General features: G+C 67.1%; 54 protein-coding genes and 2 pseudogenes (2 of these 56 only partly in view). 19 read left to right on the top strand and 37 right to left on the bottom strand.

The features are described from left to right. Together VLI63_RS10680 and VLI63_RS10675 are read right to left on the bottom strand one after the other, a co-directional pair. A protein-coding gene (locus tag VLI63_RS10680) for an NADH:flavin oxidoreductase/NADH oxidase (protein ID WP_409156840.1) crosses the window boundary here: on the bottom strand, positions 1-67 show its beginning. 1019 nt of this gene lie to the left of the window's left edge; only the first 67 of its 1086 coding nucleotides appear in the window; it begins with the start codon at positions 65-67; the stop codon falls past the left edge of the window. Between the two features lie 2 nt (positions 68-69). Then, positions 70-705: an HAD family hydrolase gene (locus tag VLI63_RS10675; protein WP_409156839.1), complete on the bottom strand. Its 636-nt coding sequence runs from the start codon at positions 703-705 to the stop codon at positions 70-72. Positions 706-729: 24 nt separating this feature from the next. Here VLI63_RS10675 and VLI63_RS10670 point away from each other — a divergent pair, with 24 nt between their 5' ends. Beyond that, complete coding sequence (locus VLI63_RS10670; protein WP_409156838.1) at positions 730-1551, top strand: NAD(P)H-hydrate dehydratase; 822 nt, start codon at positions 730-732, stop codon at positions 1549-1551. On the opposite strand, the gene VLI63_RS10665 is transcribed toward VLI63_RS10670, so the two are convergent. From VLI63_RS10665 to VLI63_RS10655, 3 genes are read right to left on the bottom strand one after another with little or no spacing between them, the layout of a single operon-like run. Beyond that, on the bottom strand, positions 1548-2321 hold the full coding sequence (locus VLI63_RS10665) for an amino acid ABC transporter ATP-binding protein (RefSeq protein ID WP_409156837.1): 774 nt from the start codon (positions 2319-2321) through the stop codon (positions 1548-1550). The two genes, VLI63_RS10670 and VLI63_RS10665, sit on opposite strands and share 4 nt — an antisense overlap. Beyond that, on the bottom strand, positions 2318-3175 hold the full coding sequence (locus VLI63_RS10660; RefSeq protein WP_409156836.1) for an amino acid ABC transporter permease: 858 nt from the start codon (positions 3173-3175) through the stop codon (positions 2318-2320). The genes VLI63_RS10665 and VLI63_RS10660 overlap by 4 nt, the downstream gene beginning before the upstream one ends. 9 nt (positions 3176-3184) lie before the next feature. After that, positions 3185-4036, bottom strand: coding sequence for an ABC transporter substrate-binding protein (locus VLI63_RS10655; protein ID WP_409156835.1), 852 nt, complete (start codon positions 4034-4036; stop codon positions 3185-3187). Positions 4037-4109: 73 nt separating this feature from the next. Here VLI63_RS10655 and VLI63_RS10650 point away from each other — a divergent pair, with 73 nt between their 5' ends. The 3 genes from VLI63_RS10650 (at position 4110) to VLI63_RS10640 (ending at position 7252) form a co-directional block, all read left to right on the top strand. After that, on the top strand, positions 4110-5546 hold the full coding sequence (locus VLI63_RS10650; RefSeq protein WP_409156834.1) for a hypothetical protein: 1437 nt from the start codon (positions 4110-4112) through the stop codon (positions 5544-5546). Between the two features lie 30 nt (positions 5547-5576). Further along, positions 5577-5885 carry an MTH1187 family thiamine-binding protein gene (locus tag VLI63_RS10645; RefSeq protein WP_409156833.1) on the top strand — a complete coding sequence of 103 codons (309 nt, stop codon included), beginning with the start codon at positions 5577-5579 and terminating at the stop codon, positions 5883-5885. A 71-nt stretch (positions 5886-5956) separates the two neighbouring features. Continuing rightward, positions 5957-7252 (top strand): MFS transporter, encoded by a 1296-nt coding sequence (locus tag VLI63_RS10640; RefSeq protein WP_409156832.1) that lies wholly within the window; start codon positions 5957-5959, stop codon positions 7250-7252. Between the two features lie 43 nt (positions 7253-7295). On the opposite strand, the gene VLI63_RS10635 is transcribed toward VLI63_RS10640, so the two are convergent. From VLI63_RS10635 to VLI63_RS10610, 6 genes are all read right to left on the bottom strand, one after another. Further along, positions 7296-7982 carry a response regulator gene (locus tag VLI63_RS10635; protein WP_409156831.1) on the bottom strand — a complete coding sequence of 229 codons (687 nt, stop codon included), beginning with the start codon at positions 7980-7982 and terminating at the stop codon, positions 7296-7298. 37 nt (positions 7983-8019) lie between these two features. Continuing rightward, positions 8020-9273 carry a hypothetical protein gene (locus VLI63_RS10630; RefSeq protein ID WP_409156830.1) on the bottom strand — a complete coding sequence of 418 codons (1254 nt, stop codon included), beginning with the start codon at positions 9271-9273 and terminating at the stop codon, positions 8020-8022. Continuing rightward, positions 9270-10427 carry a sensor histidine kinase gene (locus VLI63_RS10625; protein ID WP_409156829.1) on the bottom strand — a complete coding sequence of 386 codons (1158 nt, stop codon included), beginning with the start codon at positions 10425-10427 and terminating at the stop codon, positions 9270-9272. The genes VLI63_RS10630 and VLI63_RS10625 overlap by 4 nt, the downstream gene beginning before the upstream one ends. Before the next feature lie 72 nt (positions 10428-10499). Continuing rightward, positions 10500-11162 (bottom strand): response regulator, encoded by a 663-nt coding sequence (locus tag VLI63_RS10620; protein WP_409156828.1) that lies wholly within the window; start codon positions 11160-11162, stop codon positions 10500-10502. Positions 11163-11299: 137 nt separating this feature from the next. Continuing rightward, positions 11300-12505, bottom strand: a complete 1206-nt coding sequence (locus VLI63_RS10615) for a homoserine O-acetyltransferase (protein WP_409156827.1) — start codon at positions 12503-12505, stop codon at positions 11300-11302. A 112-nt stretch (positions 12506-12617) separates the two neighbouring features. Beyond that, positions 12618-13946: a bifunctional o-acetylhomoserine/o-acetylserine sulfhydrylase gene (locus VLI63_RS10610; protein ID WP_409156826.1), complete on the bottom strand. Its 1329-nt coding sequence runs from the start codon at positions 13944-13946 to the stop codon at positions 12618-12620. Between the two features lie 152 nt (positions 13947-14098). On the opposite strand from VLI63_RS10610, the gene VLI63_RS10605 reads away from it, so the two are divergent. Both VLI63_RS10605 and VLI63_RS10600 read left to right on the top strand, forming a co-directional pair. Next, entirely contained in the window at positions 14099-14677 is a 579-nt protein-coding gene (locus VLI63_RS10605) for a PadR family transcriptional regulator (protein WP_409156825.1), read from the top strand. Next, positions 14674-16260, top strand: coding sequence for an MFS transporter (locus VLI63_RS10600; protein WP_409156824.1), 1587 nt, complete (start codon positions 14674-14676; stop codon positions 16258-16260). The genes VLI63_RS10605 and VLI63_RS10600 overlap by 4 nt, the downstream gene beginning before the upstream one ends. Before the next feature lie 21 nt (positions 16261-16281). Here VLI63_RS10600 and VLI63_RS10595 read toward each other — a convergent pair whose 3' ends face one another. Beyond that, positions 16282-17397 carry an acyltransferase family protein gene (locus VLI63_RS10595; protein ID WP_409156823.1) on the bottom strand — a complete coding sequence of 372 codons (1116 nt, stop codon included), beginning with the start codon at positions 17395-17397 and terminating at the stop codon, positions 16282-16284. A gap of 51 nt (positions 17398-17448) precedes the next feature. Between VLI63_RS10595 and VLI63_RS10590 the strand changes: the two genes are divergently transcribed. Continuing rightward, positions 17449-18240, top strand: a complete 792-nt coding sequence (locus VLI63_RS10590) for an SDR family NAD(P)-dependent oxidoreductase (protein WP_409156822.1) — start codon at positions 17449-17451, stop codon at positions 18238-18240. Here VLI63_RS10590 and VLI63_RS10585 read toward each other — a convergent pair. Next, entirely contained in the window at positions 18212-19687 is a 1476-nt protein-coding gene (locus VLI63_RS10585; protein ID WP_409156821.1) for an MFS transporter, read from the bottom strand. The two genes, VLI63_RS10590 and VLI63_RS10585, sit on opposite strands and share 29 nt — an antisense overlap. Positions 19688-19771: 84 nt before the next feature. On the opposite strand from VLI63_RS10585, the gene VLI63_RS10580 reads away from it, so the two are divergent. From VLI63_RS10580 to VLI63_RS10570, 3 genes are read left to right on the top strand one after another with little or no spacing between them, the layout of a single operon-like run. Next, positions 19772-20263 (top strand): phosphoribosyltransferase, encoded by a 492-nt coding sequence (locus tag VLI63_RS10580; RefSeq protein WP_409156820.1) that lies wholly within the window; start codon positions 19772-19774, stop codon positions 20261-20263. Next, the gene (locus VLI63_RS10575; protein WP_409157237.1) at positions 20260-20964 is read left to right on the top strand and encodes a uracil-DNA glycosylase; all 705 of its coding nucleotides are present in this window, start codon (positions 20260-20262) and stop codon (positions 20962-20964) included. Before VLI63_RS10580 ends, VLI63_RS10575 begins: the two co-directional genes overlap by 4 nt. Positions 20965-20973: 9 nt before the next feature. Next, on the top strand, positions 20974-21552 hold the full coding sequence (locus VLI63_RS10570; RefSeq protein ID WP_185203155.1) for a GNAT family N-acetyltransferase: 579 nt from the start codon (positions 20974-20976) through the stop codon (positions 21550-21552). Here the strand turns inward: VLI63_RS10570 and VLI63_RS10565 are convergent. The 3 genes and pseudogenes from VLI63_RS10565 to VLI63_RS10555 form a co-directional block, all read right to left on the bottom strand. After that, complete coding sequence (locus VLI63_RS10565) at positions 21545-21910, bottom strand: hypothetical protein (RefSeq protein ID WP_409157236.1); 366 nt, start codon at positions 21908-21910, stop codon at positions 21545-21547. The two genes, VLI63_RS10570 and VLI63_RS10565, sit on opposite strands and share 8 nt — an antisense overlap. After that, a pseudogene (locus VLI63_RS10560) lies at positions 21907-22006 on the bottom strand (TetR family transcriptional regulator); the annotation flags it as partial. The pseudogene VLI63_RS10560 and the gene VLI63_RS10565, both read right to left, overlap by 4 nt. Positions 22007-22085: 79 nt before the next feature. Further along, positions 22086-22415: a multidrug efflux SMR transporter gene (locus VLI63_RS10555; RefSeq protein ID WP_185203159.1), complete on the bottom strand. Its 330-nt coding sequence runs from the start codon at positions 22413-22415 to the stop codon at positions 22086-22088. Between the two features lie 95 nt (positions 22416-22510). Here VLI63_RS10555 and VLI63_RS10550 point away from each other — a divergent pair, with 95 nt between their 5' ends. Next, complete coding sequence (locus VLI63_RS10550; protein ID WP_354575098.1) at positions 22511-22876, top strand: hypothetical protein; 366 nt, start codon at positions 22511-22513, stop codon at positions 22874-22876. Positions 22877-22898: 22 nt separating this feature from the next. Here VLI63_RS10550 and VLI63_RS10545 read toward each other — a convergent pair whose 3' ends face one another. Further along, positions 22899-24119, bottom strand: a complete 1221-nt coding sequence (locus VLI63_RS10545) for an LCP family protein (protein ID WP_409156819.1) — start codon at positions 24117-24119, stop codon at positions 22899-22901. Positions 24120-24155: 36 nt separating this feature from the next. On the opposite strand from VLI63_RS10545, the gene VLI63_RS10540 reads away from it, so the two are divergent. After that, positions 24156-25571: an amidase gene (locus VLI63_RS10540; protein ID WP_409156818.1), complete on the top strand. Its 1416-nt coding sequence runs from the start codon at positions 24156-24158 to the stop codon at positions 25569-25571. Between the two features lie 314 nt (positions 25572-25885). Continuing rightward, positions 25886-26713, top strand: a complete 828-nt coding sequence (locus VLI63_RS10535; RefSeq protein ID WP_409156817.1) for an endo alpha-1,4 polygalactosaminidase — start codon at positions 25886-25888, stop codon at positions 26711-26713. A 133-nt stretch (positions 26714-26846) separates the two neighbouring features. Here VLI63_RS10535 and VLI63_RS10530 read toward each other — a convergent pair. Beyond that, positions 26847-27623 (bottom strand): annotated as a pseudogene (locus VLI63_RS10530) (SDR family NAD(P)-dependent oxidoreductase); the annotation flags it as partial. Positions 27624-27691: 68 nt separating this feature from the next. After that, entirely contained in the window at positions 27692-28120 is a 429-nt protein-coding gene (locus VLI63_RS10525; RefSeq protein WP_409156816.1) for a hypothetical protein, read from the bottom strand. An 86-nt stretch (positions 28121-28206) separates the two neighbouring features. Here VLI63_RS10525 and VLI63_RS10520 point away from each other — a divergent pair, with 86 nt between their 5' ends. After that, positions 28207-29439, top strand: coding sequence for a glycosyltransferase (locus VLI63_RS10520; protein ID WP_409156815.1), 1233 nt, complete (start codon positions 28207-28209; stop codon positions 29437-29439). 14 nt (positions 29440-29453) lie between these two features. Here the strand turns inward: VLI63_RS10520 and VLI63_RS10515 are convergent, their stop codons facing one another. From VLI63_RS10515 to VLI63_RS10470, 10 genes are all read right to left on the bottom strand, one after another. Next, positions 29454-30857, bottom strand: a complete 1404-nt coding sequence (locus VLI63_RS10515) for a dihydrolipoyl dehydrogenase family protein (protein ID WP_409156814.1) — start codon at positions 30855-30857, stop codon at positions 29454-29456. A gap of 34 nt (positions 30858-30891) precedes the next feature. Continuing rightward, positions 30892-31389, bottom strand: coding sequence for a peroxiredoxin (locus VLI63_RS10510; RefSeq protein WP_409156813.1), 498 nt, complete (start codon positions 31387-31389; stop codon positions 30892-30894). Then, positions 31386-32186: a crotonase/enoyl-CoA hydratase family protein gene (locus tag VLI63_RS10505; protein WP_409156812.1), complete on the bottom strand. Its 801-nt coding sequence runs from the start codon at positions 32184-32186 to the stop codon at positions 31386-31388. Before VLI63_RS10505 ends, VLI63_RS10510 begins: the two co-directional genes overlap by 4 nt. Before the next feature lie 75 nt (positions 32187-32261). Continuing rightward, complete coding sequence (locus VLI63_RS10500; RefSeq protein ID WP_409156811.1) at positions 32262-33083, bottom strand: arginase family protein; 822 nt, start codon at positions 33081-33083, stop codon at positions 32262-32264. Between the two features lie 38 nt (positions 33084-33121). Then, on the bottom strand, positions 33122-33763 hold the full coding sequence (locus VLI63_RS10495; protein WP_409156810.1) for an NADPH-dependent F420 reductase: 642 nt from the start codon (positions 33761-33763) through the stop codon (positions 33122-33124). Positions 33764-33902: 139 nt separating this feature from the next. Further along, entirely contained in the window at positions 33903-34640 is a 738-nt protein-coding gene (locus VLI63_RS10490) for a PspA/IM30 family protein (protein WP_409156809.1), read from the bottom strand. A 57-nt stretch (positions 34641-34697) separates the two neighbouring features. After that, a complete protein-coding gene (locus VLI63_RS10485; RefSeq protein ID WP_409156808.1) occupies positions 34698-36725 on the bottom strand; it encodes a TPM domain-containing protein in 2028 nt (675 codons plus the stop codon). Positions 36726-36832: 107 nt separating this feature from the next. Next, positions 36833-37606, bottom strand: a complete 774-nt coding sequence (locus VLI63_RS10480) for a hypothetical protein (protein ID WP_409156807.1) — start codon at positions 37604-37606, stop codon at positions 36833-36835. After that, a complete protein-coding gene (locus VLI63_RS10475) occupies positions 37590-38177 on the bottom strand; it encodes a SigE family RNA polymerase sigma factor (RefSeq protein WP_409156806.1) in 588 nt (195 codons plus the stop codon). The genes VLI63_RS10480 and VLI63_RS10475 overlap by 17 nt, the downstream gene beginning before the upstream one ends. Positions 38178-38260: 83 nt before the next feature. Further along, positions 38261-40120: a phosphoenolpyruvate carboxykinase (GTP) gene (locus VLI63_RS10470; RefSeq protein ID WP_409156805.1), complete on the bottom strand. Its 1860-nt coding sequence runs from the start codon at positions 40118-40120 to the stop codon at positions 38261-38263. Positions 40121-40255: 135 nt separating this feature from the next. On the opposite strand from VLI63_RS10470, the gene VLI63_RS10465 reads away from it, so the two are divergent. After that, complete coding sequence (locus VLI63_RS10465; RefSeq protein WP_409156804.1) at positions 40256-41686, top strand: helix-turn-helix domain-containing protein; 1431 nt, start codon at positions 40256-40258, stop codon at positions 41684-41686. An 82-nt stretch (positions 41687-41768) separates the two neighbouring features. On the opposite strand, the gene VLI63_RS10460 is transcribed toward VLI63_RS10465, so the two are convergent. Genes VLI63_RS10460 through VLI63_RS10430 form a run of 7 tightly spaced genes read right to left on the bottom strand, consistent with a single transcriptional unit; the run spans position 41769 to position 49683 of the window. Beyond that, on the bottom strand, positions 41769-43001 hold the full coding sequence (locus VLI63_RS10460) for a glycerate kinase (RefSeq protein ID WP_409156803.1): 1233 nt from the start codon (positions 42999-43001) through the stop codon (positions 41769-41771). Positions 43002-43045: 44 nt separating this feature from the next. Further along, a complete protein-coding gene (locus tag VLI63_RS10455; RefSeq protein WP_409157235.1) occupies positions 43046-44053 on the bottom strand; it encodes an N-acetylglucosamine kinase in 1008 nt (335 codons plus the stop codon). Further along, complete coding sequence (locus VLI63_RS10450) at positions 44050-45309, bottom strand: 6-phospho-beta-glucosidase (RefSeq protein ID WP_409156802.1); 1260 nt, start codon at positions 45307-45309, stop codon at positions 44050-44052. The genes VLI63_RS10455 and VLI63_RS10450 overlap by 4 nt, the downstream gene beginning before the upstream one ends. A gap of 11 nt (positions 45310-45320) precedes the next feature. Then, a complete protein-coding gene (locus tag VLI63_RS10445) occupies positions 45321-46175 on the bottom strand; it encodes a carbohydrate ABC transporter permease (protein ID WP_409156801.1) in 855 nt (284 codons plus the stop codon). Next, a complete protein-coding gene (locus VLI63_RS10440; RefSeq protein WP_409156800.1) occupies positions 46172-47128 on the bottom strand; it encodes a carbohydrate ABC transporter permease in 957 nt (318 codons plus the stop codon). Before VLI63_RS10440 ends, VLI63_RS10445 begins: the two co-directional genes overlap by 4 nt. 1 nt (position 47129) lies before the next feature. Beyond that, the gene (locus VLI63_RS10435; protein ID WP_409156799.1) at positions 47130-48476 is read right to left on the bottom strand and encodes an ABC transporter substrate-binding protein; all 1347 of its coding nucleotides are present in this window, start codon (positions 48474-48476) and stop codon (positions 47130-47132) included. 31 nt (positions 48477-48507) lie between these two features. Then, entirely contained in the window at positions 48508-49683 is a 1176-nt protein-coding gene (locus VLI63_RS10430) for an ROK family protein (RefSeq protein WP_409156798.1), read from the bottom strand. A 207-nt stretch (positions 49684-49890) separates the two neighbouring features. Here VLI63_RS10430 and VLI63_RS10425 point away from each other — a divergent pair, with 207 nt between their 5' ends. Both VLI63_RS10425 and VLI63_RS10420 read left to right on the top strand, forming a co-directional pair. After that, entirely contained in the window at positions 49891-50568 is a 678-nt protein-coding gene (locus tag VLI63_RS10425; RefSeq protein ID WP_409156797.1) for a DUF1294 domain-containing protein, read from the top strand. Positions 50569-50653: 85 nt separating this feature from the next. Continuing rightward, a complete protein-coding gene (locus VLI63_RS10420) occupies positions 50654-50836 on the top strand; it encodes a hypothetical protein (RefSeq protein ID WP_409156796.1) in 183 nt (60 codons plus the stop codon). A 17-nt stretch (positions 50837-50853) separates the two neighbouring features. Here the strand turns inward: VLI63_RS10420 and VLI63_RS10415 are convergent, their stop codons facing one another. Continuing rightward, on the bottom strand, positions 50854-51252 hold the full coding sequence (locus tag VLI63_RS10415; protein ID WP_409156795.1) for a hypothetical protein: 399 nt from the start codon (positions 51250-51252) through the stop codon (positions 50854-50856). Positions 51253-51435: 183 nt separating this feature from the next. Between VLI63_RS10415 and VLI63_RS10410 the strand changes: the two genes are divergently transcribed. Together VLI63_RS10410 and VLI63_RS10405 are read left to right on the top strand one after the other, a co-directional pair. Then, positions 51436-51840: a tautomerase family protein gene (locus tag VLI63_RS10410; RefSeq protein WP_409156794.1), complete on the top strand. Its 405-nt coding sequence runs from the start codon at positions 51436-51438 to the stop codon at positions 51838-51840. Between the two features lie 278 nt (positions 51841-52118). Continuing rightward, a protein-coding gene (locus tag VLI63_RS10405; protein WP_409156793.1) for an Ig-like domain-containing protein crosses the window boundary here: on the top strand, positions 52119-56658 show its 5' portion. It continues 1085 nt past the right edge of the window; only the first 4540 of its 5625 coding nucleotides appear in the window; the start codon lies at positions 52119-52121; its stop codon lies off the right edge, out of view.

The raw sequence follows: 56658 nt of genomic DNA, 5'->3' as shown, positions 1-56658 counted from the left end.
CCCAGAGGCGATTTCGCATCGTGACGGCGCGCACCGAATAGGGGCTGAAGAGAGCGGAAGTCGACATGGTCACCTGTCTGAAATGGTCTGGAGGAAGCGGCGCAGCTCGGCGGCTCCGACGAAGTGGTGGCCGGTGATGCCGAGCGACACTGCGCCGTCGACATTGACCTGCTTATTGTCAATGAAGACCATTTCGGCGCAGGATATTCCGAGCTCCCGGGCGACCTCGAGGTAGATGTCAGCCTCCGGCTTGAGCTTGAGCATCTCTGCGCTCACGAACATCCGCTCGAAGAAACGCGCGATCGGGGAGTAGCGGAAGGGACTCGCGAAGTCGAAGCCGGCGTTGGAGAGGAGGGCGATCCGGGTACCTCCGGCGTGCAGCTCGGCGATGACGTCGAACACGGCGGGGTCGACACTGATCCATCCCGTGAAATCGGCCACCCACAGTTCGTGGATGTGGGCCTCCGACCAGTCGGCGCCGGTATCGGCCGCCACCAGCATCCAGTACTCGCGGATGCTGGTGGTGCCGCGGTCGAGGCCGTCGCGGTGCGCCTCGTACGCGACCCGGAAGCGCTGGGGATCGACCCCGGCGAGGGCTTCGAGAGCCGCGCGAGAGGCCTCGCTCGGTGACCGGGAGATGACCTCCCCATAGTCGAAGACGACGACTCGGTTGGGGATGCTCAGGGCTCGCGCGGTATCGGTCACGCCTTCCAAACTATCGTGAGACCCATGAACACTTTCCTGCCGTGGACAGCTCGCGACGCCGCCGGCCTCATCTCCGTGCCGGCACCGGATGACGACAAGTACTCCCGCGGGGTGCTCGGCGTGGTCACCGGGTCGGCCGCGTACCCCGGGGCGGCGGTGCTCGGAGTGGATGCGGCTCTCCACACCGGCGTGGGAATGGTGCGGTACCTCGGAGACGAGAGGGCGACGACCTTCGTGCTGCAGCGCCGCCCGGAGGCTGTGGCCGCTGCCGGTCGCGTGCAGGCCTGGTTGGTCGGCTCCGGGATGGATGCCGCGCTCCGCGACACCGCCACCGCCGACCGGCTCGCCACGGCGCTCGGTTCCGGGCTCCCGGTCGTTGTGGATGCGGGCGCCCTCGACCTGCTCGATCGCGCGACGGGGCCGGCGATCATCACCCCGCACTTCCGCGAGCTCTCCAAGGTGCTGGGAGAATCCACGGAAGACATCGCACGCGACCCTGCGCAGGCCGCCGGTCGGTCGGCGCAGAAGCTCGGTGTGACGGTGCTGCTGAAGGGACACAGCACCTATGTCGCCGCACCGGACGGCACGTGCCTGGTCGCCTCCTCCGCGCCGGCCTGGCTCGCGACCGCGGGAGCGGGGGATGCCTTGGGCGGCATCCTCGGGGCCCTCGTCGCCACGCACTCTCGGGAGATCGCCGCGGATCCTTCGCTGCTCGCCCGACTCGGGGCGACGGCCTCGGTCATCCACGGACTGGCGGCGACCCGGGCGAGCGCCGGGGGGCCATTGACCATTCTCGATCTCATCGGCGCAGTGCCGGGGGTCATCGCCGAGTTGCTGGGGAGCTAGCCGGCAAGGCCGGTGAATCGGGAGAGGAAGTCGCGGGTACGCGTCTCGCGGGGGGCTCCGAAAAGCTGGGCCGGTGGTCCCTGCTCGGCGATCACCCCGGAGTCGAGGAAGACGACGTGATTGGCGACATCGCGTGCGAATGCCATCTCGTGAGTGGCCATCACGATCGTGGTGCCGCGGGCGGCAAGGGTACGCACCAGTTCGAGCACCTCGCCGACGAGTTCCGGGTCGAGGGCACTGGTTATCTCGTCGAGCAGCAGGAGCTCTGGATCGGTGGCGATGGCGCGCACGATGGCGACGCGCTGCTGCTGGCCGCCCGACAGCCGGTCGGGGTAGGCGCCGGCGCGATCCGCCAGCCCCACCTGGTCGAGCAGCTGCCTCGCCTTCTGCTCGGCAGTCGACCGCGAGACACCGAACACGCGGCGGCTCGCGAGGGTCACGTTGTCGAGCACGGTGAGGTGCGGAAAGAGATTGAACTGCTGGAAGACCATGCCGATGCGCGCACGGATCACATCGGGGCGTGTCTGCGGGCGGCTGATGTCGGTGCCGCGAAGGAACACCTGGCCGTCATCCACCCGCTCCAACAGGTTGATCGTGCGAAGCAGGGTGGACTTTCCCGACCCGCTCGCTCCGATCAGCGCCACGACCTGGTGGCTCGCCACGGTGAGGTCGACGCCGCGCAACACCTCGGTGTCGCCGAACGCCTTCCAGACGTTGTCGAGGCGCAGCACCTCCTCGCGCGGCGTCGCCGCGTCCTCTGACTGGCTCATACGATCGACCCGGCCTGCTCGCGCGCCCGCATCCGCGCCGTGTACCAGTCGGTGAGTCGGATCATGGGCAACGCGAGCAGCACGAAGAGCAGCCCCGCGAGCACATAGGGGGTGAAGTTGAAGGACGAGGCGGTCTCGATCTGCGCTGCCCGCACGGCATCGATGGCCCCGAGCACCGAGATGAGCCCCACATCCTTCTGCATGGCCACGAAATCGTTCATGAGTGCCGGAGTCACCTTGCGAATCGCCTGCGGCAGGATCACCAGCCGCATGGTCTGGCCGTGGCTGAGCCCGAGGGACCTCGCGGCGAGTCGTTGGGACGGATGCACCGACTCGATCCCTGCCCGGAACACCTCAGAGACATAGGCCGAGTAGGTGAGGATGAGCGCGATAGTGCCCCAGAACTCAGCCGGGAACCGGGGGATATCGAGCCGCAACCCCGGGATGCCGAATCCCACGAGATAGAGCACGATGATGAGCGGCAGCCCGCGGAACAGGTCGGTGTATCCGGCCACGAGGGCGCGCACGGGAAAGAAGATCGGGCCGCGCAGTGTGCGAAGGGTCGCGAGGATGATGCTGAGCACCAGCACCCCGAGCGCGGCGAAGAACAGCACCCGGATGTTGAGCCAGAGGCCGGTGATCACCCGCGGCCAGGCTTTCGCGAGCACCGCCGGATCGAAGAAGGAGTGCTGCACCCGTTGCCAACCGGGCGTGTTGACGATCGCGATCCAGGCGATCGCGGCGAACACGAGAGTGCTGATCACCGCGATGAGCACCGACCGCGAAGTCTGGCGTCGCCGAAAGCCTCGACGGTCGAGTTCGACCGCGCTCGGTTCGTGCAGGGCAGTCGTCATCCTTGCAAACTACTTGAGTACGGGGGCATCCGCCGAACTCGCGAGCCAGGTGGTCGCCAGCTTGTCGAGAGTGCCGTCAGTGCGAAGGGCATCCACGGCGGCGGTGACCTTCGTCGTGAGGGGGCTGCCCTTCGCGAGTACGAGACCGAACTGGTCTCCGGTGCCCGTCTGCTTGGGCAGCTGTCCGATGATCTTGCCGCCGTCGAGCTCCGCACCGGTGAGGTAGAAGGCGGTGGGCAGGTCGACGACGAGCGCGTCGATGGTGCCGCTCTGCAGTGCGAGTTTCGCGTCGTCGTTGGAATTGAAGGCCTGGGCTCCGGCGGCGGGCTTGATCTGTTTCTCGATGGCGTCGAAGCTCGTCGTGCCCGTCTGGGCGCCGACGAGGAGGGTCTTCAGGTCGGAGATCGACTTGGCGTTCTCGGCCTTGGAACCCTTGATCGTGATCACGGTCTGAGTGGTCTCGTAGTACGGCGAGGAGAAGTCGACGTCGGCCTTGCGCTCATCCGTGATGGAGAACTGCTGCAGGTTGAAGTCGAAGTCCTTGTCACCCGGCGCGATGGCCTGGTCGAAGGTGGAGCGAACCCAGACGACATCCTTCTTGGCGAATCCCAGCTTGTCGGCGACCGCGTAGGCGACCGCGGACTCGAAGCCCTTGCCCGACTGTGGTGTGTCGTCGATGACCCAGGGGAAGTAGGCGGGCTGACCCGTGCCGATGGTGAGCTTTCCGGAGGTGACGTAGCCGGAAGACCCGCTCGAGGAGGACGAAGAGGAGGGGGATGACGAGGCGCAGGCCGCGAGAGCGGCGACGAGCACCGCGGCTCCGATGGCGGCGACGATTCGGGAGGCAGGGATTCGGGTCATCCCTCGATCATGGCTTACCGGCGACGCGCGGGATGGCGCGGACTACGAATTGTTACCGGATACCCTTGCCAGCATGACCACATCGGCGACGCTGCGTTCGCCCGCGCGCAGTCCGCTGCTGCTCTGGGCGGCATTCATCCTCGCGCACCTGTGGCTCGGAGCACTGAACCTCTATGGTCCCGGTCAGCCCTTCGGCGACGTGACCAGCGTCTACAAGTTCTGGACCGATCAGGCCCTCGTGTCGAACTACTGGGTGGGCATCGACGGCTCGTGGGTCTACCCGATAGTCGCGCTCGTACCCATGTTGATCGCCCGCGTCTTCGGACCCGAGCTGTTTCCCAGTACCTGGCTCGGCCTGGTGCTGGTGCTCGACCTGCTCGCGTTCGGTATCCTCACCGGCTGGGGACGCACCAGCCGCAACATCGTGGTGGCGTGGTGGTGGGTCGCATTCCTGCTGCTTCTCGGCCCCATCGCGGTCGGGCGCATCGACTCGATCACCGTTCCGCTGGCGATCGTCGGTGTGCTGCTTGTGGCGACTCGTCCGCGAGCCGCGGCCGTGATCCTCACTCTCGCGACCTGGATAAAGGTCTGGCCAGCCGCCCTGCTCGTGTCCATCCTGATCGCGGTGCGCGCGCGCCGGAAGGTTGTGGTCAGTGCGGGGGTCACGAGCCTCGTCATCGTCGCGATCGCGCTCTCCCTCGGCGCCGGTGCGAATGTCTTCAGCTTCGTCGCCCAGCAGTCCGCTCGCGGGCTCCAGGTGGAAGCGCCGATCAGCACCGTCTGGCTGTGGCAGGAGTTCGCCGGGGTGCCGAACACCTTCGTGTATTACGACCAGGGGCTCCTCACCTGGCAGGTACGAGGCCCCGGTGTCGAAGCGGCCAGCATGCTCATCAACCCCCTCATGGCACTCGTGGTGGTCGCCATCACGATTCTCGCCGTGCTCGCCCTGCGCAGTCGCGTGGCCGTCGCAGACTTGCTGCCGTCACTGTCGCTCGCCTACGTCGTCGCCCTCATCGCCGTCAACAAGGTCGGCTCGCCGCAGTACATCACCTGGCTCGCCGTGCCGGTGATCCTCGGTCTCGCAATAAACGCCGTGGGCCGCGGCCGACTGTTTCGAACCCCGGCTGTCCTGGTGCTCGTGCTCGCCGCCCTCACCCAGGTGATCTATCCCTACCTCTACGGCTATCTGCTCAGCCTCGACCCGCTCATGCTCATCGTGATCTCGGCCCGGAATCTGCTGTACTTCGTCCTGCTCGGCTGGGCTGTCGTCTCGATCTGGCGAGCATCCCGGGCCGCCGAATTCTCCGTCGACCCCGATGATCGACCCACTGTGGATCGAACCACCGTCGATCGACCCATGGCATGGCTTCCCGCGGTCTGGCCGTTCGGTGTCGACCACACGAGCACCGAGCACATGAGCACCGACCACACGAGCACAGACCACACGAGCACAGACCACACGAGTACCGAGCACCGTGACAGGCTGGACGAGGGCGAGCCGGCCCGTTAGTCGCTTTCGCCATCGATCAGAGGAGATCCCATGCTCGTAGCATTCTCAGTCGCCCCCAGCGGCGCACCGGACTCGGATGATTCGGTGCACGACGCCGTCGCAGCCGCCGTGCGCGTCGTGCGCGAGTCCGGCCTCCCGAACCACACCGACTCGATGTTCACGACCATCGAGGGGGACTGGGACGAGGTCTTCGCCGTGGTGAAGCGCGCGACCGAGGCCGTCGGCAGCTTTGGAACCCGCGTGTCCCTGGTGCTCAAGGCCGACATCCGTCCGGGTCACACGGGCGAACTCACCGGCAAGGTGGAGCGCCTCGAGCGCGCGCTCGACGCGCAGGGCTGAGCGCCAGGGTCCGCCATCGCCCTACAGTAGAACCCAGGGAGCGTCGCCGATGCACCCGACGATGCTCGACGGTGAGTCTTCGCACTCCCTCGATCCCCGAACGGCCCGTCATCTTCGTGAAAACCCTGTCTCCCGCCCGGACGCGCCTCGCCCTGCTCGCTCTCGCGCTCGGAGGATTCGGAATCGGATCCACCGAATTCGTCGTGCTGGGCCTGCTGCCCAACATCGCGCACGATCTCCTGCCGCAGCTGTATTCGCGTTCGCCGGAGATCGCGAACGCGCAGGCGGGTTGGCTCGCCTCGGCCTACGCGCTCGGCGTCGTGGTCGGCGCGCCGACCATTGCCGCGTTCGCCGCGAGGTTCCCGCGCAAGAAGCTGCTGCTCGTACTCGCTGCCGCATTCACCGTTGGCACGGTGCTGTCCGCGGTGCTGCCCACCTTCGGGCTCGTGCTCGCGGCCCGGTTTCTGGCGGGACTGCCCCACGGCGCCTACTTCGGCATCGCGTCGTTGGTCGCCGCCTCCCTGATGGGGCCCGGCAAGCGCGGGGCCGGAGTCGCCTACGTTCTGTCGGGGCTCACGATCGCCAATGTGATCGGTGTGCCCGCCATCACCTTCCTGGGGCAGCAGGCCGGTTGGCGGGTCGCCTACTTCGCCGTAGCCGTGATCTTCGGGCTGACCTTCGTCGCCCTCGCGCTGCTGCTCCCGACACAGCCGGGGGATGCATCGGCGACGATGAAGCGGGAGTTGAAGGCCTTCGGACGCTCGCAGGTCTGGCTCACGCTGCTCACCGGCGCGATCGGTTTCGGCGGATTCTTCTGCGTGTACACGTTCATCTCGCCGATCTCGACGGACGTCGCAGGACTTGCCCCGATCTTCGTGCCGATCGTGCTCGTGGTGGTGGGGCTCGGGATGACGCTCGGCAACATCATCGGTGGCTGGGCCGCCGACAAGAACGTCGTGCGCGCGATCTACTCGTTCTTCGGCCTCTTTGTCGTGTCGCTCGCCGGGCTCGCCCTCACGGCCCACCTCGTTCCCGGACTCTTCGTCTTCGTCTTCCTGGTCGGTGTCGCGGCGGCGGGTATCTCGCCCGCCATCCAGACGCGTCTCATGGATGTCGCGGACGACAGCCAGACGCTTGCCGCGGCGGCGAACCACTCTGCCCTCAACATCGGCAACAGCCTCGGCGCGTACCTCGGCGGACTCACGGTCGCGGCGGGGCTCGGCTACATCTCCCCGGTGTGGGTCGGCCTGATGCTGTGCGCGCCGGGACTGGCCCTCGTGACGTGGAGCGTGCTGTTGCAGCGCAGCCGTGGCGGCTCGCTCGCGAGCCGGCGCGAGCATCCCATCGTGCCGCTCGCGGCGGAGTAGCCCGGACTCCCGGGTCGCAGATCCGGGAGATCCGCGCACCGCGCTAGAAGCTGTTCGGCGCGTCCGTCGAGATCAGGATGCCGTCCTGGATCGCGCGCTTGCGCAGCGCCACCTTGGTGCCGACATCGATTCCCGCGACGCGGTACTTCTCACGGATTCGCTTGAGGTAGCTCTTGGCGGTCTCTTCCGAGATCCCGAGCTGGAAGGCGACGGCCTTCACCGGCTCGCCGCCGCCGTAGAGGGCCATCACCCGGCGCTCCTGCGCGCTCAGCTTCGGCGCGCCGCCGACATCGCTGGCGTTGAGGGCGAGGTCCAGTTCGGCGGACACGAAGGAGTCGCCCTGGGAGGCGGCCCGGATGGCTTCGACGATCATCTCGGCATCCTCGCTCTTCACGAGGTAGCCGAGGGCTCCGGCCGCGAGAGCCTCGCGCACGACGTTCGGCTCCGAGTAGGTGCTCATGAGCACCGTCTTCACCCCGGTCGTCTTGAGCGTCGAGATCTTCAGCGAGATCGGGATGTTGTCTTTGAGGTCGAGGTCGAGAAGCACCACGTCCACGGGGAACTCGGTGTGTGTCAGGAGGTCCGGCCAGGTGGACACCGCGGCGACCATGTTGATGTCGGATGCGGCGTTGCGGATCCATTCGGTGAGCGCACCGAGCAACATCTTGTGGTCATCGACCAGTGCGAGGCGGATTCGATCGTCAGTGGGGGGGACGGAGCTGTCTGGCACGGGGGCCTTCCATTCTGTGGACGCGACTCTTTCGATGCTATTGGTCGGCGGGGTTGGTGACGATGCACTCGATCTCGACACGCAGGCTCGAGTTCTGGGTGGAGTCGAGGAATCTGCCGACTTTGCCGATCGCATCCCAGGTGGCGGGATCCACCCGGCTGCGCGGCACGGCGGTTGTGGTGATGACGAGCGGCACCGTGATCGTCTTCGACCCCGGCTCCGGGATGGCCGTCACCGGCCCGATGGTGAGTTGCGCGGTCGGACTCGACTTGCTTTGATCGCTCACCAGCAGCCAGACCGCGGCGAGCAGGCCGTCGCGCTGTTGCGGAGCGAGCAGGCCGGCGAGACTTCCGCGGTCGGCCAGGGTCACGGACTTTCCCAACTGTTCGGACTCGGTGATCGCGTGATAGAGCCAGGTCTCGCGACGGCCCTCGATGAGGTGCAGCCTGAGCTCGGTGGCGAGGGATGCCGCGGTGGACGCCGTTTTGGGGGAGAGGGGCAGCTTGGTGCGTCCCGTTGCGACTGACTCGAGGAGTTCCTCGGCGGCGAGGTCGAGCCGCGCGAGTTCCTCCGATGCGAGCATGCCGACGGCGAAGCGCGGCGCGGAGACGGTGCTCTGCACGAGTACCCGGTCGAGTTCCAGCTGCACGATGCGACGGAAACGCCGCACGATGTAGATTCCGAAAACCACAGGCATCACCGCTGTCGCCAGAAGGAGGATCTGGGCGGGAATGCTCTGCGGGGTCAGTTTCGTGGTCAGGAGTATTGCCACCAACAGGGTCATTCCGAGAATTGATGCAACCGCGAGCAACTCGCGGCTGCGACGGAGGGTGAGCGCGGCGAGCAGCCCGAAACCGGCGGACGCGGCGGCGGTGGCGTAGCGACCGACGTCATGAAGCGACCAGATGGCGATGAGGTCGAATGCGACCACGCCCGCCAGGCCGATCAGGAAGGTACCGAACAGCCAGTCGGGCATCTGTTCGCCCCGGGTGGCGATGGTCGTGGCGACGCCGACGAGCGCGAGCGCGTACACCACCCACGCCAGCGCCGCGGGCAGGATAAAGGGATACTCCCCGGCGTGGCTCACGAACATACCGATGCCGTACACGGCCTGGAGACCGGCGAGCACGCTCGCGCCGACGCCGAGGTAGCCGGTGCCGAGACTGGCCCCGCGCGCGCTGGCCTGGCGCATGGCGCGTCCGGCGGTGGAACCGGCCGGCACCCCGGCACGGTTGCGCTTGCCGAGGATGACCCCGAGGGTGTTCTCTTCCGGGCGGGCGTAGTCGGTCACTTGGGCACCTCGAGCACGACAGTGGTGCCGGCGCCCGGAGAGGAGAACAGTCGCGCGTTGCCGCCGACGTCCTTCAGACGTGCGACGACGGAGTCTTTGAAACCGAGTCGCGCCTCATCGATGTCCGAGATGTTGAACCCGACTCCGGCGTCCGTGACCATCGCCCGCACCGTGGATTCGTCATCGGTGATGGTGACGTGAGCGTCGGTGACCCCGGCGTGCCGACGCACGTTCTCCAGGCACTCGGCGAGGGCGAGCAGGAACGCGTCGAGAACGTCGCTGGGGAGAAGCACCTGGCCGGTGCCGTGCCAGCTGACCTCGAGGCCCATGCGCCCGAAGCGCTGTTTCACCGATTCGAGGGTGGTGCCAAGAGCGGTCTCCTCGACGGGTTCCAGGTTGTAGACACCCGACGACTGGGGAACGGGAGTCGCTCCGAGCCTCAGTTGGCGCAAGAGCCGCGCATCTTCGCCGGACTGCTGCTGGAGGGCGGATGCCGCGACCCCGACACCGGAGTGGGCGAGCAGGGTGAGGGTGGCGAGCACGGTGTCGTGCAGGAGCCTTGCGCCCTGGCGACGCTGGGCCTCGGTCTCGCTGGCCTGGCGCTCGGCCCTGTGGGCTCGCCCGATGCTGTAGATGCGGCGGGCGGCCCGAGGGATGCTGGCCGAGAGCCAATACCCGAAGACGGCGGCGAGCACCCAGCCGATCATGATCTGCGCATCCTGCACCGAGACGGGTCCGGGGATGGCCAGTTCCGCGAGCACGAGGGTGGCGAGGAAGGCGACGACCAGAAGGACGATCCTCCCGACGCTTGCCGTGAGGACCACCGCGAATGAGGCGATCGCACCGGCGGCCAGGGGCACGATCGCCGTGCCGAGGGAGCTGCTCGCCTGGTCTTCGCCGGGGAGTTGCACCACGAACAGGATGCCGAGCCCCGACAGGATGCCGAGCACGATCCAGACGAGGGACTGGTTCACGCCGACGCGGTACAGGCTGAACGCGAGCACCACGAACAGCGGGAGGGCGGAGAGCAGCGTCGCCAGTTGCAGCACTCCCGGCACCGAGAAACAGACAAGGGCCACCGCTGTCGAGCCGAGGCCGATGAAGCGGGCGGATCGCTGCAGAAGTCGATCGCGCTCCTTGGCGATGAGTTCCACAGAGCAATAGTCACACATCGACACTCGCCGCGGGGGCACGACACCGTCGGTGGCATCACACCCGAGCGCCATCTACTCCGGGGTGAGCCAGCCTTCGCGGATGCCATGGCGTCTCAGCAGGATCTTGGTCCCGAGGTCGATGCCGATGTCCCGATACTTGCGCCGCGCGCGTTTGATGTAGGACTTGACCGTCTCTTCGGTCGTTCCCATGTCTCCGGCGACCTCACGGATGGAACGCCCGGAGGCGTAGAGCATGATCGCGCGGAGTTCCTGGCGGCCGAGACCGGGATCCAGGGCCTTGCCGTCGCCGGACAGCGCTCCGGCGAGAGGACCGTTCTCGTAACGGTGGCCCGCGGCGGCGGAGTGGATCGCGCGCACCAGTTCATCAGCCGACTCGGTCTTCGGCACGAAGCCGAGTGCGCCTGCCCTGATCGCGCCATGGACGGAGGAGGACTCCGCGTGGCGACTCATGACGATGGTGCTGGAGCCGGCTGCGTTGAGGGCCCGTACCTTCGCGCCGATGGGGACGTTGTCGTCGAGGTTGAGGTCAAGCACGACTACGTCCACGGGGAACTCGGGGTGCGCCAAAAGCCCCGCCCAGCTGGACTCGCCGATGGCGACATGGATGCCGTGACGGCGCGAATGCAGGTGCGCGACGAGTCCGTCCACCACGAGCTGGTGATCATCGACGATCGCAACTCGGATGAAGGCAGACTTCTCTCGCTTGTGAATCACTTCGACCGACTTTCCCCCGTGGCACATGCCAGCTCGGGTGCTGGCACAGACCACTCTGTACACCCAGCATAGTCAAACTGACAGTCGCTCGGGTGCCGGGGGCTGCCCCCAGAACGGCCCTGATACCGCCTCGGGGGCTAGGACTCGAGCAAACGGGTGAGCTCCGGGCCGACCAACCCGTCTTCGATGAGGAATCCGTCGTGACCGAACTCGGAGTGGATGACCACGGCCAGGCCACCGTCGATGTTGCCAGAGACGCCGGCAGCGATCGTGACCTGGTCGGCGAGGGGGAACAGCCTGTCGCTGTCGATTCCGAGCACGACGTTCTTCGCGGTCACTCGGGACAGGGCGGCCGCCACACCACCGCGGTCCCGACCGATGTCGTGCGAGTTCATCGCCTGCACGAGCAGCACATAGCTGTTGGCATCGAAACGCCGGGTGAACTTGTTGCCGTGGAAATCGAGGTAGCTCTCCACCGCGAACTTGCCCTCGGCGCCGAGGGGGCTCACGCTCGACTGCCAACTTCGTTCGAACCGGTCGTTGAGCTCGGTGGGAGAGCGGTAGTTGAGGAGGGCCATCCGGCGGGCGAGCGAGAGCCCGCGATACGGTCCGTCGCCATCCGCATTCTCGTAGTAGTCGCCGTCGGCGAACTTCGAATCCATGGTTATCGCTTCGATCTGCACCGAATTGAGTGCGATCTGGTCGGCGCTCGAGATGGTCGGCGCGGCGATGATCGCCACACGATCGAGGCGATCGGGATGTCCGATGGCCCATTCGAGGGCCTGCATGCCTCCCATGGACCCTCCGATCACGGCCGCCCAGCGCTCGATGCCGATCGCGTCGGAGAGCGCGGCCTGCGCGGAGACCTGGTCGCGGATGGTGAGGTAGGGAAACCGTGCTCCCCACTCGCGCCCGTCGGGGGCGAGGGATGCGGGCCCGGTGCTGCCCTGGCAGCCCCCGAGCATGTTCGGAGCCACGACGAACCAGCGATCCGTGTCGACGGCCTTGCCCGGTCCGATGATGGCTGACCACCATCCGGCGGTCGGATGTCCCGGGGCCGCGGACCCGACCACGTGGCTGTCGCCGGTGAGTGCGTGGAGCACCAGGACGGCGTTACCCCGGTCGGCGTCTAGTTCGCCCCAGGTCTCGTAGGCGATGCGGCCGGAGGGGATGCCGCCGCCGCGCTCGAACTGCTGGGCACCGATGGAGACGAAGAGGCGGTCGCCGGGGTTGTCGCCCTCTCGCCACGCTCCGGTCGCCGGTGGCTTGCCGATCATCGCCCGCGTGTTCGCTTCGGTCACGAAGCTCGATGGGACCGTGTCCTCGGAAGTCTGCCAATCCATGTCTCAGCAAGTATCGCAAGTTCTGCCGGGGGAACGACCTTTGTTACGGTTCGGCCGCAGACGACGGCGGTCGAGAGGAGTGCCGCAGCACGCCACTCGACCGCCGGAATCGTTACGCGCTCTGCGCCGCCTTCGTGACGGCGCGAGCCGCCGCGAGTCCCGCGGAGAGGTCGGCGATGATGTCGTCGATGTTCTCGAGGCCGACCGAGAGCCGCACGAGGCCGGGCGTGACGCCCGAGGTGAGCTGCTGCTCCGGGGTGAGCTGCGAGTGGGTGGTCGACGCCGGGTGGATGATCAGGCTGCGCACGTCTCCGATGTTGGCGAGGTGGCTGAACAGGCTGACGCTGTCGACGAGGGCTGCTCCGGCATCCACTCCGCCCTTGAGCTCGAACGACAGCACCGCCCCGACGCCCTTGGGGGCGTATTCGTTGGCCGTGGCATACCAGGGGCTCGACGGCAGTCCCGAGTAGTTGACCGAGGCGACGTCGTCGTGGTTGTCGAGCCATTCGGCCACGGCCTGAGCGTTCTGCACGTGACGCTCGATGCGCAGGCTCAGGGTCTCGATGCCCTGGATGAGCTGCCAGGCACTCGCCGGGGCGATCGCGGAGCCCAGGTCGCGAAGCAGCTGCACGCGAGCCTTGATGATGTAGGCGATGCCATCGCCGAGCACGGTGGTGTAGCTCGCACCGTGGTACGACGGGTCGGGCTCCGTGAGGCCCGGGAACTTCTCGACGTTCTTGGACCACTCGAACTTGCCACCGTCGACGATGATTCCGCCGATGACGGTGCCGTGACCGCCGAGGAACTTGGTCGCAGAGTGCACGACGATGTCGGCCCCGTGCTCGAACGGGCGGATCAGGTACGGCGTCGCGATCGTGTTGTCGACGATGAGCGGAACGCCGTTCTCGTGCGCGACCTCCGCGACCTTCTTGATGTCGAGGATGTTGATCTTCGGGTTACCGATGGTCTCGGCGAAGAACAACTTGGTGTTCGGGCGAACGGCGGCGGCCCATTCTGCGGCGTCGTCCTGGTCCTCGACGAAGGTCGTCTCGATGCCGAGCTTCTTCAGCGTGTACTTGAAGAGGTTGTAGGTTCCGCCGTAGATCGAGGATGACGAGACGATGTGGTCGCCCGCCTCGGCGATGTTGAGCACGGCGATGGTCTCCGCGGCCTGGCCGGAGGAGACGAGCAGGGCGGCGGTGCCCCCCTCGAGAGCCGCGACGCGCTCCTCGACGACGTTCTGGGTCGGGTTCTGGATGCGCGTGTAGATGTTGCCGAACTCGGCGAGGGCGAACAGGTTCTTGGCGTGCTCGGCGCTGTTGAAGACGTAGGAGGTGGTCTGGTAGATCGGAGTCGCGCGAGCATTGGTCACGGGATCGGGTGCCGCACCCGTGTGGATCTGCTTGGTCTCGAACTTCCAGTCGGCCGCGTTGTCGCTCATGGGTCTCTCCTCAAAGTAGTGCGGGCAGGGTAATCGCTCGCACAGGCGAGCCTAGGCAGGGCTCCGTCGGGGATCAATGGCGCGTGACATCCGGCGTAATAGTGCGCAGGCGCCACATTGACACATGCGACTACTTTTGCGAGAGTACTCGAGTGTCATCCATCCGTCTCTTCGTGCTCGGCTCGCTCGCCGATCGCGGAGCGATGCACGGCCACGCGCTGCGCGTGCTGGCCGAGCAGGAGCACATCGACGAGTGGACCGACTTCACAGTCGGGGCGGTCTACGGGGTGCTCAAGCGCCTCGCCGCGGAGGGTCTCATCGAGGTGGTGCGCACCGAGCGGGAGGGCAACTATCCCGAGCGCCACGTCTACGACGTCACGGCCTCCGGTTCCCTTGCCCTCGACGGCTTGCGGCGAGAGGGTCTCGAGTTCTTCGAACTGCATCCGGATGCCTTCGATCTCGCGCTCTCGCGCCTCGATCCCGATCGCCTCGACGAGCTCGAGGGCATCATCGGTACCCGCATCGCGGCTCTCGAGCGTCTGCTCGAGGACACCGCCGCACACCACAAGCAGGTCGACCAGTACCTGTGGAAATCCGAGCAGTGGGCGATGAGCCACCAGCTCGCCAAACTCCAGGGCGAAATCGCCTGGCACCACCGTCTCCTCGTGGCGCTGCCCGAGATCATCTCTGACGAACTGACCAAGAGGTCCGCGAAAGGACTCAAACAATGACCGAAACATCCGAGGCGACAGCCAACCGACCACCGTCCTGGGTCGCGCCCCGCGGAGTGACCGATAAGCGCGCCTGGGGATCCCTCGCGGTGCTGCTCATCGGGCTCTTCATGTCGCTGCTCGACACCACCATCGTGAATGTCGCCCTGCCCACCATCCGGGACAGCATCAACGCCAACGAGGCGACGCTGGCCTGGATCATCTCCGGCTATGCCCTCGCGTTCGGCCTGGTGCTGATCCCGGCCGGTCGAATCGGCGACCGGTACGGCCACAAATGGGTGTTCTTCACGGGGCTCGCGCTGTTCACGGTTGCGAGCCTGTTCGCGGGGCTCGCCCAGAACTCCACCGAACTGATCGTCGCCCGCGTGCTCCAGGGGGCAGGCGGCGGTATCTTCTTCCCGCCGGTCACCGCGTTCATCCAGCTGCTCTTCCCGCCGATGAAGCGGGGCAAGGCCTTCGCGATCCTCGGCGCCGTGCTCGGAGTCTCCTCCGCGCTCGGGCCGGTGGTCGGCGGTCTCCTGATCCAGGCCCTCGGCACGGCCACCGGATGGCGGTACATCTTCTTCGTGAACCTGCCGATCGGCGTCATCGCGCTGGTCGCCGCGGTGATCGTGCTCCCGAAGCTCGTTGCGGGGGAGAAGGCATCGATGGACGTCATCGGCCTTCTGCTGCTGGCCGGCGGTCTCGTCGCGATTCTCGTTCCCCTGATCCAGGGTCAGGATGAGGGGTGGCCGCTCTGGACCTACCTCTCGCTGGTCGGAGGCGCGATTCTGATCGTGCTGTTCGCGTTGTGGGAGCTGAGGCTCGCTCGCCGCGGGTCATCACCTCTGGTTCCCCCGCATCTCTTCTCGCACCCCGCATTCACCGGGGGCACCATCCTCGCGCTGGTGTATTTCGCCGCGTTCACCAGCATCTTCTTCACGATCTCGCTGCTCTGGCAGGCGGGCCTCGGGCACACCGCGCTCGAGTCCGGCCTCGTGTCCATTCCCTTTGCCGTTGCCAATATCATCGGAGCGTCTCAGAGTGATCGCGTCGCCCAGAAGCTCGGACGCAACGTGCTGGTGCTCGGTGCCGCCCTGGTGGCCGTCGGCCTCATCGCCCTGTGGATCATCTTCCTCACGGTGAAGCCCACGGACCTGACCAACTGGATTCTGCTCGGCCCGCTCGCCATCGCCGGATTCGGCAACGGCTTCTTCATCGCGCCGAACTCCCGATTCATCGTGGCGACTGTCGACCGCACCGAGGCGGGAGCCGCGAGCGGGGTCATCGGCACGATGCAGCGCATCGGAAGCGCGATCGGCATCGCCGTGGTATCGAGCGTTCTCTTCGGGGTGGCGAATCTCGCCGGGCTCAAGACGGAGATCGCCGACAAGGTGGCCAAGGCGCTCCCGGAGGCGATGAAGAGCGGGGACTACGCGACTCCGGCGGCTGCGGCGAAAGCACTCGGCTCCCAGATCTCCCAGTCGAGTCTCGCAACCCACTTCGGGGATGCGGCGACCGTATCGATGCTGGTGAGTGCGATCTTCGCGATCGTCGCCCTCGCGCTCGTCTTCACCCTGCCGAAGCGGGTCAACCTGCACTGATCCGGAGTCGTGCCGCACCCGTCACCGGTCCCGGGTCGAGCCGGTCGGATCCTTTCGCGAGGGTCCGGCCGGCTTTCTCTCTTTTCCGGTATCGAGTTCGATGAACAACCAGCGCGGCTTCGGCTCGATGATCGGCCGGAAGATGCGACGAATGAGAGGGCTCGCGAGGGCGATCGAGATCGCGATGCCGGCGAGGATCATGGCGACGAGCAGCAGATCGGGCGTCGGATCGTTCGTGAGGATCCCTGTCTCGCGCAGGGGATACAGGATGAAACTGTGCAGCAGGTACACGTACATGGTGGCCTGGCCGAAGCCGGTGATCCAGGTCTCCGAGCGGGGCACCAGCACGAAGAAGGCGCCGCTCAGAAGAGTCGCGAGCAGCAGGAATGCCAGTCGCACCAGCCCGGCCCACCAGTCGGTCTGGCCCAGTCCGTCGTACGAGTCGTCATAGAAGAGCCAGTGCACGTCGATCGACTTCCAGAAGTCGAGGAAGAGCACGAGTGAGGCCGCCCACGCGGCGAAGATCGCGATCGCGACCCCGCGGATGAGCCACGTCTGCCGCTCGATCACATGCCACTTCTCCACGAGCTTCCACTGGCGCAATTGCCAGCCGAGCACGAAGAAAGGCAGGATGCCGATGGCCCGCGAGAGCGAGAAGGTGCTGTCGACATTGCTGAAGTACCCGACTCCGATGGAGAACAGCACGGACCAGAGCAACGGCCAGCGCAGCAGCACGAGATAGGGCAGCACGAGCCGGAACACCCCGAGGGCGAGCAGGAACCACAGCGTCCAGTGCGGCGTGGTGGGGTTGGCGCTCGTCCTGCCCTCCACCAGGTACTGCACGACGGTCCAGATCGTCTGCATGATCACGTACGGCAACAGGATGTCGGTGATCACGCGCTTCATCTGGCGGGAACTCGGTGGGGCAGCGTTCGAAAAGTAGCCGCTGATCAGGGCGAATGCCGGCATGTGAAAGGCGTAGATGAACAGGTAGACCACGAGAGCGTGATCGTTGTCGGCGGTGAGCCGCTGCACTCCGTGCCCGACCACGACGAGCGCGACGCAGGCGAACCGCCCGTTGTCCCACAGCGGAACCCGCTGCTTTCGTGGGGCGGGGGCGGTGGCGGTGCTCGTCATGCGAACACCATAGCCGCGCTACGGTTGGAGAGGGGCCGACGAGGGAGAGCAGTGACGTCACGACGCGTGGTGGTAACCGGAGCGAGTTCGGGAATCGGAGCGGCGACGGTACGCCTGTTCCGCTCCCGCGGCTGGGATGTGGTGGGTGTCGCCCGCCGAACCGATCGTCTCGAGGCGCTCGCCGCGGAGACCGGAGCCGACATCTTCACCGCCGACGTCACCGACCAGGCGCAGGTCGACGCACTCCGGGAGTTCCTCGCGGACCTCGGCCCGGTGCACGCGCTCGTCAACAACGCGGGTGGCGCCTTCGGGATGGCCTCGGTCGAAGAGAGCGATGCCGAGGACTGGGTGCGCATGTTCGACGTGAACGTGGTGGCCGTCAAGCGGGTCACGAGCGCGCTGCTTCCGCTGTTGCGGGCCGCCGCCGCGCTGCCTGATGCCACGGGCGTCGCGCATGCGGACATTCTCACTGTCACCTCCATCGCGGGCCACATCGCCTACGAGGGCGGCGGCGGATACAACGCCGCGAAATTCGCCGCGCACGCCCTGGTCGGCGTGCTGCGGCTCGAACTCGCCGGTGAGCCGATCCGGGTGCTCGAGGTCGCGCCGGGCATGGTGAAGACCGACGAGTTCTCCCTCGTGCGCTTTGCAGGAGACCAGGCACGGGCCGATGCGGTCTACGACAACGTGGCGAACCCCCTGCATGCCGAAGACATCGCCGAGGCGATCGTGCACGCGATCGAACTTCCCGGATTCGTGAACCTCGACCTCGTGACGATCAAGCCGGTGGCACAGGCGGCCCCGCACAAGGTGATCAGGGGAGCTCTCGCACCGAAGGCGTAGTGCTCGACGCCACCTCGTCGGCCACATCCGCGAAGGCGAGCTTCGGAACGAAGAAGAGCAGGACGGCGGCCACCAGGGCGCCGACGCCGCAGATGATCCACACGGTGAGATAGCCGCTGAGGCTCGAGGCCGTCGTCGTTGCCGCGGTGAGCACGCCCATGGCGAGCACGATCCCGAAGATCGCCGAGGCGAACGACCCGCCGATCGTCTTGGTCGTGTTGGTGAGCGCGGCAGCGATGCCGGTCTGCCCGCGAGGTGCCGCCGCCGCGGCGGCCGCCGGCATCGCGCCCACCAGCGCTCCGGATCCGATGCCGGCGATGAACATGTTGAGGAACACCTGCCAGGTCTCCAGGTGGAACGGCACGAACAACAGGTACCCGGTGGCGACGAGGAAGGCGGCGATGATGAGGGCGACCCGCGGAGAAAGCCAGCGGGACACGAGAGGAAAGAGCAGCGCACCTCCGATCATCGAGATGAGGTAGACCCCGATGAGGGTGGAGCGGTCGCCGGAGTCGAGACCGAGGCCGTAGCCGTTCGCCCGGTCGGTGCCGGCGTACGCGCTGAGGGGGGCCTGCGCCCCGAGCAGGCTGATGCCGATGAGACCGGCGGTGAGCTGCACCGGCCACATGTTCGGTTGCCGAAGCACCCGCAGGTCGATCGCCGGGTCATCCTGCTTCAGTTCGTAGAGCCCGAACGGCACGAACACCAGCAGTCCGAGCACGATGAGGATGTACACCCACCACGCCGCAAGCCCGTTGAGCCGGAGGAAGGTGAGGCCTGAAGTGATCAGCAACAGCCCGATGGTGAGCAGGCTGAAACCGACGACATCGAGGCGTCGCCCTGGAAGCGGAGTCGACTCCGGCACACCGAAAAGCACCGCGAAGAAGACGAGGGTGACGGCGATCGCCGGGACGGCGAGAGTGAGCGGCACGTTGTTTCCGAACCATCCGAAAACCCGTCCCCCCAGCAAAGCGCCGACGATCGCACCGGCCTCGAGCGCGACGACGAGGAAACCGGCCGCCCGCCGGGTCTGCGACGCGCCCCTGCCGGTGCGGCGGCCACGGTCGAAGATGAGTGCCACTTCCAGCGGAAGCCAGACAACGTAGAAGCCCTGCAGGGCCCAGGCGATGAGGAAGGTGGTGAAGTTGTCGGCGAAGACGAGGGCCCAGCTCGCCCCGGCCGTGAGCACCGTCGAGACGAGCAGGATGCGCTTGTGTCCGAACATGTCGCCGAGTTTCGCCAGGATCGGCACGACGAGCGCGGAGAGCAGCAGCTGTGCCGCTTCGAACCAGTTGAAATCGGCATCCCGGATCTGGAGGTACTTCACCAGGTCGCTGATCAGAGGCACGTAGTAGCCCTGCAGGATGCCGCTCACGATCTCGACCAGGAACAGGTAGCCGATCAGGCCGAAGGTGATCGCCCCAGCCTTCGCACGCACTGTTGTCATGATCGGATGCTAGTGGTCGACCGGCGGCGGCAAGAAGCACACCGCGCGTTCTCGGGAGTACCGGGCAGCCGCTAGCGTGAAGCTATGACAATCGATGAGGAGCACACCCCGGATCGCGAGATCCTGGGCTGGGACGAGTTCGGCGAGGCGAGTCGCGATCTGGCGGCCCAGGTGCACGAGAGCGGATTCGTGCCCGACATGGTCGTGGCCATCGCCCGCGGAGGCCTGCTGCTCGCCGGATCGGTCGCCTACGCGCTCGATGTGAAGAGCTGCGGCGCCATCAACGTCGAGTTCTACACCGGGGTGGACCTGCGTCTCGCCGAGCCGGTGTTGCTGTCACCGATGCTCGACACACCCTCCGTCTCCGGGCAGAAGGTGCTGCTGGTCGACGACGTCTCGGACTCCGGCCGCACCCTCGCGATGGTGCTCGAACTGCTCGTCAAGGCGAGGGCGGATGTGCGCAGCCTCTGTCTCTACTCCAAGCCGCAGACCGTGCTCGAGCCCGACTTCGTGTGGCGCAGGACATCCAAGTGGATCGCGTTCCCGTGGTCGTCCCTTCCGCCGGTCACCGGGTGACCGACGCCAGAGGTGCGGAGTCGACTCCCTCGGTTCTGACCCGCTCGATCGACCCGGAATGGGCGAGTGCGCTCCGGCCGGTCTCCGGGGTGATCTCGAAGCTTCAGGAATTCCTCGACGGCGAGGTCGCGGCCGGTCGCGGATATCTTCCTGCCGAGGAGAACGTGTTCCGCGCATTCGCTGCTCCGCTTTCGCGGGTGCGCGTGCTCATCGTCGGGCAGGATCCGTATCCGGGGCTCGGGCATCCGATCGGACTCTCCTTCGCCGTCGACCGGGCCGTACGGCCGATTCCGCGGAGCCTCTGGAACATCTACAAGGAGCTGCGGAGCGACGTCGGGGTCACGCCGCCATCGCACGGAGACCTCAGCGCGTGGTCGGACCAGGGGGTCATGCTGCTCAATCGCGTGCTGACCGTCGAGCCGGGCAAGTCCGGCTCGCACCGTCGCAAGGGGTGGGAGACCGTGACGGCGACGGCGATCCATGCGCTCGCCGATCGCGGCGGACCGCTCGTGGCGATCCTGTGGGGAAAAGATGCCATCTCCCTCGAGCCGATGCTCGGCTCGGTGCCCGTGATCAAGTCCGTGCATCCGAGCCCTCTGTCGGCCGGGGGAGGGTTCTTCGGGTCGCACCCCTTCAGCCGGGCCAACGCCTCACTGCTGTCGCAGGGAGCCTCACCGATCGACTGGACGATCCCGGCGTAAGCTCGGTTCATGCTCGAGGAGGAATACCAGGCCACTCACCGTCCGCTGGAGGCGCAGCGCAACCTGCCCCCGCTCGAGGTGCCCTTCGAATATTCGATTCGGGATGCGCGACTCGAAGACATGCCGGACGTGCGGGAGATCTACAACCACTACGTGGCCAACTCCACTGTCACCTTCGATGAGACCCCGCTCACCCTCCGAGCAACCCGCTCCAAGTTCCAGCACCTGCAGAAGCTGGGGATGCCCTACCTCGTCGCGGAGAGCCCGAGCCAGCAGATCCTCGGCTACGCCTACGTGTACCCGTGGAAGGAGAAGGCAGCCTACCGCTTCACCGTGGAGAACTCGATCTACCTGCGTGCGGCGTCGACCGGCAAGGGGCTCGGCAAGGTGCTGATGGGCGAGTTGATCACCCGTTCGAAGCAGGCCGGGCTCAAGGAGATCATCGCCGTCATCGCCGATCGCGGCGCTGAGGCCTCCATCAAGATGCACCAGGACTTCGGCTTCAAGGAGATCGGTCGCATGGGGAAGGTCGGCTTCAAGTTCGAGCGCTGGCTCGGCACGGTGCTCATGCAGAAATCGCTCAAGTAACAGCAGACTGCAGGATGTCGCGCAGCGCCGCTTCCACCTCCGCCACCGACTCCGGCTCGCCGCGCCAGAGCATCCGCAGGATGAGCCCGTCGATGGCGAGCGCGACCACCCGGGCGCGGCGGGGATCGGGCACGAAGGGGTCGATCGCGTCCTCGAGCGAGCGGTACCAGATGTCTGCCGCCTCCCTCAGGCCGTCGCGGCGCATGGCGAGGAAGAGGAGCTCGTACTGCGCGATGGCGGAGGCCCGGGAGCCGTACACCCACTGCCGCAGCACGGCTGCGGCATCGGTGAGGGATCCGTTGTCGAGGTGGGCGAACAGGGCGACCTGCTGCTCTGTGACGCGGAGCAGCGCACTCACCAGCAGATCGTCGATGCTGGCGAAGTAGTAGGTGGCTGCCGCGAGGGGCACGCCGGCTTCGGCCGCGACAGCGCGGTGGGTGACGGCGCCCGGTCCGCCGATCTCGAGCACCCGGATCACCGCATCCTGCAGAGCGATCCGCCGGGCCTCTCCCTTCGCGGTGGTGGTGACCACGTCAGTGCTTCCCACCGAGTTCGAGCATCGTGACGCCGCCGATCACGAGCACCATTCCGGCGATCTGCACGAGGGTGAGAGGCTCCTTGAAGAACAGCCAGCTGATCACGACCACCAGCACGACTCCCACGCCGGCCCAGATCGCATAGGCGATTCCGAGCGGCACTCCCTTGGTGAGCGACTGGGAGAGCATGGCGAAGGCGGCGATGTAGCCAACGGTCACTATCGCGTAGGGCACGATCTTGTTCGCGCCATCCCCGGTGGCGAACTTGAGGGCCGTGGTCGCGATCACTTCGGCCACGATCGCACCGGCGAGGAAGAGATATCCCATGCTGTACTCCTAAGATTGGTACAAATGTACCAGAATATCGATGCGGGGGAATCCCCGGTGCAGATGCGTCGCCACGCGGGCGCTACAGTCGGGGGATGCCCGAAGCGCCTCGCAGCCGCCCCGAGAGCTATCTCGTGCTCCACACCCTGAGCGGTCATCTGCGCGCCAGGCCTGCCGCGGTCTTCGCAGCACTCGACGCCCGTTTCCGCCCGAGCGAATCCTCCGACAGCCTCTACCTCGCTGATCCCTCAGCGTTCCTCATCGTGTCCCAGGGCGGCTGGTGGTACCGCGGCGAGTATCGGGTGGTCCCGGACGAACGCGGATCGCATGTCGAGCACGTCATGTTGAACGTGGCACAGACCGCTCGCTCGCTCGGGCGCTTCACCGGGCGTCGGGTCGTGGCGGATGCTCCTGCCGCCTTCGAGACCCTCCTGCGTCAGCTCCGACTCGAGCTCGAATAGCGGACCGGCCGCACCAGGCGACTCAGCCCTTTGCGCGCTGCCCCTTCGTGCAGGTCGCCTGCGCCGCAGTCTGCCCGGTCGCGCTGCTCGGCAGGGCGACTCCCGGCGCACCCGTCGCTGCCCCGCTCGGGGGCGTGGAGCCCGCCGGATTCGGCGGTGTCGTCGCCGAAGGATCGGTCGTCGTGCCGTCTCCGGTCTTGCCGGTGAGCGAGACCGGCTGGTCGTTCTTCAACGCGGTGAACAGCACCTCTGCCGCGCTGCGGATCGGCAGCACCCCGTTCTGGCCGGCCGCCGAACCATAGCTGCCGGGGTACTGGACGAAGACCACCTTGTCGAAGCTGATGTCCTTGACCGCGAGGGCCATGCTCACCAGGGTCGTCAGGTTGTTCAGCGAATCGGAGCGGGTGGTGTTGTCGATCACGGCCTTGGCGAGCGCGTAATCCTTCACCGGGTTGCCGAGGGTCTCCGGTGTCTTGATCTTGCGCACGAGCGCGGAGAGGAAGAGCTGTTGGTTGCTGATACGGGCGAGGTCGCTGCCGTCGCCGACGCCGTAGCGCACCCGGAGGAACTGCACCGCATCCTGGCCGACGAGTGTTTGCTGCCCGGCATCCAGGTCGAAGTGGATCTGCTCGTCGTGGATCGCCTTGGCGATGCAGACCGTGACTCCGCCGACGGCATTGGAGAGCCCGACCACTCCCTGGAACTCGGTGAGGGCCGCGTAGGGGATCGTGAGGCCGGTGAGATTCTCGACGGTCTTCACGATGCAGGGCAACCCGCCGTAGGTGAGCGCGACATTGATCTTGTTGGTCTGGGCTGGAAAGTTGCCGCCCTCGGGTTTCGGGCAGGACGCGATCGGCACGATGAGGTCGCGGGGGAAGCTCACGACTGTCGCGTTGCTGTGGTCGGCGGAGACGTGAAGCAGCATGGTCACGTCGTTGAGGTGCTCTCCACGCTTGCCATAGGTGCCCACATCCCCGCCACCGCTGTCGCTCGCGGCGACCAGCACGTTGATGCCTCCCTCGAAACTTCCGATATCCGGCGGGGGACCCTCGGTCTGCCCGATGAGTTTCACTCCCGGCTTGACGCTCTTCGCGACGTCGTAGACAGCGAAGCCGGCGACGGCCCCTGCGCTGACGAGCACCACGGCGAGCGCGGAAGCGATGAAGCCGAGCACCGTCACCGCGGGGCGGGAGCGCGGCAGTCGGCCGTGGCGGGCAACGGGAGGCATGCGGGAGCTGGGCATAGCACCAGACCCTAGCCGACGACCTAGGCTCGAAGGGTGTTCGAACTCCACCACCTCAGTGCCCAGGAGCAATGGGACTGGTTGCAGCGCGGCGAGGTCACTCCCGTCGAGCTCACCCGGCACTACCTCGACCGCATCGAACGGCTCGACGGCCATCTCGGCGCCTTCGTCACGGTGACCGCGGAGGCCGCCATCGAACGCGCGGATTCCCTCGCGTCCCGGGTGCCCAAGACCGCACCGCTCTGGGGGCTCCCGCTCGGCGACAAGGACCTCGTCAACCGGGCCGGGGTCCGCACCGGCTACGGATCACGTCTCATGCGCGACTTCGTGCCCGAGAGCTCGGATGCCATCGTCGAGGCGCTGAATGCCGCGGGCGCAGTGAGCCTCGGTAAGACCAGCGCCCCGGAGTTCGGCCTCCCCTCCTACACCGAGAGTCTTGTCGCTCCGCCCGCGCGCACTCCCTGGAACACCGCCCTCGGAGCTGGTGGCTCCAGCGGGGGTGCCGCCGTGGCGGTCGCGGCCGGACTGTTGCCCTTCGCGCCCGGTTCCGACGGCGGCGGCTCAGTTCGCATTCCCGCGGCGGCATGCGGCCTGGTCGGCCTCAAACCCTCCCGCGGCCTCGTGCCAAGCGGCACGGGGCTGAGCTCCCTCGGCGGCCTTGTCGTACCCGGCCCGCTGGCGCGCACCGTGGCGGATGCCGCGATGCTGCTCGATGCCCTCATCGAGGGCGGCGACTATCCCTTCACCGTTCGGGCGCCGCGCTGGGACGGTGGAGCACTGCTCAACGCCGCGGTGCGCGGTGAGGGTCGGTTCCAGCTCGGCGTGATGACGACTTCGCCGTGGGACGACGCCTACGACATCGAGATCGCGCCCGAAGCATCCGCGGCCCTCGCCCTCGCCGTGTCTGAGCTCGACGCGGTCGGGCACGGCATCGAGGAGTTCGCTCTCGAACCGGACGAGTCCTACGCCCCGAACTTTCGAACCATCTGGCAGGCCGGTGCCGCTGGCATCCCCGCGGAGGGAGAGCAGCTCGAGCTTCTCGAGCCGCTCACGAAGTGGCTGGTGCTGCGGGGAAGGCAGGTGTCCGCCAGGGAGCTGTCGAGCGCCCTCGGTGCTCTCGTCGAGTTCGAGCGGTCGATCATCCGTCAGTTCCGCCGGTTCGACGCGGTGATCACCCCGAGCCTGGCGATGACGCCCCGTCCGGTCGGCTGGTACGACGCGGAGGATGCGGAGCGCAATTTCGCCCAGCAGGTGCAGTACACGCCCTTCACCTCCTTCGCGAACGTCACGGGGCTGCCCGCGATCACCCTGCCCGTCGCCCAGACCGCCGAGGGCCTGCCGATGGGGGTTCAGCTTGTCGGCCGGCCGGGCGGTGAGCATGTGTTGCTGGCCATCGGCGCGCAACTCGAACGTCGGCTGCAGTGGCAGCGGCGGCATCCTCCCCAGTGGTGACGGGCCGGGGGATCGCTGGTCCGGAGGTTCGAGCGGGCACTCGGAGCGACGCCGTTCGGGCCGGTTCGAATCGAGTCGGCGGTTATTGTGGTCTGGGTCGGTTTCAACTCCCAACCACTCCCGAATCGATTTTCCCGGCGATGCTCGGCGCTGCGAGTTCGGTCAGGCGGAGTGCGCGTTTCTTGCCCGCCACCCGCGTCGTCCCTATCCTTGGCGCATCACGGAGAACCCAGCCGGCGCACCCTGAGGGCACGATCCGGCACACATCGCCAGGGAGCAGCTCGAGGCGGGGCAACCGGGGATAGGCGACGACCATGAGACCTTCACTTCGGACTGCCGCCGCCGCGGCTCTGGCGGTCACCGCCATCGTGCTCGGCGCCGGTCTGGCCCACTCGGCGCAGGCGGCGACGGTCGCCCTTCCCCCGGTCAACGGCCAGTTTGATTATCAGATCGGTGGTGCCTATACGCCCTCAGGATCGGTATCGATCGTCGATCGCGACCGCAGTGCGAGTCCGGTCGCCGGCAAGTACAACATCTGTTACGTCAACGCGTACCAGACCCAGCCCGATGAAGCCTCGTTCTGGACCTCGAACCACAGCAACCTGCTCGTGAAGCGTGCCAACGGCACCAACCTCACGGATCCAGACTGGCCGGGCGAGTTCATCCTCGACACCTCCACCGCGGCGAAGCGCACCAGTATCTCGAAGATCGTGAACCGCTGGATCGACGGGTGCAAGACGAAGGGCTACCAGGCCATCGAGCCCGACAACCTCGACTCCTGGACCCGGTCGCTGAACAAGCTGACCAAGGCCGACAACGTGGCCTACGCGAAGCTGCTCGCGACCCACGCCCACTCCATCGGCCTCGCCATCGCCCAGAAGAACACGTCGGAGCTCGGCACCACCGGCAAGACCTCGGTCGGTTTCAACTTCGCCATCGCCGAGGAGTGCCAGGTCTACTCCGAGTGCGGCAGCTACTCGGGGCCCTACGGTAACCACGTCATCGAGATCGAATACACGGACAACGCCCGCAGCGCCTACAAGAAAGCCTGCGCGGCCCAGGGCAAGTCCATCTCGGTGATCCTGCGCGACCGCGATGTGGTGGCGAAGGGACAGTCGGCCTACCGCTACGAGTACTGCTAGCGAGGGACCGCGCGGGTGCCCTGCGAGGGTCCCACGGTTACCCGGTGGCCTCCCGGGATCAGGCGAAGAACTCGAGGTCGGTCTCGAGCAGCGCGTGTCTCCACCGGCCGCCGGAGAACGCGTAGACCGATTCTCAGCCGGGCAGCTTGACCATCTCGGCGCTCTGCTCCCACAACCGCCGACACAGCTCGGCATCGGAGGCGCTCTTTCGCTCCCGTCCGTCCGGCTTGAGGCCGTCGAAGTAGGTGCCGCTCGGCGAGGCGATGTCGCGCTCGGCCGCGAGGTGGATGAGCGGGGCCGCTCCCTGTTCCGGGCTGATCCCGAGCGAGCCGCGACTGAGGAACTGTCCGAACTTGAGCAGGGCGGAGTCCGCGCCGAAACCGGTCGCGACGAAGCCCGGATGGAACGAGAAGGCGTCGACCCCGGTGCCGGCAGTTCTTCGCGCGAGCTCCCGGATGAACATGATCGTCTCGAGCTTGCTCGTGCCGTAAGGAAGCCAGCCGCCGGCATATGCGCGACCTTTCCAGTCGAGGTCGTCGAGGTCGAGCCGCGAGAACATGTTCGCCCCGCTGGCGGTGGAGATCACCCGGCCGGCGCTCTCGGCGAGCCGCTCGAGCAGCAGGTTTGTGAGCAGGAACGGCGCGAGATGATTGTGCTGGAACGTGCGCTCGTGACCGTCGGCGGAGAGCCCGCGGGTGCTCACCAGCCCGCCCGCATTGTTCGCGAGCACGTCGATGCGCGGATAGCTCGCGAGCAGCTCCTCGGCGAGGGTGCGCACCGCGGCCAGACTGTCGAAGTCCGCGGTGAACGGGAATCCGCCCACCCCTTCGGCGACAGCCCGGGTGCGCTCGGCATTGCGACCCACTACCGCGACCGTCGCGCCCCTGGTCGAGAGTTCGATTGCCGCGGCACGGCCGAGTCCCTAACTCGCTCCCGTGATCACGATGACCCTGCCACTCAGTTCTGCGCTGGCTCCGCTCATCGGTAGCCCCCTTTCTCTAGTCCTGCTTCTACTTCGAACCTGTTGAGTTCGGCGACTGGTCCCGCTGCGACATAGAGCGGGATGAACGTGAGGCCGTAGTGCTTCCACTGCGCCCGATGCACCGCTTCGTGTTGCAAGACGTGCGCGGAATCGTTGTCATGGGTGAGGTAGACGGCACCGATCGTCGTTCCGCCGCGACCGAACGCCCAGCGGGGGCAACCTCGGGCGACGATCACTCCGCCAGCCCGCGCCAGGCGACCCCGGCTGAGGATGCCGCCCCAGACGAGCCCGCACAGGCTCGCGAACCAATACCCCGGGCGGGCGACAAGCGGGCTCAGCATCACGAGCCGGAGTCCGGGCAACACGGTGCCCAGGTCGACCACCCGCACCATGGCGCGCTGCAGCGCTCGGGTCGTGGTGGGCATGAGTCGTTTCTACACCCCTCGAGTGCCCCCGCTCGGCCACCGCTCGGGCGGCACCCCTACAGTGTTCATATGATCGCGGTGTACCCATGACCGGCACAGTGCACCGAGTCGCGCTCGTTTCGATGCACACCTCGCCCGCGGCACTCGCGGGAAGCGGAGACTCCGGCGGCATGAACGTGTCGCTGCTCGCGACGGCGACGGAGTTGGCGGCGCGCGGGGTCGAGGTCGACCTCATCACCCGGGCCACCGGCAGTGCCGCCGTCACCTCCCTTGCCGACGGCGTCGTGCTCCACGAACTGGCGGCCGGGGGCCGGGGAGTGATCGCGAAGGATCGGCTCGGCGAGGTCGCCGACGAGTTCGGCGAGGCGGTGGCGCAGCTCACGGGCCGCACCTCACCGCGCTACGACATCATCCACGCCCACTATTGGCTCAGCGGGCTCGCGACTCTGCCCGTCGCGCTCGAATTGGGGCTGCCCTTCGTGCAGAGCTTCCACACCCTCGGGGCCATGAAGAATGCGAACCTCGCGCCCGGGCAGACTTCAGAACCCGAGAGAAGACTGCTCACCGAGATGTATCTCGCGAACCAGGCGAGTGCCATCGTCGCTGGCTCGTCCGCCGAGGTGTCATCACTCATCGACGCGGTGCGAGCGCCTGCTGATCGGGTCTTGGTCATTCCGCCCGGCGTGGACGTCGAACTCTTCACGCCGACGCGGGCGGATGCGGCGGACTCGCGCGTGCGTCGCGAACTCGGGATCGCCGCCGGGCGCCCGATCATCGCCGTCGTCGGCCGGGTGCAGCCGCTCAAGGACCAGGAACTCGCGATCCGGGTGCTCGCCGAGTTGCATGCTCTGCGAGACTCCGCCGCGGTACTCGTGGTCGCGGGGGAGGCGACTCCCGGAGAAGACGGCTATGCGGCATCCCTGCAGTCGATCGCCGCCGAACTCGGAGTGCTCGCGGAGGTGCGATTCGCCGGGGCGCTGTCGCGGGAGCGCCTCGCCGACCTCCTCGCCATCGCCACGGTCACTCTCGTGCCCTCGCACTCGGAGACCTTCGGCCTCGTGGCACTTGAATCTGCGGCCAGCGGCACCCCGGTGATCGCATTCCGCGGGGGCGGCCTGGTCGAGTCGGTGTCTTCTGGAGTGTCCGGGCTGCTCGTCGACTCGCGAGACCCCCGGGCCTGGGCGCAGGCGACAGTCTCCCTGCTCGACGACGGGGCCGGTCTTCAGCGGCTGTCTGGATTCGCCCGGCACTACGCCGAGGGATTCACCTGGGCCGCCACCGCCACCGCGCTCATCGGGGTGTACGCGAGCTTCGGCTGAGTCGGCGGGTCCGCTCAGGGGCGCCCGTAGGTCTCCAACAGCCGCAGCCAGATCTCGTTCATGGTGGGGTAAGCCGGCACCGCATGCCACAGCCGATCGATCGGCACCTCACCGACGATGGCGATCGTCGCCGCGTGCAGCAGCTCCGAGACATCCTGCCCCACGAAGGTGACGCCGATGATCACCGCGCGTTTCTCATCCACGACCATGCGCGCCTTGCCCTCGTAACCGTCGGCCTGAACAGCGGAGCCGGCCACCGAGCCGAGGTCGTAGTCGACCACACGGATGTCGTACCCGGCCTTCTCAGCCGCCGCGGCCGTGAGTCCCACGGATGCCACCTCCGGGTCGCTGAACGTCACCTGGGGCACCATCTCGTGGTCCGCGGTGGCGGCGTGCTTTCCGAATCGGTTGTCGTGCACTCCGGTACCGAGGGCACGGGCCGCGATGACATCGCCCGCGGCACGAGCCTGGTACTTTCCCTGGTGGGTGAGCAGCGCGCGATGATTGACATCCCCGCAGGCGTACAGCCAGTCGAAGCCCTTCACCAGCATGGTGTCGTCGACCTCGAGCCAGTCGCCGGGGGTCAGACCGATGTTCTCGAACCCCAGGTCGCCGGTGCGGGGCACGCGTCCGATCGCGACGAGCACCTCGTCGACGACGACAGTCGAGCCGTCGTCGAGAGCGAGGGTGACACCGTCGTCATCCCGACGGGCGGAGGTGGTCTCCACGCCCATCAGCACCGTCGCGCCGAATCTCTCCAGGGATGCCATCACCAGTTCGCCCGCGAAAGGCTCCTGGGTGCCGAGGAGGCCGGAGCGCGCGATGATGGTGACCTCGGTGCCGAAGCTCTGGTACGCCGTCGCCATCTCGACCCCGACGACTCCGCCGCCGATGATCGCGAGCCGCTTCGGAGCGACTTTCGCGCTCGTCGCATCCCGGCTGGTCCACGGGGAGACCTCCGCGAGGCCCGGGATCGCGGGCAGCAGAGGATCGGATCCCACACTCACGGCCACAGCGTGCCGCGCGGTGTATACGGTGCCATCGACGGTGACCTGCTTCTCACCGGTGAGACGCGCGTGGCCGCGGACGAGGGAGATGCCCGCCCCTTCGACCCACTTCACCTGGCTCTCGTCGTCCCAGTCGTGGGTGAAACTGTCGCGCCGGGCGAAGGTGGCGGCGACGTCCACCCCGCCCTTCACCGCCTCGCTGGCGCCGCCGACAGCCTTCGCGGCTCGCAGCACGATACCGGCCCGCAACAGCACCTTGGAGGGCATGCAAGCCCAGTACGAGCACTCGCCGCCCACCAGTTCGCTCTCGACGAGCAGGGCGGTGAGGCCGTCCTGCACCGCGCGGTCGGCGATGTTCTCCCCGACGGCGCCGGCGCCGATCACGATCAGGTCGTAGGTGGTGTCCATCATGTGCGCTCCCAGTGATTCGGTGACAGGGTGGTCTCTATTCGCGGGATCCGAGCCACGCGACGATTTCCGAGGCGTGATTCTGGGGATCGTCGACGGGGAAGAAGACCCTTTCGATGGTCGACCCGTTCGCGATGATCGTCAAGCGACGGTAGAAAGTTTCTGCTCCCGCGACGAAGGTCGGCAGGTCGAGGGCGTCCGCGAGCACCAGCCCTGGATCCGAGAGCATGGCGAAGGGCAGGTGCAGGCGCTCGACGGCTTCGGACTGGAAGTCGGAATCCTGGGTCGACACCCCGAAGACCCGGGTTACTCCCGCCGCTCGAAGCTCGGCGAAATGGTCGCGGAACGAACAGGCCTCTGGCGTGCACCCGCGTGCACCCGGGATCACGTCCCACCCCTCCGGCGCTTCGGTGCCGGGGCGGCCGGTACGCGGATAGACGTAGAGCACAGTGCGACCGCTGAGGGCGGAGAGGTCGACATTCGACCCGAAGGTCGCCCGCAGGCTCACCGCGGGAAGCCGGGTGAGCTCCCTCACCGACCGACGAATTCTGCGGTCGTGCGCGTGACGAACGCCGTCATGCCGATCGCGGCATCCTCACTCTGCACGAGTCGCACGAGTTCCGGCTGGAGCGCGGCGGCGGCCGCCGCATCACCCTCGCGAAGCGCGAGTCGTGCGTTGGCGAGCGCGGCCTGCACCGCGAGCGGGGCCTGGGCGGCGATGCGCTGGGCGAGCTCGAGCCCACGGTCGTACTGCGTGCCGTCCGGCACGACCTCCTGCACCAGACCGATGCGATGTGCCTCCGCCGCGTCGAACTGGTCACCGGTGAGAATCCAGCGCATCGCGTTGCCCCAGCCGACCGCGCGAGGAAAGCGGATCGTGGCGCCGCCGAACGGCAGGATTCCGCGGGCGACCTCGATCTGCCCGAACCGGGTGGATGCCGCGGCGACCGCGATATCGCTCGCGAGCATCAGCTCGATTCCGAGGGTGAGGCAGGTGCCCTGCACGGCGATGACCACGGGCTTTCCGAGTTGCCGGCCGGAGACCTGCCAGGGATCGATTCCCCCAGCGGGCACCGTGTGGAGGCCGTCCGCTCCGATCCTCGGCGCGACGTCGGCGAGATCCAGACCGCCGGTGAAGTGGTCACCGTGGGCGAAGACGAATCCGGCTCGCAGCTCCGGATCACGCTCGAGCTCGCCGTAAGCGAGAGCGAGTTCCTGCAGCAGGGCGAGATCGGCCGCATTGCGTTTTTCCGGCCGGTTGAAGCCGATCAGGAGCACGTGCCCGTCGCGCTCCACCGTGATTCGGCGGGATTCGGGGGTGGTGTCGGTCATCGCTGGCCCTTCGGAACGCGGTCGGCTTCGATCGGCCGTTGCTCAATGCTAGGTGCTGTGCCGACAGGGCGGAGCTCAGCTCGCGAGCGCTCCGATGATGCGCAGGATGCTGCCGAGATCGTCGGCCGCATCATCCGCCGAAGCCGGTGCGAACTCGGTGACCGCTGCTCCGGCCAGCGGAAGAGCCGCCTTGGCCGCGGCGATCACCGAGAGCAGAGTAGCGAGGGAGACGCCGAACGGCTCCGGGTAGCCGAGAGAGCCGAATTCGCCCGGGTCGAGCACGTCGAGATCCACGTGAAGGTACACAGAGGTCGCGCCGCTCGCGACCAGGGCGGCGGTGATCGAGTCCGCGTCGAGGGCCTCGGGAGCGATGACCGGGATACCCGCGGACTCGATGTACGCGAGTTCGCCGTCATCCAGCGAGCGCGTGCCGGCGAGGATCACGCGTGTCGGTGAGACCGGAGAGCCGGGCACCAGCGCCTCCGGACCATCGCCGAGGAGCGTGCGAAGCACCATGCCGTGGAAGGCTCGCGACGGAGACTCCTCCGGGGTGTTGAGGTCGGCGTGGGCATCGATCCAGACCACCGCCATTCCCTCGTGGCGTGCTCCAGCATGGTGGATGGAGGCGAGGTCGACTCCGCAGTCTCCGCCGATCGTGATCGCCAGGCCGGACATGGTGGCGAGCGCGGCCAGCTGGGCGTCACGGACCTGGCGAAGCGAGCTCAGGCGCAGAACCTCGCTGCCCTCGTCGGTGCCAGCCTCGGAGGGCACCTCGACGACGACGGTTGCCGAGACCGGCAGGTCGCCGCTGATCGCGGACGCACCCTCCGCGAGCCTCATGGCACGGGACGAACCCGAGCCTTGCCATTGGGGGACAACGAGAAAAGTGGCGGCCACCTGTCAAGTATGGCCGCCACCGGGTGAAGAAGGAGTGATCAGATCGTGCGGGGTGCCTTCGCCAGGTTGGCTTCGAGCTCCGCGACGTTCTGGCGGCTGCCGTAGGCCGGGCGGTCGCGCTCGACGCGCCAGCTCTCGGCGAGCGGGCCGATGTTCACGGTGTCGAAGCCGAATTCGTCGTAGAGCTTGGTCACGAAGTCCGAGGCATCCGCGAAGTCGGAAGACGTGGCGAGAGCGCGCCGCTTCGGGTCGCCGTTCGGGAAGCCATCCGCGGTGATGTCCGCTGCGGTGATGTGGTTGAAGCCCTTCGCCACCCGGGAGGTGGGCAGGTGCTCCTGCAGCATGCCGCTGACGGTCGTCTCGCCGGCGTCGAGGGCGTCGATGTGACCGTCGCGCTCGAAGTAGTAGTTGTTGGTGTCGACCACGATCTTGCCGGCGAGCGGCTCGACGGGCACGTCTGCGTAGGCCTTGAGCGGCACGGTGACGACGGCGACGTCCGCGGCCTCAGCGGCCTGGATGGCGGTGCCCGCGGTGGCCTTCGGCCCGAGCTCTGCGACGAGCTCCGTCAGGGTCTCAGGTCCCCGTGAATTGCTGATGACGACGTCGTAGCCGTTCTCGACCGCCTTGCGGGCGACCTGACTGCCGATGTTTCCTGCTCCGATGATTCCAATAGTTGTCATGTGTGAAGTAACCGGGGAGGGATAGGAATTGTTCCCACGAGATCACGGTTTGTCGAGAAGCTCGCCCCGCCGACCGTATCGGGACCCGACAGGAGGTCTCGATACGGGTCGCCGGCGCTTCCCGCTAGACCGGCGGGGGCTATTGCTCGATCGCCGAGGGAGCCGTCGCACCGGCCTTGAGGGCGGCGAGCCGGGCGTCGAGCTCCACGGAGTCATCCGAGGCATCCAACTGCTCGAACTGGGCATCGAGGCTCGAGGCGGCGAGCTCCTGGCGGCCGAGAACTGTCGCCTCCTGGCGACGGATCTTGTCTTCGAAGCGGCTGATCTCGCTCGTGGGGTCGGTGAGGTCGATCGACTTGACCGCATCCTGCACCTGGGTCTGAGCCTCAACGGTCTTCGACCGGGCGATGAGCTCGTCGCGCTTCGACGACAGCTGGCTCAGCTTGGTGCGCATGGCATCGAGGCCGCGTTTGAGCTGGTCGACGACCGCGGTCTGGGACGCGATGGTCGGCTCGGCGTCCTTCGCTTCCTTCTCAGCGGCCATCTGGCGCCCGAGCGCCACCTTCGCGAGGTTGTCGAACTTGTCCGCGTCTGCGGCATTGCCCGCCGTGCGCAGTTCGTCGCCCTTCCTGCTTGCCGCCAGCGCCTTGCGGCCCCAGTCCGCGGCGTTGTCGACGTCTTCGGCGTGGTCCTGTTCGAGCAGGCGGAGATTTCCGATGGTCTGGGCCACCGCGCTCTCCGCCTCGGAGATGCTGCTCGTGTAGTCACGAACCATCTGGTCGAGCATCATCTTCGGGTCTTCGGCCGAATCGAGCAGCGCATTGATGTTGGCCTTGGCCATCTGAGCGATACGTCCGAGAATTGACTGCTTTGCCATGGTGTTTCCTTTCGTTGTGTCATTGCGAATCCGGATATCTGGATGAAGCGAAAAGTCTTAGAATCGGCCGCCACTCGAGCGGCCGCCCCCGCCGCCGCCGAAGGATCCGCCGGAGCTCCGTGAGCTGCCGCCGAAGCCGCCGCCGCCGCCGAAGCCGCCCATGCCTCCACCGCCGAAGATGCCACCGCTGTTGCCTCGGCCGCCCCCACCGCTGAGCATGCCCCCGATGAGGCCGCCGAGAATAGCGCCGCCGAGGCCGCCACCGAAGCTTCCCCCCTGGCCACCACCCGGGCCAGCTCCGCCTGCGGAGTCGACATCGTTCTGGGCGAGTGAGAGCGCCTGCGCGGCCAGGGACTGGGCCGCCGCTGCCTCCGCTAGTGCCTTCACCGGGTCTGAGGGCGCGAGGCCGACGGCAGTTTCGAGATGGCGGGTGGCTTCTGAGACCCGGGTTCGGGCGGTGCTGCCGACCCCGCCACGACGGGTCGTGATGAAGTCGTTGGCCGCCGAGATCTGGCTGGATGCCGCACTCATGGCGGTCGGCAGCTGCGCGGTCGCGGACTGCAACTTCTGCTGTTGATCCCGCACGCCGTCGAGCACCTGATCGAGCGCGGCGTTCGCGGTGGTGAGCGAGGCGAGACTCGACAGGGGATCGGCAGGGCCAGCCCCGGTGGTGGCAGCGGCAAGCGCAGCTTCGGCGGCCGCCACCGGCTGGCTGAGGGAGCCGGATGCCGTGGCCGGCAGGGCTCGAGCGGTAGCGAGGTCCTGCTGGGTGTCGGCCACTGCTGCGGCGAGCTTGCTTCGGGCATCCGTGAGGCTGGACGCGAGAGTATCGATCGCGTCGAGCAGCTGGGTGGTCTGGCCGATACTGGCCTGGGCCGCGCGCACATTGATCGCCGCGGTGCCGGAGTCTCCGCTGGCGATCGCGGCCTTCGCCGTCGATCCGGCGGTGCCGACGAACTCGAGGAGCTTGGCCACCTGGTCGGGATTGCCGGCGATCGAGGACAGCGCTGCCGCTGAAAAAGTCGCCTGCAGGCTGGTGAGCGTCGCGCGCGCCGTCGCGAGCCGCGTCGACACCGCCTCGGCATCCGTCACCACGCTCGCCAGCGCCTGCGGCGCGGTCTGTTCGAGCTTGCGCAGGTCGTCGAAGGCGTCAGCCTGAGCATCGAGTTCCGCGTCCGCGGCTTCGCAGAGTTCGATGATGCGGGAGGTCATCTCCCGCTTCTGTTGCGGCGTCTCCGGCACGGAGTCATCGAGCTTCTGGCGCAGGGTGAAAGCCTCGGCCACCTGGGATTTCGCGGTAGCGAGAGTGGCACTGAACGGTGTCGTCACGTCGGTGCCGAACTGGGCGACGGCGAAACCGAGCTCCTGTTCGCTCGTCTTCAGCGAATCGTCGAGCTGCACGAGAAGACTGCCCGCCTTCTGGTCGAGCTGCTCCTGGCTCGGACCGACGGGAGCGGATGCCGCACCGCCCGCGCTGCGGCGTCGCGACCGCACGAAGAACACGATCCCGAGCACGACGAGGGCCAGCAGGATGAGCACGATCACCAGGAGAAGCACGGAACCTCCGCCGGACGACGTGGGGGTGCCCGGTGCGTTGGTGTCGGATCCACCGCCGGCGCTACCGCCGGTATCTCCCGCATATCCCTTCGCTGCGGCCACGGCGGCACCCACCCAGTCGCTCTTCTTCAGCGCCGGGATGATGTCGTTCGTCTCAACGGCATCCGTGGTGGAAGAGTCCGGTGCCGACGCTCCGTAAGAGATCGAATAGTTGCGATCCACCGTCGCCACCGCGAGCAGGATGTCGTTCGCGCCGAGTCCGTTCTTCTTCGCGACACTCGACGCCCAGGCGGTCTTGTCGGAAACGCCGGTGAAACTGTCGACATAGACCACGAAGAGCTGGAGTTTCGTCGACGCGTAGAGCGCGTCGGTGGCCGCGGTGATCTCGGATCCGCGGGAGCCGACCGCATTGACGGTGTCAACGACGTAGGCCCCGCCGAGATCGACCGGTGACTGGGCCTGAGCACTCAGCGGCGCCGCCAGGGCGGCCACCACCGCGATCGCGAGCGCGGCGGCCAGCCGGTACACCCGGGTCGTGACGGTGACGCGAATGGCAGACTCCTTCGACCGCGGGGGATGACGATGGCGATGACGCCTGCAATTCTACTGAATCCCCCTCAGCGAATGAAGGGCGGTTATCGCAGGATCACCGGGGAGGTCGGCCCGGTCACCAGGTCGGTACTGAGGAAGGAGCCATCCGCGCCCTGGCGGCTGAGGTCGAGGGCTGCGGACACCTGGTAGTCGCCCGCGGCAAGATGGGGCAGGTCCTCGCGAAAACTCCCGGCGCTATCGTCTTCGGTCGAGCAGGTGACCGGCGAGAACGATGCCGGGTAGGTCTGGGATGCCCCGGGCGCGAGGTCGACGAGGGCGGCCATCGCGATCATGGCTCCGTTGCTGTGCCACAGCACGACCCCGTCCCGGGAGAGAGTGATGGCCGGGGTGGCGGCCGTCGTGCCGGTGATGTGCTCGGTGCCGGAGTTGGTGAGGGTCACGGTGCCGGAGACGCGATCGGCGGAGGCATCCGCCGGTTCGAAACTAGCCGTAAGCACGAGGCCATCGGCATTCGGGGCGACATCGGCGAGAGTGCCGCCACAGAGGTTGATCCTGTCGGCGGGAGCGCGCTTGAGCCCGCCATCGGTGGCAGCGCCGCCGAGGGGAGAGTCCCCTCTCGTCTCCGGTGCGTTGGCGCTGGTGGCCGACCCCGAGCTGAACGATGGCAGGAGGCCACGGATGCCGGTGAACCCGGCGACACCGATTCCCGCCACTGCGAGGGTCGTGGCGCTGCCGACCGCGAACTGCTGCGCGACGCGGCGACGAGAGCTGCGGCGGAGCACGCGCGAGAGGTCGACTGTGCCGAGGGAGGGGCCGGTCTCGGCGAACATCTTCTTCAGGTCAGATTCTGTGGACATGGATCGCTCCCTGTGGGTGGGTGGAGTGCGGGGTGGATGCGGCGGGGTCGGGTTCGTCGGAGAGCGAGACGGCCATCTTGGCCAGACCGTCGCTGAGATAGCGCTTCACCGCGCCGGAGGAGATGCCGAGCCACTCGGCGATGTCGTCGACCTTGAGGTCTTCGTAGTACCGCAGCACGATGCAGGCCCGTTCCCGCGGGGTGAGCCGGGCCAGCTCCGCCGTGAGGTCGATGCGGCTGTCGGTGGCGGGAGCGGTGGATTCCTGGGCCTCTGGCACGGCGGTGAGGTGCGCGATCCGGCGCCAGCGGGTGGTGCGGCGCCCACTGTCGAGCCAGGTGTTGAGGATGGCCCGACGCACATAGGCCTCGGCGCTCGAAACCGTGAAGCCGTTGCGCAGGCGGCCGAAGGTCTTGACCAGGGCATCCTGCACCAGGTCTGCCGCGTCATCCGCGCTGCCGCTGATCAGCCAGGCGTAGCGCGTGAGGGCCTTGCCCCGCTCGGACACGAGCGTCTGGACGACCGATTGCCAGCCGCCGTAAGCCGACTGATCGTGTGGTGTTGCCGCGGCCATCCTGTTCCCCTCGCGCGTCTTCTCAAAGAGTGTCTACCTTCTAAGACGCACGAGGGGGAGAAAACGTTGTGACCGCGTGCCGATCAGTTCTCGATGGACAGCTTGAGGCGCCGGCGGATGTCGGTGAGCTGGCTCGTGAGGCTCTCCGGCAGTCGATCCCCGAAGGTCGCGAAGAACTGCTCTGTCGCGTCGAGTTCGGCGAACCAGGCGTCCGGATCCACATCGAAGAGCTGGGCCAGATCGCTGCGGCTCACGTCGATCCCGTCGAGGTTGAGTCCGCCGTCGACCGGCTTCCACCCGAGAGGGGTGTCGAGAGCCGGGACGCGTGCGTCGACACGCTCCAGGATCCACTCGAGAACCCGGGAGTTCTCGGCGAAACCGGGCCAGAGGAACGACCCGTCGGCATCCTTGCGGAACCAGTTCACCTGGAAGATCTTGGGTGCCTTCGCTCCGAGAGTCTTGCCGATATCGAGCCAGTGCGACCAGTGGTCTGCCATGTTGTAGCCGCAGAACGGCATCATCGCGAAGGGGTCGCGACGCAGTTCTCCGAGGGTGCCCTCGGCCGCGGCGGTGCGCTCGGAGGAGACGGTGGCCCCGACGAACACGCCATGCTCCCAGCCCCGAGCCTCGGTGACCAGCGGCACGTTCGTGGCACGGCGTCCACCGAAGATGATGGCGTCGATGACGACACCCTCCGGGTCGTCCCAGTCGTCGGCGATCGCCGGGCACTGGGCTGCAGCCACGGTGAAGCGGGAGTTGGGGTGGGCGGCGGGGGTTGCGGATGTCGCGTTCCACGCCTTGCCCTGCCAGTCGACCAGGTTGTCGGGAGCCTTGGCGCTCAGCCCCTCCCACCACACGTCGCCGTCTTCTCGGAGGGCGACGTTGGTGAAGATCGTGTTGCCCCAGAGTGTGTCGATGGCGGTCTCGTTCGTGGCACGCCCGGTGCCGGGAGCGACGCCGAAGAACCCGGCCTCCGGGTTGATGGCCCGCAGGCGGCCGTCGGGGCCGGGACGCAGCCAGGCGATGTCGTCCCCGATCGTCTCGACCTTCCAGCCGGGAATCGACGGCTTGAGCATCGCGAGGTTGGTCTTGCCGCAGGCGGAGGGAAACGCAGCGACGACGTGGAAGGCCTTGCCGCGCGGGTTCGTCACCTTGAGGATCAGCATGTGTTCGGCGAGCCAACCCTCGTCCCGGGCGAGCACGGAGGCGATCCGGAGGGCGAAGGACTTCTTCGCGAGCAGGGCATTTCCGCCGTAGGCCGAGCCGAACGACCAGATTTCTCGGGTCTCCGGGAAGTGGGAGATGTACTTGGTCTCGTTGCAGGGCCACGGCACGTCCTTCGCGCCGTCGACGAGGGGGGCTCCGACGCTGTGAACCGCGGGAACCCACTCGGTGTCCGGGCCGATGAGCGCGAGGGCGTCCGCTCCCATCCGCGTCATGATGCGGGTGCTGACGACGACGTAAGGGGAGTCGGTGAGCTGCACGCCCAACTTGGCGAGCGGGCTGCCGAGGGGACCCATCGAGAACGGCACGACGTACATCGTGCGGCCGCGCATGCTGCCGGAGAACAGTCCGGCGAGCGTCGCACGCATCTCGGCGGGCTCGCGCCAGTTGTTGGTCGGTCCAGCGGCATCCTCGGATTCCGAGCAGATGAAAGTGCGGGCCTCGACGCGAGCGACATCGCTCGGGTCGCTGCGGGCGAGGAAGCTGTTGGGGCGGTGCTCGGCATTGAGGCGCAGGAGGGTTCCGGAGTCGACCATCAGGTGAGTGAGACGGTCGTTCTCGGCGAGCGATCCGTCGCACCAGACGACGGCGTCCGGGGTGGTGATGGCGGCAATGGACGCGACCCACGCGACGACGCGCGAATCGGCGTTCATCGGCACTGCACCGGCGGCGTCCGGCGCGGTGGGAAGGGAGGTCGGTCGGGCTGAGGTGATGGTCATGTCTCGTCCGTTTCGTCTGGGGGCCGGGCTGGGTGGCCGAAAATTCCGGCCCTGAGACAAGATTGCGCGACTTTCTTCGTCATTTCCAGCGAAACAGCTGGTAAGAATGGGCAATCTTTCACTAGTGTCAAATGCATGACCGATCTTGCGACGCTGGGCCAGCGCATCCGACATTTCCGCAACGAAGCGGGTCTCACCCTCGACCAACTCGGGGAGCGGGTCGGCATTGCGGGCAGTCAGCTCTCCCTGATGGAGAACGGGCGTCGCGAACCCCGGCTCTCCCTGCTGCAGGGGATCGCCGGCACCGTCGGCATCCCGGTCTCCCAACTGCTCGATGACGCGCCCCCGACGCCGCGCGCCGCTCTCGAGATCGAACTGGACCGGATGCAGAAGGCGGCCGTCTACCAGGGGCTCGGTCTCCCGGCCATCCGTCCCTCCCGCACGATGCCGGAGGAGACCCTCCAGTCGCTCGTCGGACTTCATCGCGAGCTCGCCCGTCGGGCACGCGAGGCGATCGCCACCCCGGAGGAGGCCCGCCGGGCGAACACCGAGCTGCGGCAATCCATGCGCACCCGAGACAACTACATGCCGGAGATCGAAGAGCTCGCCGAGGAGGCCGTTCGCGGCGTCGGCTACGTCGGCGGCGCGCTCACCCATCGCGCCGTCAACCTCATGGCGAAGAAGCTGGGCTTCGAGTTGATCTTCGTGAATGACCTTCCGCACTCCACGCGTTCTGTCACCGACCTCGCCAACGGGCGGATCTACCTGCCGCCCGCGTCGATCCCCGGCGGGCACGGGCTGCGCTCGATGGCGCTCCAGGCGCTCGCGCACCGTCTGCTCGGGCATCAGGAACCCGAGAGCTACGCCGAATTCCTTCGCCAGCGGCTCGAGATCAACTATTTCGCCGCGGCCTGTCTCATGCCTCTCACCCAGTCGGTGGAGTTCCTCAACCGGGCGAAGGCGGAGCGCAACCTCGCGGTCGAGGACTTCCGGGATGCCTTCGGCGTCACACACGAAGCGGCGGCGCTGCGCTTCACCAACCTCGCGACGACCCACCTGGGGATGCCGGTGCACTTCCTGCGGGTCGGCGAAGACGGCGCGCTCTATAAGGGCTACGAGAACGACGGGCTGCAACTGCCGACGGATGTCACGGGCTCGACCGAGGGGCAGTTGGTGTGCCGCCACTGGAGCGCCCGCACCGCGTTCTGGCGCCCCAACCGCACCAACGAGTTCTACCAGTACACCGATACGCCCACCGGCACCTACTGGTGTTCGACCCAGACCGGCACCGCGAGCAACGAGGAGTTCTCCATCACATTCGGGGTGCCGTTCGCCGATGCGAAGTGGTTCCGCGGGCGCGACACGACCAATCGGGTGACCTCACGCTGCCCCGACGCGAATTGTTGCCGGCGCCCCGACACGGAGCTGTCGAAGCGGTGGGCGCACCAGGCGTGGCCGAGCGCGAAGCTGCACGCCCACATCCTCGCGCCACTGCCCTCGGGCACGTTCCCGGGCGTCGACGACACCGAGCTCTACGCCTTCCTCGAGGCCCACTCCGGGGAGTGACCGGCGGACGCGGCCGCCCTCCCCGGGCCGACAGAGCTCAGGGTCCGACTCCTGCTCCGGGCGGGCGGTTGTGAGGGCGGTCTCATCGGGGAGTCTTGGCGCCCCGGGCCGCCGCGGCTCCGGCCTCCCGCAGCCAGCGGGCGGGGTCGGCCATCGCCGCCTCGGCCGAGCCCGCGACGTCCGCGAGCCCGGATGCCCAGAGCGCCCTGCCGTCGGAACCGACCGGCGCCACCGCGAGCTGCCCCGCGATCACGGCGACCGGAACGCCACGCTCGCCCGCCAGACCGATCAGCGTGCCGACGAGCTTTCCCGTGCTGGATGTCGCGTCGAAGCGCCCCTCGCCGGTGATCAGCAGATCCGCCCCGGCTATCGCTGCCGGCACTCCCGTGAGGGCGCAGAGGTACTCGGCGCCGGGCTCGATGCGGGCACCCCAGACCGCCGCGAATCCGTAGGCAGCACCACCGGCGGCGCCGGTTCCCGGTCGTGTGGGATCGGCAGCGAGGTGGTCGGCACTGGAAGTTTCGGCACTGGAAGTTTCGGCGCCGAAAGTTTCGGCGCCGGCAATTTCGGCGCCGGCAGTTCCGGTGCTGGCAACTTCGGCCGTGGCAACTTCAGCGCCGCGAAGATCCCCACCGAGAAGTTCGGCGAAATGGGCGAGAGCCGCGTCCAGCTGCTTGACTTCGGCAGGCGATGCCCCCTTCTGCGGCCCGAAGACCGCCGCGGCGCCGGTCGGTCCGAGCAGGGGAGCCGAGACATCCGTCAACAGCGTGACACCGTCCGGCGGCGGTGCTCTGAGCTGCGAGCGGTCGAGGGAGCCCAGCGAGGCGAGCGCGGCCCCGCCCGCGGTGAGGGTGCCGTCAGAGCGAAGACCGAGGGCGGAGAGGGCGCCGGCCGCACCATCCGTCGAGGCCGACCCTCCTAACCCGATGATGAGCCGCGAAGCGCCTGAGGCCAGTGCGCTGCCGATCACCTGGCCGAGCCCCTCCGTCGATGCACCGAGCGGATCGAGGCTTCGCATCAGGGGAATCCCCGACATCTGGGCCAGTTCGACCATGGCCGTGCCGTCCGGAAGCGACAGCCAGGCTCCCGGGGTATGCCTTCCGTCCGGTCCGGTCACCGGCCCGGCGTCGCGCCGCTGCGCCCCCGGCACGGAGGCCTCGACCGCATCGAGTGTGCCCTCCCCGCCGTCCGCAAGGGGGATCAGCGTGAGCGAGTCCCCTGGGCGCACCGACTCCCAGCCCGCGGCGATCGCTCGAGCGACGTCGAGCGCGCCGAGTGAGCCCTTGAACGAATCGGGAGCGATCACGATCTTCATCCGGCGGAACCAGTCACGCTCCCGATGTTATCGGCGCGCGTTTCTCACGGGGTGGCTTCATCCAGCCGGGCGAAGGTGAGCGCAAGCGCGGTGTGCGCTGTCGAAGTGACCGCGAGCGTCGCACCGGCGGCTTCGAGGGTGAGCAGCGCGGCGCCGACGATGGGCCTGTCTCGCACCAGGGCTATCCGTGCGAGGGGACTCCGCCGGCTGAGCTTCTCCTCGATGGAGGCGAGAAAGGCGGCATGTCCCGCGGCGAGCACGCCGCCTCCGAGCACCACGGGAACGCGGCGGGAATCCAACTCCAGCCGACTGATGGCCGCACCGGCAAGAGCCACGATCTCCTCGGCCTGGCGGTCGAGGATGAGGGTCGCCGCGGCATCACCGCTGTCCGCGGCATCGAAGACGAGCGGGGCGAGGAGCGCAAGGCTCGCCACGGAGAGGCGGGCGAAATGGAGCCCTTCGATCACCGCCCGGATGTCGGGCAACCCGAAGAAGTCGGGGATGGACCGGCTGAACTGTGTGGCCGGCCCGCGGCCGTCGCCCGCCCGGGCAGCATGCCACAGGGCCTGCTCGCCCAGTTGGAAGCCGCCGCCCCAATCGCCGGAGATGGGGCCGAGAGCGGGGAATCGGGCCGTGGCCCCGTCCGCGCGCACGCCGACGCAGTTGATGCCGGTCCCGCAGATCACGGCGACGGCATCGGCTTGCTGGGTGCCGGTGCGCAGGAGGGCGAACATGTCGTTGTCGACGAGGGGGCTGCCGACCGAGGCCCAGGGCAGGTGAGCGACGGCCTCGCGAAAGATCTCGATCTCGATCTCCAGGTCGAGGCCGGAGACGAAGACCCCGGTGCCGACGAGGGGGAGCCCGGCACTGTCGAGCACCTCGGTGACGAGCGAGTCGACGACCGCGACGGCGGCGCCGAGCCCCTGCGTCTGCGGGTTGGAGGCCGCGCCCCGGGCATGTGCCCGTACGGTGCCGTCGAGGTCGACAGCGACGGCATCCGTCTTCGACCCGCCGCCATCGATGGCGACGATGACGCCCGCATCCGCGTTCATCGCGTCCACGCGAGATGTCGGCTGTTCTCGGCCAGCAGCAGGTCGGTGAGCTTCTCGGCGCGATCGAACTGGCGCACGAGAGGATGGGCGACCATCGCCCGCAGAACACGGTCGCGGCCGCCGTGCAGCGCAGCATCGAGAGCGAGGCGCTCGTAGCCTGCGACGTCCGCGATGAGGCCCGCCAGGTCATCCGGTAGCGGTGCGATCGGCAGGGCCGTGAGCCCCGCTGCTGCCACCGTCGCCGGCACCTCGATCACGTGGTCGTCGGGCAGGAACGGCAGGGCGCCGTCATTGCGGATGTTCACCACCTGCACATCGCGCCGGTCCGAGACCAGGGATGCGATGAGGTCCACCGCCGCCTCGGAGTAGTACGCGCCGCCGCGTTTCTCGAGGATGGCCGGCTTGGTGTCGACGTGCGGGTCGGCGTAGAGCCGAAGCAGCTCGGCCTCGACCTCCATCACGGCCTGGGCACGGGTGGGGGAGCCGAGCTGTTCGCGCAGCACCTGGTCGTGGCTGTAGAAGTACCGGAGGTAGTACGAGGGCACCGATCCGAGCAGCGAGAGCAGCTCCGGCGCCAGTTCGACCTCGTCCGCGAGGTCTCCGAGGCGCGAGGCGAGCAGTTCGGGCAGCGCATCCCGGCCGCCGACGGTGACGCCGCGCTCCCAGGTGAGGTGATTGAGGCCGACGTGGTCGAGCCGCACCTCGCGGAAGTCCACGTCGAGCATCGCGGCGAATCGTCGCTGGAAACCGATGGCGACATTGCAGAGTCCCACGGCGCGGTGGCCGGCCCCGACAAGGGCTCGTGTGACGATGCCGACCGGGTTGGTGAAGTCGATGATCCAGGCATCAGGTTTCGCGTGGGTGCGCACTTTCTCGGCGATGTCCAGCACCACCGGCACCGTGCGGAGGGCCTTTGCGAAGCCTCCCGGTCCCGTCGTCTCCTGCCCGATCACTCCGGCCTCGTGCGGCCAGGTCTCGTCGCCATGACGCGCGGCCTGTCCTCCGATGCGCAGCTGCAGCAGCACGACGTCGGCGTTCTCCACCCCGGCCACGACATCGGAGGTGGCGTGGATGGCACCCGGATGCCCGGCGCGGGCGAACATGCGCCGCGAGACACCGGAGACGAGTTCGAGGCGGTGCGCATCCGGATCCACCAACCAGAGTTCCTCGATGGGCAACACCTCACGCAGGCGCGCGAAGCCGTCGATGAGCTCGGGCGTGTAGGTGGAGCCTCCGCCGATGACAGTGAGTTTCATGCTGTGTGTCCTTAGCCTTTGACGCCGGTGAGCGTGATGCCCTCGACGAAGATTTTCTGTGCGAAGAAGAAGATGATGACCACGGGAACCATCACGAGGATCGTCATGGTCATCGTGATGCTCCAGTCGGTGCCGTGAACACTGCGGAAGCTCGCCAGCCCGTAGGCGACAGGCCAGGCGGCCGAGTTCTCGGAGGTGTAGAGCAGCGGTCCGTAGTAGTCGTTCCACGAGTTGAAGAACATGAACAGTCCGGCCGCGGCGATACCCGGGCGCGCCATGGGCACGATCACCCGTAACAACACGGCCCACTCGCTGCAGCCGTCGATGCGGGCCGCGTCGGCGTATTCCTTGGGGATGGTGAGGAAGAACTGCCGCAGCAGGAAGATCGAGAACGCGTCCCCGAGCAGGTTCGGCAGAATCAGCGGCCACAGGGTGCCGGTGAGATGAAGTTGCGACCACATCACGTAGATCGGGATCGCGGTCACCTGAGGCGGCAGAAGCATCGCGACGATGATGCAGAGGAAGAGCGCCCCCGAACCACGGAACCGGATGCGCGCCAGCGCGTATGCCGCCGGCACCGAGGAGAGCAGCATGAATGCCGTCGCAAGCACGGCGTAGAGCGCTGAGTTGCCGAACCACTGCAGGAGGGGCACGGTCTGGAACACACGCAGGTAGTTCTCCCAGTGCCACGTCGTGGGGATGAGTGAGGCGGTGAGAGCCTGCTTGTCCGACATGAGGGAGGTGAGGAAGACGAAAGCGACCGGTGCGATGAAGAGCACGCCGATGGCCACGAGGATGGCATGCTCGGCGATCCAGCCGAGCGCCCGGCGCCGGGGTCGGGGCCGGGCTGCGGCGGTGACGGTCACGAAGCCTCCTCCGGGGTGAAGGCGCGCACCCGGAGCAGCAGCACCAGGAGCACGACACTCGCCACCACGAACAGCACGACCGCCAGCGCCGAGGCGTAGCCGAGCTGGTAGTTGCTGAATCCGCGCACGTAGAGCCATTCCGTGTAGGTGAGCAGGGAGTTGTCGGGATAGCCGAGGGTTGCGCCGCCGCCTTCGCCGACGGTCGCCCGCCCGGAGGCGACGCTCGAGGCGACCGCTGCCTCGGTGAAGTACTGCAGGGCGGCGATGACACCGGTGACCACCGAGAACACCAGCACGGGCACGATCGCGGGAAGGGTGACGTACCAGCCCTTCTGCCAACTCTTCGCGCCATCCAGCGAGGCCGCTTCGTAGAGCTCCTGGGGCACGTCGAGCAGGGAGGCGAGGAAGATGATCATCACGTCGCCGAGCACCCAGACGCCGAGGAGCAACAGCGAGGGCTTCGACCACGCCGGATCGTTGAACCACAGCGGACCGTGGATGCCGATGGCCTTGAGGATCAGGTTGACCGGGCCGGTGCCAGGGTTGAACAGGAAGACGAAGGCCACGACGGCCGCCACCGGTGGCACGAGCGCCGGCAGGTAGAACAGGGTGCGCCAGAATCCGGATGCCTTCTTCGCCCGCACGAGCAGCCAGGCGACTCCGAGGGCCGTGAGGATGCGCACCGGCACCAGGATGCCGACGAACCAGAGCGTGTTGCCGGCGGCCTGCCAGACATTCGGATCCTGGGTGAACAGGTAGACGTAGTTGCGCAGGCCGATCCACTGGGGAGCCGAGACCAGGTCGAATCGGGTGAAGGAGTAGTACACGGAGGCGATGAGCGGGTAGACGAAGAAGATCAGCAACCCGAGGATGGCGGGCGCCAGCATCCCGAGCACCGCCCATCGCCGGGGTCGACGGCGCACACCGGGTCGCGCCGCTGTGGTGGTCGTCACGTTACGGTCCGGCGGTCAGGGCGATGGAGGCGTCGATGTCCTTGTCCACCTTGGCGAGGCCCGCGGCGAGGCCAGTGCCCGATCCCGACTGGTACTTGTGCCAGTAGTCCTCGAACGACTGCTGGTAGCCCGCACCAACCGGGCTCGGGGGAGTTGTGCCGGAGTGTTCGTCGGCCGCGATGTCGAGGAAGGTCTTGAACTGGGGGGTGACCTCCAGGTCAGGGGAGGAGAGGGCCGCGGATGTGGTGGGCACATTCTTGAGTCCGTTGGAGAGCTTCACGATCGCCCCGGTGTCGGTGGTGAGGTATTTGAGCAGCGCCCAGGCTGCTTCGGGGTTCTTCGCCCCCTTGGAGATTCCGGCGATGTTGCCGGTGATGTAGCCGCCACCGTAGAGCGCGGTGTGGTCATCCGCGGTCGGCAGGGGAGCGGTTCCATACTCCAGGTTGGGAGTCTGGTCGTCGATGAACGCTGTGCGGTACTCGCCATCGAGGTTCATGGCCACCTGCCCGGTTTGGAAGGCATTGTCTGCCGAGAACTCCTGCCCGAGCCCCGAGGTGAAGGTGTTGAGCTTGTCGTAGCCGATCGCGTCGACGAAGCCCTTCTGCCATTTCATCAGCTCGGTCCAGGCGGGGTCTCCGCCGATGGCAGAGTTTCCGTTCTTCTTGAGCCAGGTCGCGCCGGCGAGCGGGCCGAAGTGCGAGGCGGCGTTCTCGTAGAAGCCCATCATCGGATTGAAACCGAGGGTCTTGATCGACCCGTCGGCGTTGTAGGTGGTGAGGGCGATCGCCATCTTCTCGAGTTCGCCAAGGGTCTTCGGGGGCTCCGAATACCCGGCCGCGGCCAAGAGTTTCTTGTTGTAGTAGAGACCGTAGTCGTCGGCGAGCACCGGCATGCTGCAGCGGGTGCCCTTGTACTCCGTGTAGCTGCGCACGGTCGTGCTGAACTGCGTGAGATCGACCTTGTCGCGGGTGATGTACGGCCCGAGATCGCGGAACGCGCCACTGCTGCAGAAGTTGCCGACGATGTCGGTGGAGTACGAGAGTCCGACGTCGACCGAGTTGCCGGCGGCGATGGCCTTCTGCAGCTTCTCGTCATCCTGGCCGCTGTGCACGTCGACCTTCACCCCCGGGTTCGCCTTCTCGAAATCGTCAACGACCGACTGCACGACCTTGGCTTCCCGATCCGAGAAGAAGTGCCAGAAACTCACCGTGCCGGTGAGTTTGGCCGGGGCCGTGGCATCGATCGCGGAGTTCGTGGCCGCGGGGGAGCATCCGGTCGCGACCAGCGCGACCGCTGCCGCCATCGCTAAGACGAAGCCGGTGCGCCGGGTGGGGGAATGACGATTCATGGTTCGAGACCTTTCTGGTGGGGCGACGGGGTCAGGACAGGGTGCCGAGTTCGGCGAACAGTCGTTGGCGCACCTGCTGCACGAGAGTGTGGCGGGCACCTCGAAGCACAGGATCGCCCGACACCGCCGACCCGCGAATCCGGGGGCGCCAGGGCTGGTTGCGTTCGATCTCGGCTCGCACGAGGGTCGCGAGCTCGTCGCCACCGGCGATCCCGATCGGGCCGCCGATCACGACGACCTCCGGATCGAGGATCGCGAGCACCGGCACGACACCGAGCGCGATCCGAGGGGCCATCTCGGCGAAGACCGCGCTGCGGTTCGGGTGGTCGGCGAGAGCACGGGCGATACTGCGGGCGTCGGTTCCCTCGACCCCGTGGCGTCTCGCGATCCCGATGATCGCCGGGCCGCCGATGAGGTCCTGCAGGTCGGTCGCGTCGGGATCGATGTCGGCGGCAACGCGAGGCACGGGGAGGTAGCCGATCTCCCCGGCACCCCCGGCGCCGCCGCGGTGCACCGTGCCGTCGAGGTCGACAGCGAGGCCGAGACCGTCGTCCATCCAGAGCAGGGCGAAGCTGGATGCGCCCGCGCCCGCGCCCTCGGATCGCTCGGCGATCGCGGCGAGGTTCACGTCGTTCTCGATGTGAACGGTGCGGGCGAGGAATGCCTCGAGCTGGCGACGGACCCCGGTGCGCGGCCAGCCCGGGAGCGTGTCGATGAACGAAAGCTCATCGGTGCGCGGATTCACCGAGCCCTGCACCCCCACGCAGACCAGGCGCACCGTCGAAGCGCTCGTCGCGCTGGCGAGGCTCGCGGCCTCGATGGCTTTGCGCAGGTCGGCGACCGCCGAACGGTCATCATCGCCCTGGAGCCGGGTCTCGACGACCGGATGTTCGGCGCCCTGGGCATCCACCACCGTCGACCGGATCACCGATTCGTTGATGTCGACGGCGACCCCGAGCACCCGGTCCGGCCGCACGCCATAGGTGACGGCATTGGGACCACGGCCGCCCGACACCTCGCCGACCACCTGGATGAGTCCGGCGGCCTCGAGGCGGGAGACGATCTGCGAGGCGGTGGGCTTCGACAGCCCGGAGAGCTGCCCGATCCCGTTGCGGGTGAGCGATCCGTGCTGAAGAAGCAGGGACAGCGCGGTGCGATCGTTGGTCTCGCGCAGCCAGGCCGGGGTGCCCGGCACGGTTGTCGACATCGGTGCTCCTGGTGTTCGGTGCGAATTCACGGATTCACGAGTGCGCCGAATGTATCAGTAAAGTTTCCTAACAGTAAAGAGGGAGCGGATTAATGCCTCGTCGGCAGCGCGTGCGAAGTGCTGCGTCGAACCGCCAGAAGAGCGAGCGACCGCGGCTCCGGCCGATTCGAGTCGACCGGGGGGCTCCGTCACGGATACCATCGATGGATGGCTGACGGTGACGGGGGAACACGCGTCACCGGCACTCTCACCTCGTGGAATGACGATCGCGGATTCGGTTTTCTCACGACGGATGTCGGTGACCGGCGCGTTTTCGTGCACATCTCGGCATTTCCCCGGTCCGCGGTGCGTCCCCTGCTCGGCGAAGCCCTCAGCTTCGAGATCGAGACCGCCGCTGACGGCCGTTCGGTGGCGCGCCGGGTCACCGGAGAGCGGATGGCGCAGTCTGCGACACCCGCACCGGAGCCTTCCGCGCCACCCCGGCGCACGATGGTCCAGCGGATCCTCGCCGGCAGGAGACCAGCATCCTTCGACTATGTGGCCATCGTCGGATTCTTCCTGGTCTACGTCTTCGTGAGTGTTCAGTGGCCCATGCCACCCTGGGTTCTCGGGGTCTACCTCCTCACGAGCATCCTCTCCTTCATCGTGTACGCAGTTGACAAGAGGGCCGCGACGAGCGGCGGGTGGCGCATCTCGGAGAGTTCGCTTCTCGCGCTGGGCATCATCGGGGGCTGGCCCGGTGCAATCGTGGGGCAGCAGGTCTTTCGTCACAAGACCCGTAAGCGTGGCTTTCGTTCGGCGTTCTGGGGCACCGTGGTTCTGAACGTGCTCGCTTTCGTGACTTTCAGCGTGGTGCTCTCTGAGCGTTTGCAGAGCACCTTCTAGTACCAATCCCGCAGGCGGGGCGGGTAATATTTTCTCGACCACAGCGGTCTCACCCCACTTTTTCTTTTCCCAGGACGGTTCACTCATGACGATCAACGATGAGAAGCAGGGCACCAGTGTCGGCGAGAAGCTTCAGGCTGTCGTCGACCAGGCCGGTGAGCTCTACCAAGCCGGACCGAACACTCTCAATCGCAAGATCAACGAGGTGGATGCCGTGCTCGGCGCCGCCGTCGAGGCGATCCAGGAACTGGACGAGCGAACCTCCTGAGAACGATCGATCGCGTCTCAACGGGCAGTGCAGGCGCCGTATTCGCTGATCGTCGTGTCCCCTGTGCAGTGCTGGTAGGTCCAGGTGCGTGGCCCGAACGAATCCGCCGTGGCGTCCACGAAAAGGTCGATTCCGTCGATCTGCGGGCCCACCCGGAAATACGAAACGATGGCATCTCCCTCGGTCGTCAGGGACGACACCGAAAGCTCTGCGCCACCCCGACCGGCGGCCTCATCCATGCATGCGATCGCGCCGGGCGGCACCGTCTCGCCCTGCGCGAGCACGGCTTCGCCGCACGAGACGAGTGGCGACCGGTCGGTGAACTCTGGCAGTGCGCCCGAGCGGATGCTGCATCCCGCCAGCATCACGACCGCGCCGGCCAGCACGACCGCGGTGCAGGAGTTGGTGGCGGACATCGCTGCGACCCTTCGACGATCGCAACGCTAGCGGCGCGGATGCCGACACGCGACCCAACGTTTCGGGGTCTTCGGTCGTCATGGCGCGCCCGGCGAGGCCGAAGCGGCCGACGGTGGACCCCGCACCGCAATCTCCAGATTCCTGGTGTAGAAGGTGATGAGGACTATCGGATCGGAACCGCAATGCCACTCGTTCGAATCGATCTCGTCGCCGGACGCGATCAGGATCAGCTGCACGCCATCGGCGATGCCATCCAGGCGACTCTCGTAGACGTGTACGGGCTGCCCGAACGCGACCGCTTCCAGATCGTCACCGAGCATGCGCCGGGCATGCTTGTCGCTCTGGACGTCGGGCTCGGCATCGAGCGTTCAGAACTTCTCGTGATCATCCAGATCTTCACCCAGGCCGGACGCACGGATGAGGCGAAGCAGCAATTCTTCGCCGCACTCGCGCACAACCTGGAAGCCGTCGGTGTCGCGGGTTCGGATCTCGTCATCGGTTTCGTGGAGAATTCGCCCGCGGACTGGTCGTTCGGCTTCGGTCGCGCCCAGTACCTGACCGGCGAGCTCGAGCTCCCGGGGAGCTGACTGTGGGCCGGATCGGCTTCTGCTGCCGTCCGCCTGCGACGGACGGAGGGAGGCGAACGTGACTGTGCGGAAGGGGTGCACCAGCGATCCCTGCGCACACCCGCACCGCCGCCTTCGACGCTGAGGCGGGGGAAGCCGTCGCGTGCGTACCGACGCGGCAGACGAGTCGTATTCGACTAAATGACACTTGTGTCATAAATGGCCCGCCTCAGACCTCGGGCGTGCACCCTCATCACTAGGAGTCAGCACCCCCGCGCTCCGATTGTCAGGGGAATATCATGCAACCATTTGCCGGCACATCCTTTCATCTTGGCTCGAAGCGCCGTTCGCCACGGCGGTCCGTCATCGCGCTCATCGTGGCGCTGGCTATGGTGATCAGCGGGTTCGGCCCCTGGGCGGGGATGAAGACGCTCTTTCGACCCGATGTGGCTGCGGCCGCTGTCCCGACGAGCGCCACCGATGTGACGAAGGTGCCCCACTACTTCGGCCCGTACCCCAACTGGGCGAACAGCCCGCAGACCCTGGCGGACGCCATGGTGAAGATCGGCATCGGCACCCCGACTCCGGTGCTCTACGGCAACCCGCTGACCGAGCGCAAGTACGCGACCGACTACGCGAAGCCGACCGGGGAGTTGGGGCCGGTGTTGGTGGTGCTCGACCATTCCAAACTGCCCGACGGCACCCTCAACGACTTCCAGAGCTGGAACCAGGGCAACGCGGGAGGGAGCCCGACAACCTCCGCCGGCAACCTCTTTCACGCCCTGGTGCTGCGTCCCACCGGTACCGCGGGGGAGTACACCGTCGTCTATGTCAGTGACGAGCTGAAGGTACCGGTGCCGACAGTGAGCACCGGAGAGCTCGCAACCTATTCCGTGCCCGGCGTGGCGGTGCGCAAGAACGACGTGATCGGCTTCTACGGCCAGGGAGTCCCGGTGGATACCGAGGTCCTCGCCAACGCCGACACCCTGAGTACACCGGCGAGCGGTGACCCGACGCTGGCCACCAACCTCGCTCCGGCCAAGGACAGCACAATCGCGCTCGGGGTCTCGAACTATCCCGACTTCTCCCATGACCGCACCTATTCCTTCGCGGCCGACGTCACGCCGACGATCACCGACCCCGGTACGGGCGCTGAAGCCACGGCTTCGGTCGACCCGAAGACGGGCGCCATCTCCGGGGTCACGGTCACCAGCCCGGGTTCCGGTTACGCGATCCCGCCAACGGTCGAGATCACCACAGCCGGGGTCATCCCGACCACGGTGGCGAAGGCCGTCGCCAGAATCGCCACCGGTGTGATCACCAGCATCGATGTCAACGAGACCGGGTACGGGTTCACCGCGCCTGCCGCGACCCTGACGGGTGGCAACCCGACCGCTGGCGCTGAGGCCCACGCGCTGGCGAGCGGGACTGTCGACAATCTAAAGCTCACCGACGGCGGCAAGGGGTATCAGGCCCAGCCGCTGGTCACGATGTCCAAGCCCGATCTTGCCGACGGCGTGCAGGCCACCGCCAGCGCGACGATGGATGCCAGCGGTGTGGTCACCGGTGTGGACATCGCGAACGCCGGTAGCGGGTATACGTCTGCTCCGACCGTCACCATCACCGACGCCAGTAAGACTGCTCCCGAGCGTGAAGCCAAAGTCGAGGCCACTATCGGTGTCACCCGCATCGATGTCACCGACGGGGGAGCCGGCTACGATTCGGCCCCGACCGTGACGATCGCCGACACGGTGGGCACGGCCGACAAGGGTGCCAGCGCCACCGCTAAGGTGGCGGTCAAGGGCTCGGTCACCGACATCGTGGTCACCACTCCCGGGGCGGGCTATCTCACCCCTGGTATCAAGAAGTTCGTCGACACCCTGCCGGGAGAGGGGGAGGCCAACGCGAACGATCTGGGCCAGTACATCCCGATCGCGGTTCCCGACACCACCACCTACCCCGGCACTGACTACTACGAGATCGCGGTCGTGCAGTATCGGATGAAGTTCCACCGTGACCTGCCTGCCACTCTGTTGCGCGGCTATGTGCAGCTCTCCACCAGTGTCGTACCGGGCAAGAGAGTCCCCCTCGGCAACGCGAACCTGGACCCGGCACTGCCCGACAGCCCGATCAGTTTCACCGGGGTGGACAAGCCGCACTACCTCGGACCGACGATCATCGCCACGAAGAACAAGCCTGTCAGGGTCCTGTTCCGCAACCTTCTGCCCACCGGTGTGGCCGGCGACCTGTTCCTCCCTGTCGACACCTCGGTGATGGGTGCGGGTGCGGGTCCCGACATGATGATGCTCGACCCCACCACCAAGATCCCCGTGGACATGGCGAAGGACGAGAAGAGCGTGCTCGACGGCGTGCGCAACCCGATGTGCGGGCAGACACCGAAGCCGACCACCTGCTACTCGGAGAACCGCGCCACCCTTCACCTCCACGGCGGCATCACCCCGTGGATCAGCGACGGCACACCGCACCAGTGGGTCACCCCGACCGGGGAGAATACCGCGTACCCGAAGGGCGTCAGCGTCAGCAACGTGCCGGATATGCCCGATCCCGGCCCCGGTGCTGAGACCTTCTTCTACACCAACCAGCAGAGCGCTCGGATGATGTTCTACCACGACCACTCGTGGGGCATCACCCGGCTCAACGTCTACGCCGGTGAAGAAGCCGGATACATGATCACCGACGACACCGAGCAGAAACTGATGGCTCCCGGTGGCGCTCTCGAGGGACTCGGCATGGGCACCTCGCTCACCATCCAAGACAAGACCTTCGTGCCGAGCACGAAGCGGATGGCACAGCTCGACCCGACCTGGGATGCGAAGAAGTGGGGCGGTGAGGGCAACCTGTGGCAGCCACACGTCTACATGCCCGCCCAGAACCCCGGTGACCCCAGCGGGATGAGCTCGTTCGGTCGCTGGTTCTACGGCCCGTGGTTCTGGCCGCCGGCTAAAGACGCCAAGTACCCGCCCATGGCGAACCCCTACTACGACCCCACCTGCGACCCGAATGTGGCTGACTTCTGCGAGCCCGCCCTGATTCCGTCGACACCCAACAACTCGGTGGGCATGGAAGCCTTCCACGACACGCCAGTCGTGAACGGCACCGCCTACCCGACGACGACGATGGATCCGAAGTCTTACCGGTTCCGGATCCTCAACGGCTCCGACGACAGGTTCTGGAACCTGTCGTGGTACGTCGCCGATCCCGCCACCGGCACGGAGGTGGCGCTGAAAGCGAGCGAGGTCCAGGCGGCCCTGACCGACACATCCATCTCGCCGACTCCGGACACTGCCAAGAGCCCGAAGGGTCCGGACTGGATCCAGATCGGCAATGAGGGTGGGTTCCTGCCCACCCCCGTCGTGGTGCCTGCCCACGAGACCACGTGGATCACCGACCCCACGCGATTCGACGTGGGCAATGTCGACCAGCACTCGTTGCTGTTGGCCCCGGCCGAGCGGGCCGATGTTGTGGTTGACTTCTCCGCCTACAAGGGCAAGACGCTGATCCTCTACAACGACGCTCCTGCCGCCTTCCCGGGACGTATCCCCGGATACGACTACCGAGCTGGCGGTCCGGACCTGTCTCCCGGTGGAGCCCCGACCACGTTGCCCGGCTACGGGCCGGACACCCGCACTGTGATGCAGGTGAAGGTCTCCAACACTGCTCCGGCGCTGGCCTTCGACCGGCCGAACACCACGGCCGACCAGATGGGCAAGCTGATGGCGGCGTTCGATCACCACACGGACGCTGCCGGCAATCCTGCCGGTGTCTTCGAGTCGAGCCAGAACCCGATCGTGGTCGGCCAGGCCGCGTACAACCAGGCCTACGGAAAGAGCTTCGTCGGTAGCGGATACTGCAACTCGGCCACCAACCCCGCCGCCAAGTGCGACGGCTTCGCACGGATCGCCGAGCAGGGTGGAGACCAGTTCAAGTTCGACACCCTCGCGGGCCCACAACTCAGTGTTCCCATTGAGGGCAAGGCTGTTCACGACGAGATGAACTCGGCGAACTTCGACGAGTGGGGACGGATGAGCGGCAACATCGGGTTGGAGGCACCGGGCGCAACACCGCTCTTGCAGAACATCATCCTCTACCCGTACGTCAACCCCGCGACGGAGAAGCTGGACGGCACCAAGGGGACGAACAGTCTCAACGTGACCCCTATCTCCACCAACGCCGATGGAACGCAGATCTGGAAGATCACGCACAATGGCGTGGATACCCACCCGCTGCATTTCCATCTCAACGATGTGCAGGTGATAAACAGGGTCACCTGGGACAACATCATCATCCCGCCCGACCCGACGGAGCTCGGTTGGAAGGACACCGTGCGGGTCAGTCCGCTCGAGGACACGATCGTGGCGGTCCGACCCATCCTTCCGAAACTGCCGTTCGCCATCCCGGACAGCAATCGGCCACTCAACCCGATGATGCCGCTGGGCGCCAAGGGCTCGACCACTGGCCCGAACGGCTCTGAGGCAGGCTTCAACAACACGGACACGAGCGGTAACCCGGTCGCGCCGATCAGCAACGACATGACCAACTTCGGCTGGGAGTACGTGTGGCACTGCCATATCCTCAGCCACGAGGAGATGGACATGATGCGGCCGATCTCGGTCAGCGCGCCTCGCACACTGCCCGATGCATCGGTGATGCGCTTCACCCGACCAGCGAGTGACGTCTTGCTGAGCTGGACGGACGGCACCCCGATTTCGATCACCGATCCCACTACCTGGGGCAGTGCGAAGAACGAGATCGGCTACAGGATCGAGCGCGCACCACTGGTCAACGGAGCGGTCGGTGCCTACTCTCAGATCGCCACGG

This window comes from Lacisediminihabitans sp. H27-G8, assembly GCF_046156175.1.
Taxonomy (GTDB): Bacteria; Actinomycetota; Actinomycetes; order Actinomycetales; family Microbacteriaceae; genus Lacisediminihabitans.
Note: the sequence above shows the minus strand (reverse complement) of the source record. Positions and strands in the feature narration are given on the sequence as shown.

Coding starts and splice junctions, on each gene's coding strand:
- VLI63_RS10580 (WP_409156820.1), top strand. CDS start 19,772: ATGACAATCGATGAGGAGCACACCCCGGATCGCGAGATCCTGGGCTGG.
- VLI63_RS10645 (WP_409156833.1), top strand. CDS start 5,577: ATGCTCGTAGCATTCTCAGTCGCCCCCAGCGGCGCACCGGACTCGGAT.
- VLI63_RS10615 (WP_409156827.1), bottom strand. CDS start 12,505: ATGGATTGGCAGACTTCCGAGGACACGGTCCCATCGAGCTTCGTGACC.
- VLI63_RS10535 (WP_409156817.1), top strand. CDS start 25,886: ATGAGACCTTCACTTCGGACTGCCGCCGCCGCGGCTCTGGCGGTCACC.
- VLI63_RS10545 (WP_409156819.1), bottom strand. CDS start 24,119: ATGCCCAGCTCCCGCATGCCTCCCGTTGCCCGCCACGGCCGACTGCCG.
- VLI63_RS10505 (WP_409156812.1), bottom strand. CDS start 32,186: ATGACCGACACCACCCCCGAATCCCGCCGAATCACGGTGGAGCGCGAC.
- VLI63_RS10475 (WP_409156806.1), bottom strand. CDS start 38,177: ATGGCCGCGGCAACACCACACGATCAGTCGGCTTACGGCGGCTGGCAA.
- VLI63_RS10570 (WP_185203155.1), top strand. CDS start 20,974: ATGCTCGAGGAGGAATACCAGGCCACTCACCGTCCGCTGGAGGCGCAG.
- VLI63_RS10600 (WP_409156824.1), top strand. CDS start 14,674: ATGACCGAAACATCCGAGGCGACAGCCAACCGACCACCGTCCTGGGTC.
- VLI63_RS10610 (WP_409156826.1), bottom strand. CDS start 13,946: ATGAGCGACAACGCGGCCGACTGGAAGTTCGAGACCAAGCAGATCCAC.
- VLI63_RS10455 (WP_409157235.1), bottom strand. CDS start 44,053: ATGAACGCGGATGCGGGCGTCATCGTCGCCATCGATGGCGGCGGGTCG.
- VLI63_RS10595 (WP_409156823.1), bottom strand. CDS start 17,397: ATGACGAGCACCGCCACCGCCCCCGCCCCACGAAAGCAGCGGGTTCCG.
- VLI63_RS10650 (WP_409156834.1), top strand. CDS start 4,110: ATGACCACATCGGCGACGCTGCGTTCGCCCGCGCGCAGTCCGCTGCTG.
- VLI63_RS10480 (WP_409156807.1), bottom strand. CDS start 37,606: ATGTCCACAGAATCTGACCTGAAGAAGATGTTCGCCGAGACCGGCCCC.
- VLI63_RS10420 (WP_409156796.1), top strand. CDS start 50,654: ATGACGATCAACGATGAGAAGCAGGGCACCAGTGTCGGCGAGAAGCTT.
- VLI63_RS10425 (WP_409156797.1), top strand. CDS start 49,891: ATGGCTGACGGTGACGGGGGAACACGCGTCACCGGCACTCTCACCTCG.
- VLI63_RS10665 (WP_409156837.1), bottom strand. CDS start 2,321: ATGAGCCAGTCAGAGGACGCGGCGACGCCGCGCGAGGAGGTGCTGCGC.
- VLI63_RS10430 (WP_409156798.1), bottom strand. CDS start 49,683: ATGTCGACAACCGTGCCGGGCACCCCGGCCTGGCTGCGCGAGACCAAC.
- VLI63_RS10585 (WP_409156821.1), bottom strand. CDS start 19,687: ATGACAACAGTGCGTGCGAAGGCTGGGGCGATCACCTTCGGCCTGATC.
- VLI63_RS10495 (WP_409156810.1), bottom strand. CDS start 33,763: ATGACAACTATTGGAATCATCGGAGCAGGAAACATCGGCAGTCAGGTC.
- VLI63_RS10415 (WP_409156795.1), bottom strand. CDS start 51,252: ATGTCCGCCACCAACTCCTGCACCGCGGTCGTGCTGGCCGGCGCGGTC.
- VLI63_RS10470 (WP_409156805.1), bottom strand. CDS start 40,120: ATGACCATCACCTCAGCCCGACCGACCTCCCTTCCCACCGCGCCGGAC.
- VLI63_RS10555 (WP_185203159.1), bottom strand. CDS start 22,415: ATGGGATATCTCTTCCTCGCCGGTGCGATCGTGGCCGAAGTGATCGCG.
- VLI63_RS10465 (WP_409156804.1), top strand. CDS start 40,256: ATGACCGATCTTGCGACGCTGGGCCAGCGCATCCGACATTTCCGCAAC.
- VLI63_RS10490 (WP_409156809.1), bottom strand. CDS start 34,640: ATGGCAAAGCAGTCAATTCTCGGACGTATCGCTCAGATGGCCAAGGCC.
- VLI63_RS10460 (WP_409156803.1), bottom strand. CDS start 43,001: ATGAAGATCGTGATCGCTCCCGATTCGTTCAAGGGCTCACTCGGCGCG.
- VLI63_RS10515 (WP_409156814.1), bottom strand. CDS start 30,857: ATGATGGACACCACCTACGACCTGATCGTGATCGGCGCCGGCGCCGTC.
- VLI63_RS10520 (WP_409156815.1), top strand. CDS start 28,207: ATGACCGGCACAGTGCACCGAGTCGCGCTCGTTTCGATGCACACCTCG.
- VLI63_RS10435 (WP_409156799.1), bottom strand. CDS start 48,476: ATGAATCGTCATTCCCCCACCCGGCGCACCGGCTTCGTCTTAGCGATG.
- VLI63_RS10450 (WP_409156802.1), bottom strand. CDS start 45,309: ATGAAACTCACTGTCATCGGCGGAGGCTCCACCTACACGCCCGAGCTC.
- VLI63_RS10550 (WP_354575098.1), top strand. CDS start 22,511: ATGCCCGAAGCGCCTCGCAGCCGCCCCGAGAGCTATCTCGTGCTCCAC.
- VLI63_RS10410 (WP_409156794.1), top strand. CDS start 51,436: ATGCCACTCGTTCGAATCGATCTCGTCGCCGGACGCGATCAGGATCAG.
- VLI63_RS10670 (WP_409156838.1), top strand. CDS start 730: ATGAACACTTTCCTGCCGTGGACAGCTCGCGACGCCGCCGGCCTCATC.
- VLI63_RS10525 (WP_409156816.1), bottom strand. CDS start 28,120: ATGCCCACCACGACCCGAGCGCTGCAGCGCGCCATGGTGCGGGTGGTC.
- VLI63_RS10655 (WP_409156835.1), bottom strand. CDS start 4,036: ATGACCCGAATCCCTGCCTCCCGAATCGTCGCCGCCATCGGAGCCGCG.
- VLI63_RS10660 (WP_409156836.1), bottom strand. CDS start 3,175: ATGACGACTGCCCTGCACGAACCGAGCGCGGTCGAACTCGACCGTCGA.